This window comes from Paracoccus sp. S1E-3 (assembly GCF_013868135.1).
Classification (GTDB): domain Bacteria; phylum Pseudomonadota; class Alphaproteobacteria; order Rhodobacterales; family Rhodobacteraceae; genus Paracoccus.
Genome location: NZ_JACEMU010000006.1, coordinates 1 through 56,240, shown reverse-complemented (window position 1 = coordinate 56,240; position 56,240 = coordinate 1). Strand labels below are relative to the sequence as shown.

Here is a 56,240-nt window from a genome sequence, read left to right as displayed (position 1 = left end):
GCGGCCCTTGCGCCCTTCCGGCCGGTCATGCTGTCGACGGCGACCGATCTCGACGCGCTTCGCCCGCTCGATCCGGCGGATTATGTGGCGGAATGGAAATGGGACGGCATCCGTGTTCAGGCGGTCTCCGATCAGGGCCGGCGGCGGCTTTATTCGCGCACCGGCGAGGATATCGGCGCGGCCTTTCCCGACCTGCTCGACCGGCTGGATTTCGAAGGGGTGATCGACGGCGAATTGCTGGTCCGGCGCGGCGATGCGGTCGGCACCTTCGGCGAATTGCAGCAGCGGCTGAACCGCAAGACCGTGTCGAAAAAGCTGCTGGAGACCCATCCGGCGGGTCTGCGCGCCTATGACCTGCTGATCTGGCAGGGCGAGGATCTGCGGGCGCTGCCCTTTGCCGAACGCCGGGCGCGGCTGGAAGCCGCCATCGCCAGCCTTGGCGATCCGCAGATCGACACCTCGGCCCTGCTGGATTTCGGCGATTGGGACGGCCTCGCCGCCCTGCGCGCCGCGCCGCCAGATCCGGTGATCGAGGGGGTGATGATCAAGCGCCGCGACAGCCCCTATCTGGCGGGACGCATGAAAGGGCCGTGGTTCAAATGGAAGCGAGATCCCTTGGTGATCGACGCGGTGCTCCTATATGCCCAACGGGGCCACGGCAAACGCTCGGGCTATTATTCGGATTTCACCTTTGGTGTCTGGGACGGGAATGAGCTGGTGCCGGTCGGAAAAGCCTATTTCGGCTTCACGGATGAGGAATTGAGGGCGCTCGACCGTTTCGTGCGCGGCAATACGATCGAGCGTTTCGGCCCGGTCCGCGCCGTCAAACCCGTGAAGGTGGTCGAGGTCGCCTTCGAGGGGCTGAACCGGTCCGGCCGCCACAAATCCGGCGTCGCCATGCGCTTCCCGCGCATCAGCCGCATCCGCGACGACAAGCCCGCGGCCGAGGCCGACCGGATCGAGACCCTGCGCGCCCTGCTGCCCGCCGAGGCGCCATGACCCTGCCCACCAGGATCGCCGACTGGTTCACCCGTCAGGACTGGACCCCGCATCCGCATCAGCTCGATCTGTTCGAGGCGAAGGAGGACACGCTGCTGATCGCGCCGACCGGCGGCGGCAAGACGCTGGCCGGGTTCCTGCCGACGCTGGCCGATCTGATGGACGGCCCGCATGAGGGGATGCACACGCTTTACGTCTCGCCCCTGAAGGCGCTGACCAATGACATCGCGCGCAACCTGTCGCGCCCAGTGGCCGATCTGGGCCTGAACATCCGCATCGAGGACCGCACCGGCGACACCGCCGCCGCGCGCCGGGCGCGCCAGCGGGTGGACCCGCCGGAGATCCTGCTGACCACGCCGGAAAGTCTGGCGCTGATGCTGTCCTATCCCGAGGCGCCCAAGATCTTCGGCGGTCTGAAGCGGGTGGTCATCGACGAGATCCACGCCCTTGCCGAAGGCAAGCGGGGCGATCAATTGATGCTGGGGCTGGCCCGGCTGCGCAACCTTGCGCCGGATCTGCGGGTCTCGGCGCTGTCGGCCACGGTCGAGGACCCGGCGGCGCTTGCCGATTATATCGGGGGGGCGCGGATCGTGCTGGCCGATCCCGGCCCCGCGCCCGATATCGCCATGCTGGACACCACGCTGCCCGCGCCCTGGTCGGGGGGTGGCGCGCGCCATGCGGCGAAGGACGTGATGGAGGCGATCGAGGCCGCGCGGCTGACGCTGGTGTTCATCAATACCCGCGCGCAGGCCGAGCTGTTCTTTCAGGCGCTGTGGGCCGTCAATGATAACAACCTGCCCATCGGGCTGCATCACGGCAGCCTGTCGCGCGAGGTGCGCGGCCGGGTCGAGGCGGCGATGGCGGCGGGCCAGTTGCGCGCGGTGGTGGCGACCGGCAGCCTCGATCTCGGCATCGACTGGGGCGATGTCGATCTGGTCATTCAGGTCGGCGCGCCGAAGAACGTCAAGCGGCTGGTGCAGCGGATCGGGCGGGCGAACCACCGCTACAATGCGCCCTCGAAGGCGCGGATCGTGCCGGCGAACCGCTTCGAGGTGATCGAATGCGTGGCCGCGTTGCAGGCGGTCGCGGCGGGCGATCTGGATGGCGAGGGGCGCGGCCCGGTCGGCACCTGGGGCGGGCTTGATGTGCTGTGCCAGCAGATCCTGCTGACCGCCTGCGCCGGGCCCTTCGATGCCGAGGCGCTGTTTCGCGAATTCCGCAGTGCCGGGCCTTACGCGGCGCTGACGCGGGCGCAGTTCGACGATTGTCTGGATTTCGCGGCGACCGGCGGCTATGCGCTGCGCGCCTATGACCGCTGGCAGAGGCTGGTCGAACGCGGTGGCCTGTGGCAATTGCGCGACCCGCGCGCGGCGCGGATGATCCGCATGAATATCGGCACCATCACCGAGACCGAAACCTTGAAGGTCCGCCACCGCCATGGCGGCGCGCCTTTGGGCGAGGTCGAGGAAGGCTTCGCCGCCAGCCTCTCGCCCGGCGACACCTTCCTGATCGGCGGCAAGACCGTGCGTTATGACCGGCTGCGCGAGATGGTGGTCGAGGTGACGCCCCAGCCTTCGCGCAGCCCGAAGATCGCGGTGTTCAACGGCACCAAGCTGGTGACCTCGACCGAGCTTTCGGCGCGGGTTCTGGACCTGATCGGCGATCCGGCGAAATGGGACAGGCTGCCCGGCCCGACCCGCGACTGGCTGGACCTGCAGCGCGAGATTTCGGTGCTGCCGCAACCCGGCACGCTGACCTGCGAATCCTTCGAACGGGGCGGGCGCGCCTATTTCTGCGCCTATACCTTCGCGGGGCGCAACGCGAACCAGACGCTCGGCCTGATCCTGACCCGGCGGATGGAGGAGGCGGGACTTGGTCCCCTTGGCTTCGTCGCCACCGATTACGCGCTGCTGATCTGGTCGATGGACCCGATCGCCGATCCCGCGCCCTTCTTCACCCGCGAAAGCCTGCTGGACGGGCTGGAGGACTGGCTGGGCGGCAATGCGGTGATGAAGCGCAGCTTCCGCAATGTCGCGACCGTCGCCGGGCTGTTGCAGCGCAACCTGCCCGGACAGCGCAAATCGGGCAAGCAGGCGACGTTTTCCAGCGATATCATCTATGACACCCTGCGCCGCCACGATCCCGATCATCTGCTGCTGCGCCTGACCCGGACCGAGGCGATGCGGGGTCTGGTCGATTTCGGCCGGATCGAGGAAATGCTGGCCGCGCGCCCCCATATCGTCCATGCCCGGCCGCCGCATGTGACCCCGCTGGCCGCGCCCCTGATGCTGGAGGTCGGCAAGATCCCGATCAGCGGCCTGGGCGAGGATCGCCTGCTGGAAGAAGAAGCTGCCCGCATGATGGCCGAAGCAGGGCTTGCGGCGGCATGAATGGTTACGCCTTCAACTTCGCCGGGCAGCGCTTCGTCGCCCGGCCATCCGGCGCGCTGTATTGGCCGACCGAGGAGATGCTGATCCTGTCGGACCTGCACTTGGGCAAATCCGAACGCATGGCCCGGCGCGGCGGCGCGCTGCTGCCCCCTTTTGAAACCCGCGAGACGCTGGCCTGTCTGGCAGCCGAGCTGCACGCCTTGCGGCCGGCCCGGCTGGCCCTGCTGGGCGATATTTTCGACGATGACGCCGCGGGCATCGCGCTGCCGGTCGAGGAACGGGCGCTGTTCGCCAGCCTGATCGCGGCGCAGGAAACATTTCTGGTCTCGGGCAACCATGACCTGCTGACGGGGGCCGAGGCGCTGCATCGCGCCGGGCTCTGGCTGCGCCATATCGCGGCGGCCGGGCAGGGGCCGGATATCTCGGGGCATTACCACCCCAAGGCGCGTGTCGCCGGGCGCAGCCGAGCCGCCTTTCTGGTGGGGACCGATCACCTGATCCTGCCGGCTTTTGGCCATTACACCGGCGGGCTGCGCCATGACCACGCCGTGCTGCAAGGACTGGTCCCGACCGGGATTGCAATTCTGACCGGGCGGCGCGCGCTGGCGGTTCCGCTCTCGGTGGCGCGCTAAGCAGGTTTCAATGCTCGGTGGCGTCGGCGCGGCGGCTGGTGGCCGACGGGTCCGCATAATAGGCCACCAGCCGTTGCAGCAGGGCGAACAACCGGTCGCGGTCGCGCGTGTTGAGCGGCTGGAGCAGGAATTCCTGCCGCTCCTGCAGACGGTCGCGCATTTCCAGCCACAAGGCCTCGCCCTCCAGACTGAGGCTGAGCGCGTTGAAGCGGCGATCCGATTTGGGCTTGTCGCGAATGACCAGACCCTTGGCTTCCAACTCGCCAATCAGCTTGGTCACGGCGGATTTCTTCATCACCACGGTGCTGGCCAGGTCGTTCTGCGAGATCCCCGGATTCAGCCCGATCAGGCTGAGCAGCGACAGCGTGCCGCTGACCGTATCCCATTCGCGATGAAATTCCGCATTGGCCAGGCGCACATGGGCGAAAAGCACCCGCGCCATGAATGTAATATCCCCTGCCAGATAGCCGAGTTCGATCTTGCTGGCGGCAACAGGCTCGTAGTCGAAATCCTTCATCTGAATTGCTCTCTCCCTGACGCAGCCTGATTGCTTGCCGAATTGCCGTGCGGGCCGCCGAGGATCGCGACGTTAACTTCGGCCTCTCCTATAGACGAATGTTAATCGGCGCCCGTCAACAGCTTGACAGCACGGATGCGCGAATCGTGCATGTTCCCCTACGGCAATCAGCACGGATCGTGCGCCCGGTTGCACAAATGGGGCGGCGCTTCCGCGATGTTTCATGTCGGGAAAGTGTAATGGTGGAGCCAAGGGGGGTCGAACCCCTGACCTCTTGAATGCCATTCAAGCGCTCTACCAACTGAGCTATGGCCCCACCGGAGGTCTGACAGAGCGCGTTGCGCCGCTGCCGTGGGGGGTCGTATAGGGGGTGCCGCCGAGGGCTGCAAGCATAAAATGACGGTTTCTTGTCCGCGCCGCGAAAAAGAAAAAAGCGGGACCGGTTGGCCCCGCTTTCTGCTGTGTTTTCCTTGGCTTCAGTCTTAGCCGTCGCGTTTCAGCACTTTGTCCAGGCTGATCGGGCCGGGGCCGGAAAAGACGAAATACAGGAAGACGAAGCAATACAGAATCGCCGCGTCGCCGCCGTTCAGCGCGGGGAAGGCGTCGCGGGGCGCATGTGCCATCCAGTAGGCCGCCGCCATCAGGCCCGACAGCACGAAGGCCACCGGGCGGGTGAACAGCCCCACCACCAGCAGCGCGCCGCCAATCAGCTCCAGCATGCCCGCGATCCAGAGCTTGGACATCACGGCCGGAAAAGCCGCATCGCTGGCAGGGAAGCCGAGGATCTTCTGGGTGCCATGCGCCATGAAGATCAGGGCCGCGACAATGCGAAGTATGCTTAGCATTTGCGGGGCGTAGACAGAGAGAGATTTCATGTTTCAGTGCCTCTGGTAGTTGGTTGCCGTTATGGATGATCGCGGCCGAGGCCGCGATCAATCCCCTTGGAATGAACGCTGCCGAAGCTGCGATCAATCCTCGTCGTCGCCGGCGACGTCGGCGATTTCATCCAGCGATACGTCGCCGTCATCATCGTCGTCTTCCAGCAGATCATCATCCAGATCGCCGGTATCGTCGTCGTCGAGATCATCTTCTATCAGATCATCGTCCTGATCGTCATCCTTCATCGCGGTTTTTTCCGAAACCAACGAGCGGCCGCGACCCTGGGTCAGGCTTTCCACCGTAAATTCCGACCCGCAGGCGGGGCAGGTCATCGGATCTTTTTGCAGGTCGTAGAATCGGGTCCCGCAATGTGGGCAGAGGCGCTTCGTGCCCCATTCCTCTTTGGGCATGGTAATTTCCTTACGCAGCGGTTAGGTGAATCCCGGACGCCCTGCCACAAGCCCATGTGGCTGTAAAGGCCTATCCCGACAGCAATGCACGAACAATTTCAGATCGACAATATCCCCGTCAGGGTCCGGCGCAATGCGCGGGCCCGCCGGATGACACTGCGCGTGCCCCGCGCCGGGGGCGAGGTGGTGCTGACCCTGCCGCCGCGCGCGACGCTTCAGGCGGGCCGCGAATTCGCGGCATCGAAAGCGGAATGGCTGCGCCGCACGGTTTCGGCCATGCCGGGGCCGAAGCTGGTGGTCGAGGGGGCGCGCCTGCCCGTCGCCGGACAGGCGGTGCTGCTGCGCGCCATGCCGCTGCGCGCCGCCCGGCTGGAAGGCGACGTGCTCTATGTGCCCGCGCGTGGGGCGATGGGCGCCACGGTCCAGGCCTGGCTGAAGCACCGCGCCCATGTCGCCCTGCGCGAGGCGGTCGACCGCTTCGCCGCGCGGCTGGGGCGCCAGCCGCGCGCACTGGCGCTGCGCGACACCCGCTCGCGCTGGGGCAGCTGCACCCATGACGGGCGGCTGATGTTTTCCTGGCGTCTGGCCATGGCCCCGCCCGAGGTGCTGGATTATGTCGCCGCGCATGAGGTCGCGCATCTGGCCCATATGGACCATTCCACCCGGTTCTGGGCCGAGGTCGAGCGCCTGATGCCCGGCCATGCCCCGCATCGCGCCTGGCTGCGCGCCCATGGCGCCGATCTGCAAGCGTGGCGGTTCAGGCCGCCGGCGCGACCGGTCGAGGCTTGACGATCCCGGCGCCTGTGATCACAACCCACTGATGAGCATCAGCCGTCCCTCTGATCCCGCCGCGCATGAGCGGCTGTACCGCAACCTGCGCAGCCGCATTCTGGTGGGCGAACTGCCGCCGGGCCAGCCGTTGACGCTGCGCGGCATCGCTGCCGAATATAACGTCTCGATGACGCCCGCGCGCGAGGCGGTGCGCCGGCTGGCGGCGGAAGGAGCGCTGACGCTGTCGACCTCGGGGCGGGTGACAACGCCGGAGCTGTCGGTCGAACGGATCGAGGAACTGGCGGCGCTGCGGGCGCTGATCGAGCCGGAGCTGGCTTCGCGCGCGCTGCCGCGGGCGCATTTCGCGCTGATCGACCGGCTGAGCGCGATCAATGGCGGGATCGCCGATGCGGTGATGCGCCATGACGCGGTGGGCTATATCCGCAGCAATCTGGAGTTTCACCGCACCTTGTATCTGCGCGCCCAGGCTCCGGCGATGCTGGCGATTCTGGAAACGGTCTGGCTGCAGCTGGGCCCGACGATGCGGGCACTGTACGGGCGCGTGCAGCGCAACGAACCGCCCCGCCACCACCGGCTGATCCTGGCGGCGCTGAAAGCCGGGGACGAGCCGGGCCTGCGGCTGGCGGTGCGCGCCGATGTCACCCATGGCCTGCGCCATCTGGCGGCCGAGGCCACCCCCCGTTGACCTTCGGGGTCTGGCGGGGCTATCGCAGATTTGAACAAGCGGAAGATAAAGATGAACCTCTTTGCCGATATCCACGGCGTCACGCTGGACGCGCTGAACGCGATGGTCGCCGCGGGCGAACTGCCCGCCGGGCTGGACCTGAAAAATGTCACCGTCGAGCCGCCGCGCGATTCCGCCCATGGCGACATGGCGACCAATGCCGCCATGGTGCTGGCCAAGCCCGCCCAGATGAAACCGCGCGACATCGCCGAAAAACTGGCCGCGCGGCTGGCCCTTGATGCGCGCATCGCCTCGGCCGAGGTGGCGGGGCCGGGCTTCTTGAATCTGCGGCTGGATCCTTCGGTCTGGCAGGGCGTGGTGCGGGCGGCGCTGAACGCGCCCGAAGGCTATGGCCGGTCCGGGCTTGGGCAGGGGACGCGGGTGAATGTCGAATTCGTCTCGGCCAACCCGACCGGGCCGATGCATGTGGGCCATACGCGCGGCGCGGTTTTCGGCGATGCGCTGTCCAGCCTGCTGGCCTTTGCCGGCTATGACGTAACGCGCGAATATTACATCAACGACGGCGGCGCTCAGGTCGATGTGCTGGCGCGTTCGGCTTATGAACGTTACCGCGAGGCCAACGGGCTGGAGCCCGAGATCCGCGAGGGCCTGTATCCCGGCGACTACCTGATCCCCGTGGGCGAGGCGCTGAAGGCGAAATACGGCGACAGCCTGCTGGACAAGCCGGAGGAGGACTGGCTGGCCGAGGTGCGCGAATTCGCCACCGCCGCCATGCTGGAGATGATCCGCGAGGATCTGCGGCTGCTGAATGTCGAAATGGATGTCTATTCGTCTGAAAAGGCGCTCTATGGCTCGGGCCGGATCGAGGCGGCGATTGACCGGCTGCGGTCTGCTGGACTGATCTATGAAGGCACGCTGGAACCGCCGAAGGGCAAGCTGCCCGACGATTGGGAGGCGCGCGAACAGACGCTGTTCCGGTCCACCGCTTATGGCGACGATCAGGACCGCGCGGTGCAGAAATCGGACGGCTCCTGGACCTATTTCGCGCCCGACATCGCCTATCACTGGGACAAGATCGACCGTGGCTTCGATCAGTTGATCGATATTTTCGGCGCCGATCATGGCGGTTATGTCAAGCGGATGAACGCCGCCGTGGGCGCGCTGTCCAACGGTCGGGTGCCTTTGGATGTGAAGCTGATCCAGCTGGTGAAGCTGTACAAGAACGGCGAGCCCTTCAAGATGTCGAAGCGCGCCGGTACCTTCGTGACGCTGCGCGATGTGGTGGAACAGGCGGGCCGCGACGTGACCCGCTTCCACATGCTGACGCGGAAGAACGATGCGGCGCTGGATTTCGACTTCGACAAGGTGCTGGAGCAGTCCAAGGACAACCCGGTCTGGTATGTGCAATATGCCAGCGCGCGGGTGAATTCAGTCATGAATCGGGCGGCGGAGATGGGCGTCGACACCTCGGACGCCGCGCTGGCGCAGGCGGATCTGTCGCGCCTGACCCACCCGGCCGAGATCGATCTGATCCAGAAGCTGGCCGAATATCCCCGCCTGATCGAGGCGGCGGCAGTCGCGCACGAGCCGCATCGGGTCGCCTTCTACCTGTATGATCTGGCGGGCGCGCTGCATTCGCTGTGGAATCGCGGCAATGACGACCAGTCGCTGCGGTTCATTCAGGACGGTGATCTGGCTGTCACGGCAGCAAAAATCGCGCTGTTACGTGCCGTTGGCGTTGTCATTTCGTCCGGGCTTGCTATTCTTGGGGTGACTCCGGCCAAGGAAATGCGCTGACAAAAGGTGCCCTGGCCGGGATCGGGCAGTAATCAACAGCCGGTCACCCGGCAGGCAGGCATCTTATGGCAGTCACCGATTTCGGCGCGCGCCGATTCGCGGATTCCGAGCCCCGCAGGGCCCGGAACTATCCCTATCAGCACCACGCGCAGGACGAATACGAAGAAGAATACGGCTGGTATGACGATGGCCAAGCCGAGCTGATGGACCAACCCGAAAGCCTTGGCGCACGCTTCGGCCGGCTGACCCATTACCTGGGGGCGGTGATCTCGGTCTTGCTGCTGATCGGGCTGGTGGTCTGGGGCTACAAGCTGGTGGCCCGCGACGTCTCCGGCGTGCCGGTGATCCGGGCCACGATGGGCGAGGCGCGCACCGCGCCCGATGATCCGGGGGGCGAACTGGCCCAGAATGGCGGTCTGACCGTGAACGAAATCGCCGCCGGCGTCGCCATGCCGCCCAATGCCGAAATCGCCATCGCCCCGGCGCCGACCGGCCTGTCCGAAGATGATGTCGCCATGGGGCAGCTGGCCGATGCAGCCGCGCTCAGCGCTGCTGCTGACGCGGTGGTCCCGGCAGCGCCGCAGAACCCCGTGGTCGCCCTGACCGATGCCGAGGCCGCAGCCGGCATCGGCACCGAGGAGCCGGCCGACATGGCCGATCTGGGCATCGTGAGCGCCGAGGACCTGACCGCGACCACCGCCGAGGAGCCGCTGGCCGCGACCCCCGTGACCGCGCTCGCCGGCACCCGTCCGGCCCCGCGCCCGGCCCGCATCGCCGCCCGTGCCCCGGCCGTCGCAGCCGCCCCGGCCGAGCGCCCCGCCATCGAGGAGGCCGTCGCCGAGGCGGTCGCCGAAGAAGCGCCCGCACCCGCGCCGGCGCGGGTGGCTTCTGGCGCGCCCGTGGTGCAGCTGGGCGCCTTCGATTCGGATGCCATCGCAAACAAGGAATGGGGCCGCATCTCGGGTCGCTTCTCGTCGCTGTTCTCGGGCAAGTCGCAGCTGGTGCAGACGACCAAGAAGAACGGCCGCACTTTCTATCGCCTGCGCGTGGCGGGTTTCGAATCGCGTGACGATGCGCGCCGCTTCTGCGCCGCGCTGCTGGCCGAAGGCGCCGATTGCATCGCGACCCAGCAATGACGGCTGCAATCTTCGGTCTTCTGGGCCCGGAACTGACGAAGGCCGAGCGGGATTTCTTCCGCGCGGCCGACCCTTGGGGCTTCATCCTGTTTGCCCGCAACGTCGAAAGCCCCGAGCAGCTGCGCCGTCTGACCGGCGACCTGCGCGAGGCGGTCGGGCGCGACGCGATCATCACCATCGATCAGGAAGGCGGCCGGGTTCAGCGGATGCGCGCCCCCCATTGGGCCGAATGGCAACCGCCGCTGGAAGATGCCGAACGCGGGGCCGAGGCCATGCGCCTGCGTTATCGCCTGATCGGGCAGGAGCTGCGCGCCGTAGGCCTCGACAGCAATTGCGCGCCGACGCTGGATATTGCCTCGGACGCCACCCATCCCTTCCTGCAGAACCGCTGCCTTGGCCGCAATGTGGACGATATCGCCGCGCGCGGCCGCGCCGTGGCCGAGGGGCTGCTGGACGCCGGGGTGGTGCCGATCATGAAGCACATGCCCGGCCATGGCCGGGCCGTCACCGACAGCCACCACGAAACCCCGGTCGTGACAACCCCCCATGCAGAACTGTCGCAGACCGATTTCGCCGCCTTCCGGGCGCTGAACGACCTGCCCATGGGGATGAGCGCGCATATCCGTTTTGCCGATCTGGATCAGGCTCCGGCCACCGCCTCGGCCCGGATGATCGGGGTCATCCGCGATGAGATCGGCTTTGACGGGCTGCTGATGACCGACGATATTTCCATGAACGGCTTGCAGGGCAGCATCGGCGAACGCAGCGCGGCCTCGATCGCGGCGGGGATCGATCTGATCCTGCATTGCCACGGCCATATGTCCGAGATGGAGGAGGTCGTGGCCAATGCCGGCGCCATGACCGCCGATGCGCGCCGCCGCGCCGACCGCGCGCTTGGCTTTCGGCGCCCTCCGGACACGGTCCCGGCGGCCGAGTTGCTGGCACGCTATCGTGCGCTTGGCGGGCAGGTCGCGTGGGCGCAAGCTTGACTTGGGCGTCACAGGCGCGGATTCTCTGCGCCTGAAGCTTCACGAGGTCCGCTTGCCCGATAACGTCACCCCCCTGCGCCTCCGGCGCCCGGAACAGTTGCCGCTGGACATCGCCCGCACGGTCGATGCCCAATCCGTCGAACAGCGCCGCGCGGATGAGGCGCTGATCGTCGACGTCGACGGTTACGAGGGGCCGCTGGACCTGTTGCTGGCGCTGGCGCGGGTGCAGAAGGTCGACCTGATGCAGGTCTCGATCCTGCAACTGGCCGAGCAATATCTGGCCTTCGTGGAACAGGCGCGCGCGCTCAGGATCGAACTCGCCGCCGATTACCTGGTGATGGCGGCCTGGCTGGCCTTCCTGAAATCACGCCTGCTGCTGCCCCCCGACCCCGAGGAGGAAGGCCCCTCGGCCGAGGATCTGGCCGCCCATCTGGCCTTCCAGCTGGAACGGCTGAACGCGATGCGCGATGCTTCGGCGCGGCTGATGGGGCGTGACCGGCTGGGCCAGACGCGATTCGTGCGCGGCGCACCCGAACAGATCGCCCGCCGCCGCAACGTGACTTACGAGGTCGGGCTGATCGATCTGATGCGCGCCTATGCCCGGATCAAGACCCGCGACGAGTTTCGCCCCTATGCCTTCGACCGCAAGGATGTCTTCACCATGGAACAGGCGCTGGAACGGCTGCGCCATCTTATCGGTTTCGCGGGCGAGTGGACCTCGCTCTCGACCTTCCTGCCGGATGGCTGGGCGGGCGAGGCGCGCGGCCGATCCGCCACCGCCGCGACCTTTGCCGCCAGCCTGGAACTGGCTCGGCAGGGCCGATTGGAGATCCGTCAGGCCGATACCTTCGCCCCCATCACCCTGCGCCGCAAACCGGATACAGAATGAGCGACGATCTGGAATTCCCGCCCCCGCCCCTGGAGGAACAGGAGCGGATGGTCGAGGCGATGCTGTTCGCCTCGGCCCAGCCGGTCAGCCTGCGCGATCTGGCCGACCGCCTGCCGCAGGGGGCCGACCCGGCCGAGGCGGTCGCCCGCCTGCGCCGCCGCTATGAAGGCCGCGGGATCGAGCTGGCCCGTGTGGGTGAGGCCTTCGCCTTCCGCACCGCGCCCGACCTGTCCTTCCTGATGCAGACCGAAACGCTGGAAACACGCCGCCTGTCGCGCGCCGCCACCGAGACACTGGCCATCATCGCCTATCACCAGCCGGTGACGCGCGCCGAGATCGAGGAAATCCGCGGTGTCGCCACCTCGCGCGGGACGCTGGACCAGCTGATCGAGCTTTCCTGGGTACGCATCGGCCGACGGCGGATGACGCCCGGCCGGCCGGTGACCTTCGTGGTGACCGACACGTTTCTGGACCATTTCGGTCTGGAAACCGCCCGAGACCTGCCGGGACTGGCGGAATTGCGCGCGGCGGGGCTGCTGGACAGCCGGCCGCCGGGAGAATTGTCGGTGCCTATTGTCCGCGACGCCGATGATGACGATATTGCCGATGAAAGCCGTCCGGGCGATCTGTTCGGCGAGGAGGAAGACTGATGGCCGGCAACCAGTTCATCAACATCTTCGCGCGCGAAGTGGTGCGCAATGTCACCCGGCTGGCGATGGCCTTCGGGATCAAGAAGGGCATCGACATGCTGGCGACGCGCGGCAAGGACCCCGCGAAAATGACGGCTGAGGAACAGGCCGCCGCCGCCCGCACCCAGCGCAGCGCCCGCGAGGCGGTCAAGCGCGCCCGTCAGGCCGCCCGCATCACCCGGAAACTGCGCTGAACTGCTTGGCCAGCTTCAGCCCCTGTCCCTGATAGTTCGACGCGATGTCCTGCCCATAAAGCCGGTCGGGCCGCGCGCACATCCGTTCATAGACCAGACGGCCCACCACCTGCCCATGTTCCAGCGCGAAGGGGGCCTCGTGGCAGCGCACCTCCAGCACGCCGCGCGCGCCGCTGCCAACCGGGCCGATGCCGAATCCGGGATCGAAGAAGCCTGCGTAATGGACGCGGAACTCGCCCACCATGGCGAGGTAGGGCGCCATCTCGGCAGCGAAGTCGGGCGGGATCGCGACCGATTCGCGGCTGACCAGGATATAGAAAGCGCCCGGGTCCAGAATCAGCCGGCCATCCCGGCTGTGCAGCGTGTCCCAGAACTCGCGCGGGTCGTAAGCGCCGATGCGGTCGAGGTCGATCACCCCGCTATGCGGCTTGGCGCGATAGCCGACCAGATCGCCGCTCTCGGGGCGCAGATCGACGGAAAAGCCCAGCCCTTGGTCGATCAAGGCCGCCCCCCCCACCAGCGGCGTTTCGGCATGCAGCGCGCGCAGCGCCGCGTCGTCCAGCATTGCCTGACCCCGCCGCAGCCGCAGCTGGTTCAGCCGCATTCCCGGTCGCACCAGAACGGAAAAGCTGCGCGGGCAGATCTCGGCGTAAAGCGGGCCGTCATAGCCGTCGGGCAGGCGGTCGAACTCGGTCCCGTCATCGGTAATCAGGCGCGTCAGCAGGTCCAGCCGCCCGGTCGAGGATTTCGCATTGGCAACCGCCGTGATCCCGGCGGGCAAAGCCAGCCGTTCCATCAGCGGGACCAGATAGACGCAGCCCTTTTCCAGCACCGCGCCGGTGCTGAGGTCCATGCGGTGCATTTCGAAATCGGGCAGCCGATCCTCGATCCGGTGCCCCTTGCCGGGCAGGAAAGACGCCCGCAGCCGCCAGGCCTGGCTGCCAAGCCGCAGGTCCAGACTGGCCGGCTGAATCTGCGCATCCGTGATCGGCAAAGCGGCTGAAATCGCACCGGCATCGATCAGCTGGCGCAGCTCGCTGTCAGGAAGGACACCGCTCATTCAGACCCCCGGATACACGAACACCCACCCCGGATGGAGTGGGTGTTTCGGTTATGGTCGGGCCGGAGAGATTCGAACTCTCGGCCTTCCGCCCCCCAGACGGACGCGCTAACCAGGCTGCGCCACGGCCCGACGAGAGCCGTATAGGGCGAAGCGCAGGGGGGACACAAGGGCCTCGGCAAGAAAAATAACGCTCCGCGCCGGCTCAGGCGGAAATCGCCTGCCGGCCCGCGCGCAGACGGGCGAGCAGGGTTGCGGCCGCGGCGGTCGTGGCGTCGTCAGCGGGCAGATCGGGCAGGGCGTCGCGCAGGTTTTGCAGACGAATCAGCCAATTGGCCGTGGGCCGGGTCGGGCTGGCGGCAACCGGCCCCGAATGCTCCGATGATTCGAGATGAGCAAACAGCGGCAAGGTGCCGCGATCCGCCGCGGCCTTGCGGCGGCGCGCGGGGACCGGTTCTGGGTTGGCGCTTGCGGTTGCGGGTGTCGGCGCGGGCGTGGCCTCGGCCTTATCCTCCGCCGCTTCGTCGCCGAACGGCGCCGGCAGCCGCGCGGCCCCCCGCGCGCGCAGGTCTGCGCCACGATCCGCCGCCATCAGCTTCTTCGCGCCCCGGATGGACACGCCATCCTCGCGGAGCAGCTCGCACAGACCGGCTGCCAGTTTCACGTCCTCGGGGCGGTAGTAACGCCGGCCGTCGCGACGCTTGACCGGCGAGAACAGCGGGAATTGCGCTTCCCAATAGCGCAGCACATGCGGCGCGACCCCGACCAGTTGCGAAACCTCGCCGATGGAGCGGAATGCGTCGACGGCCTTCTTCATGTCAGGCTTTGTTGCCGGCCGCCACGCGGTCCTTCATCAGATGCGATGGCCGAAAGCTCAGCACGCGGCGGGGCGTGATCGGGACTTCCTCGCCGGTCTTGGGGTTGCGGCCGATCCGTTCATTCTTGTCGCGCACCGAGAAGGTGCCGAAAGATGAAATCTTGACCTGCTCGCCCCGAACCAGCGCGTCCGAGATATGGGTCAGAACGCTCTCGACAAGCTGGCCTGATTCGTGCCGGGACAGTCCGACTTCGCGGAAGACAGCCTCGGCCAGATCCATGCGCGTCAGGGTCGTTTCGCTCATCTGTTAACCTCGTGCGAATGGGAAAGAGGATGCGGTGTTCACTTTGCCGAGTCAACCGGTCAGCCGCCAAACCGTTCCCCGATATTCGGAAAAATCCTTGTTTTTCAGCACCCGTCAAAACCGATTGGTCCATTTTAGGCCGCGCGATGTGCCGTCCTCAGCCTGTGGTTGCGCCCAGCCGGCTGTCTCATTTCGTCGAGCGCGACGCGCGCCGGACGGGGGCTTTTCCCTTTGCGGGCAGGACGCAGGCGCGCTAGACGGCGCGGGCAGGAAAGGAAGTTCCATGACCAACCGCGCGCCCATGCCGCCCGAAATCGCCCGCCGCCGCACCTTCGCCATCATCAGCCACCCTGATGCCGGCAAGACGACCCTGACGGAAAAATTCCTGCTGTTCGGCGGGGCGATCCAGATGGCAGGCCAGGTGCGGGCCAAGGGCGAAGCGCGGCGAACCCGGTCCGACTTCATGAAGATGGAGCAGGACCGCGGAATTTCGGTCAGTGCTTCGGCAATGTCTTTTGACTACAAGGACTTCCGGTTCAATCTTGTCGATACGCCCGGCCATAGCGACTTTTCCGAGGACACCTATCGAACCCTGACGGCGGTGGATGCGGCGATCATGGTCATCGACGGCGCCAAGGGCGTCGAAAGCCAGACGCGCAAGCTGTTCGAGGTCTGCCGCCTGCGCGACCTGCCGATCCTGACCTTCTGTAACAAGATGGACCGGGAAAGTCGTGATACATTTGAAATCATTGATGAAATTCAAGAAAATCTGGCCATTGACGTGGCCCCGGCCAGCTGGCCCATCGGCGTCGGGCGCGATTTCATCGGCGCGTATGATCTGATCAACGACCGGTTGGAGATCATGGACCGCGCCGATCGCAACAAGGTCGCGGAAACGGTGAAGATCTCGGGCATCGACGACCCGAAACTTGCCGATCATATTCCCGCCGAGCTTCTGAACAAGTTGCGTGAAGAAATTGAAATGGCGCGAGAATTGCTGCCTACCTTTGACCGGAAGGCGTTTCTGGAAGGTCATATGACGCCGATCTGGTTCGGCAGCGCCATCAACAGCTTCGGCGTCCGCGAGTTGATGGACGGTATCGGCGATTATGGCCCCGAGCCGCAGCCGCAGAACGCCGCTGACCGCGAGATCGACCCGGAAGAACAGACGGTCACTGGCTTTGTCTTCAAGGTTCAGGCGAATATGGACCCCAAGCATCGCGACCGGGTGGCATTCGTGCGGCTGGCCTCGGGGCATTTCGAACGCGGCATGAAGCTGCTGCATGTGCGGTCGAAGAAGCCGATGGCGATCTCGAACCCGGTGCTGTTCCTCGCCGCCGACCGTGAGCTGGCCGAGGAAGCCTGGGCGGGCGACATCATCGGCATTCCGAACCACGGCCAGTTGCGCATCGGCGATGCGCTGACCGAGGGCGAGGCGCTGAAATTCACCGGTATCCCGTCCTTCGCGCCCGAGCTTCTGCAAACCGTGCGTGCCACCGACCCGATGAAGGCCAAGCATCTGGAAAAGGCGCTGATGCAATTCGCCGAGGAAGGCGCGGCGAAGGTCTTCAAGCCGGCCATCGGCTCGGGCTTCATCGTCGGCGTGGTCGGTGCCCTGCAATTCGAGGTGCTCGCCAGCCGGATCGAGCTGGAATACGGCATTCCGGTCCGCTTCGAGGGTTCGCAATTCACCAGCGCGCGCTGGATCTCGGGACCGAAGGACAAGGTCGAGGCCTTTGCCAACACCAACAAGCAGCATATGGCGACGGACCATGACGGCGATCTGGTCTATCTGACGCGCCTGCAATGGGACATCGACCGCGTGACCCGCGACCAGCCCGATCTGAAGCTGACCGCGACCAAGGAAATGATGGTCTGATCCCGGCGGCCAGCCGCGCAAGGTCGCGCCGGGGATTGCGTCAACGGAAGCCGGCTGTGGGTGAGCGGCTTGAATGCGGGCTGGCGCCGGTCCATTTATGATGGGAAGTCAGACCGGACGAGGGAGACGACATGCGCGTAGCAGCCTTGATGCTGGGGGTGATTGGCGGGTTGTTTGCCATGCTGATCGGGTTTTTCAGCTATGGTTACACCGAACTTGCCAGCCAGCACGCCGCCTTTGCCGAGACCTTCGGCGCGGTCGATCGCCCCGAACTGATCCGCACGGCCAGTTTTCTCGCGCCGCTTCTTGCGATTGCCGGGGGTGCGATGGCCCCGGCCCGCGCCTTGTGGGGTGGCATTCTGTTGCTGATTGCGGGCGGGTTGATCTATTACGCCTTCGGCTTCAGCGTTTTCACCATGTTTCCCATCGGCTTCTGCCTCACTGCTGGCCTGCTGGCCATCGCCGCCGGCCGCCCGGACGAGCCGAAAGCGCATTTCTGACGCCTAAAGCCGCTTTTCGAAGAACAGATCCGGGTAGGGATCGGGGCTGAAGCGTTCGATCTCGGCCCAGCCATGTCTGCGATAATACGCGCAGGCCTCGTGCTGCACGCTGTTGGTGTCCAGCCGCAACGCAAGGGGAAGGATCGCGCATGAAAAAAGGGGCCGTGCGGCCCCTTTTTTCTGTCATGGGCGGCGGGTCTCAGGCCAGCATCCCCATCGGGTTTTCCAGATGGTTGACGATCTTTTCCAGCAATTGCGCGCCGAGTGCGCCATCGATGACCCGGTGATCCACCGACAGCGTCATCGACATGACGTTGCGGATGACCACCTCGCCATTTTCGACGACGGGGGTCGGGATGCCCGCCCCCACCGCGAGGATCGCGCCATGGGGCGGGTTGATGACGGCGTCGAAATTCTCGATCCCGAACATGCCGAGATTCGAGATGGCGAAGCTGCCGCCCTGATATTCATGCGGGGCCAGCTTCTTGGTCTTGGCGCGGTTGGCCAGATCCTTCATCTCGGTCGAGAGCGTCGACAGCGTCTTCTGCTGGGCGTCGCGCAGGACCGGGGTGAACAGCCCGCCATCGATCGCCACGGCCACCGCCACATCCGAGGGCTTCAGCTTCAGGATCCGGTCGCCGGCCCAGACCGCGTTCGCGTCCGGCACGTCCTGCAAGGCAAGGGCGCAGGCCTTGATGATGAAGTCGTTGACCGACAGCTTCACCCCGCGATCCTCCAGCTGCTTGTTCAGCGTGGCCCGGAACTTCATCAGTTCGTCCAGCTTGGCCGAACGGCGCAGGTAGAAATGCGGGATGGTCGACTTGGCTTCGGACAGGCGCGCCGCGATGGTGCGGCGCATGCCGTCGAGCGCCACTTCCTCGGTCTCGCGGTCGGCATACATCTTGAGGATCACCTCGGCCGAGGGGCCGGCAGGCGCTGCGGCCTTGGCCGGCGCAGCCGCCGCCGGAGCGGCAGCCGCCGTCGCAGCGGGCGTCGCCGCAGCGCCGGGCTTGGCGCCGTCCACATCCGATTTCACGATGCGGCCATGCGGGCCGGAGCCTTTGACGGCGGCCAGATCCACGCCCTTTTCCGCCGCGATCCGCCGCGCGAGCGGCGAGGCGAAGATGCGACCGCCATCGGCGCTTTTGGCGGCGGCGGGGGCAGGCGCGGCAGCGGCCGCCGGGGCGGCGGGCGCCGCAGCAGCCGGCGCCGCGGCAGGGGCTGCGGCTTTGGGGGCGCTGCCGATATCGTCGGCGCTTTCGCCATCCTCCAGCAGCACCGCGATGGGGGTGTTCACCTTCACCCCCTGTTCGCCTTCCGCGATCAGGATCTTCCCGACCACGCCTTCATCAACGGCCTCGAATTCCATCGTGGCCTTGTCGGTCTCGATCTCGGCGATGATGTCGCCCGATTTGACGGTATCGCCTTCCTTCACCAGCCATTTGGCCAGCGTGCCTTCCTCCATGGTCGGAGAAAGCGCGGGCATCAGGATTTCCGTTGGCATGTCGCTTGCTCCTTACTTGTAGGTCACTTTTTTCACCGCCTCGACCACTTCGGCCGGGGTGATGAGCGCGTGCTTTTCAAGATTGGCTGCGTAAGGCATGGGCACGTCCTTGCCGGTGCAGTTGATGACCGGCGCGTCGAGGTAATCGAAGGCGTTTTCCATGATATAGGCCGAGAGGTGGTTGCCGATGGAGGCGACCGGGAAACCTTCCTCGACGGTGACGACGCGGTTGGTCTTCTTCACCGATTCCAGCACCGTGCCGTAATCCAGCGGGCGCAGGCTGCGCAGGTTGATCACCTCGGCGTCGATGCCTTCGGCGGCCAGCGTTTCGGCGGCTGCCAGCGCGTGACCCACGCTGATCCCGAAGCTGATCAGCGTCACATCCTTGCCGGGGCGTTCGATCTTGGCCTTGCCGAAGGGGATGGTGAAATCCTCGACCTCCGGCACTTCAAAGCTGCGGCCATACAGGATCTCGTTTTCCAGGAAGATCACCGGGTTCGGATCGCGGATCGCGGTCTTCATCAGGCCCTTTGCGTCAGCTGCCGAGTAGGGCATCACCACCTTCAGGCCGGGGATCTGCGCATACCAGGCGGCGTAGTCCTGACTGTGCTGGGCGCCGACGCGGGCGGCGGCGCCGTTCGGGCCGCGGAAGACCATCGGCGCGCCCATCTGGCCGCCCGACATGTACAGCGTCTTCGCGGCCGAGTTGATGATCTGGTCGATCGCCTGCATGGCGAAGTTGAAGGTCATGAATTCGACGATCGGACGCAGGCCGCCGAAAGCCGCGCCGACGCCGATGCCGGCAAAGCCGATCTCGGAAATCGGGGTATCGACCACGCGCCGCGGCCCGTATTTGTCCAGCAGGCCCTGGCTGATCTTGTAGGCGCCCTGATATTCGCCGACTTCTTCCCCCATCAGGAAGACGGTCTCGTCGCGGGCCATTTCCTCGTCCATGGCCTCGCGCAGGGCTTCGCGCACGGTCATGGTCTTCATCTTTGTGCCTTCGGGCCAGTCGGGACTGACATTGGCCGCCGGCGCTGGGGCCGGGGCGGCCTGCGCGGCGATGGTGGCGGGTGTGCTTTCGCTTTCGGTCGAGACCGGGGCAGAAGCCGCAGCGGGGGCGGGGGCGGCGATGTCATCGGCGCTTTCGCCTTCGTCGACCATCACCGCGATCGGGGTGTTGACCTTCACGCCCTGGGTGCCTTCCGCGATCAGGATCTTGCCGAGGATGCCTTCGTCCACGGCCTCGAATTCCATCGTCGCCTTGTCGGTTTCGATCTCGGCCAGGATGTCGCCGGCGCTGACCGTGTCGCCTTCCTTCTTCAGCCACTTGGCCAGTGTCCCTTCCTCCATCGTCGGGGACAGGGCGGGCATCAGGATTTCGGTTGCCATATCGTGTCCCTCCCTCAGGCGTTCTGGGTTGCCGGATCGTCGGCGTAGATGTCGGTCCAAAGCTCGTCCAGCGACGGCTCGGGGCTTTCTTTCGAGAATTCGGCGGCCTGGTTGACGATGTCCTTGATTTCCTTGTCGATCGCCTTCAGGTCGTCCTCGGTGGCATGCTTGCCCTGCAGCAGCAGTTCGCGCACGTTTTCGATGGCGTCGCGTTCGTCGCGCATCTTCTGCACCTCCTCGCGGGTGCGGTATTTCGCCGGGTCGGACATCGAATGGCCGCGATAGCGATAGGTCATCACCTCAAGGATATAGGGCCCCTTGCCGGCGCGGCAGTGGGCGACGGCCTTTTCGCCGGCGGCCTTGACCGCCAGAACGTCCATGCCGTCGACCTGTTCGCCCGCAATGCCGAATGCCTCGCCCCGGCCGAAGAAGCTGGTCGACTTGGTCGAGCGGCGGACCGACATGCCCATGGCGTATTGGTTGTTTTCAATGACGAAAATCACCGGGAGATCCCAAAGCTCGGCCATGTTGTAGGTTTCATAGACCTGCCCCTGGTTGGCGGCGCCGTCACCGAAATAGGTGAAGGTCACGCGGCCATTGCCCAGATATTTGTCGGCGAATGCCAGACCGGCGCCCAGCGGCACCTGCGCCGCCACGATGCCGTGGCCGCCGTAGAAATGCTTCTCCTTGGAGAACATGTGCATCGAGCCGCCCTTCCCCTTGGAATAGCCGCCCTCGCGCCCGGTCAGCTCGGCCATGACGCCGCCCGGATCCATGCCGCAGGCCAGCATATGGCCGTGGTCGCGGTAAGAGGTAATGCGCTTGTCGCCTTCCTCGGCCGCCGCTTCCAGGCCGACGACGACGGCTTCCTGCCCGATATACAGGTGGCAGAAGCCGCCGATCAGGCCCATGCCGTAAAGCTGGCCGGCCTTTTCCTCGAATCGGCGGATCAGCAGCATGTCGCGGTAGAATTTAAGCAGTTCGTCCTTCGAGACGTTCGGCGTGGCGCCTTTGTCTGCGGCGTCCTTGCTGGCAGCGGGTTTCCTGGCCATGCGGGCTCCTCCTGCGAAATAACGGGATAGTTCAGCGTTAAACTATCGTTAGCGCATCGGGAAACGGGCTGCAATCGGCGAAAATTACCTAACGGATGATGACCTCGTCGGGGCGCATCAGGCCCAGAACTTCGCGCGCGCGTTCGTCCAGAAGGTCGATATCCAGATAATCGTCCGAAAGCCGGTGGGTCAGGTTCTTCATCCGGTCGACCTCGGCCTGAAGGGCGGCGCGATCTGAACGCAACTGTTCGGTTTCGGCTTGCAGTTGAATCCGCCGCATCAGCCCGGACGGGCCCTGGACGGCGGCAAAGGCAAAATACAGGCTCGCCAATGCGGCCAGCAGAAAAATGACGATCGCCGAAAGCGACAGGCGCTGTGACATGGGCTGCCCCGGTTGCGGTCTTCTGAGGACCATTTGCGTCATATTTGCACGAATGCCGGCGCGGGGAAAGCGGCCCCGGCGGCAATTGCGGGGCACTCCATCGGCGGGAATTGGCCCAATTCGTCGCGGCGGCGCGCAGCACACGTCAAGATTGTTGCGATGCGGCCCCGGCTTTGCTTCCATATCGGGGCACGATGATGGGAGTGGGGACCCATGGACATCCATATTGCTGCCGCCGCGCTGATGCGGCCTGATGGGGCGACGCTGCTGGTGCGCAAGCGTGGAACCCATGCCTTCATGCAGCCCGGCGGCAAGATCGACGCCGGCGAGGCGCCGCTGGTGGCGCTGTATCGCGAGCTGGACGAGGAATTGGGCCTGCGTCCGGGCGGCGCCGCGGCGGTCTATATCGGCCGTTTCGAATCGGCCGCCGCGCATGAGGACGGCGCCCGCGTCATTGCCGAACTGTATCGGCTGGATATGGACGCCGAAATCAGCGCCCAGGCCGAAATCGAGGAAGCCCGCTGGATCCTGCCCGATGAACGCGACGGCTTCATCTTCGCGCCCCTGACCCGCGATCACGTGCTGCCGGCGATCTGGGGCGCCGAGGTGGTCGAGGCCTGACCGGCTGCGCTTGCATCTGAGATCTTCCGCCAGCCGGAAGCCACCGTTGCCCAAGTGCACGGCTCGGCAGATGTGACCCCTGCGACATGATGGCGCGACCGGGCGGTTTCAGCACCCCTTCGTATCAGAACCGGCCCCCCGGCGATCTGGGCCTGCGCCTGAACTGTCAGCGTGATGTCACCGGCGATTTTGCCGCTGAAGGGCGGGCTGCGTGGTGGTTGGTGGCCGCCGGACAGCTGAGGCTGACGTAACGTAAGTGTCACAAAATCATGCTTTAATTCTGCTGTCCTGATGGGTTCGGCGGAGGATGGCGCATCGCGATCTGAGGGCTTGATCCGTATCCCCGTCGAGACGAAAATGCCGCCATTGTATTTTATATGTTGGAGACACTGCCATGTCGACGAAGCGGCCCACCATTGCGGGCGACCACCTGTTTTCCCAAAGCGGAGAGTTCGACGGCCTGATTGGCGGCGATGTGACCGTCGCCAAGGGTGTCGAGCTGGTGCTGAAGGGACTCGTCAACGGCGATCTGCGTATCGAATCCGGTGCGGTGGTGCGGCTGGGCGCCATGGTTGGCGGACAGGTGTTCAACAACGGCGGCACGCTGCTGGCGGCCTAGGGGCTGCGGTCGCAGGTCATGTTCTGGAAACCCGGCGGGACATTTCCGGCGCCGAAATCAACTTCGCTCTGCCGCGGAGGAAAAATGTGGCTCAGCGGGCCGGGGACGATTGTTCTGGCCGACCAGAAAGCAGATCGGCCAGCACCAGCCCCATGACGCGGGCGCTGTCCAGCATGTCGGCGACGCCGATCCATTCATCGGGCTGATGGGCCATTTCCAGCACGCCGGGACCGTAAGCGATGCAGTTATGCAGCTTGCCGATGCGGTCGATATGCTTCTGATCATAGGTGCCGGGGCTGACCACGTAGCCCGCCTGAAGGCCCAGCACGCGCTCGATCGCGGCGGCGGTGGTGCGCACAATGGGCGCGTCGCGGTCGGTCATCGAGGGGATGACCTCGAACAGGTCGCGGATTTCATAGCGGAAGCTGGGACGGCGGCTGCGGACGCGCTCCATCAGCGCGGTGATTTCCTGTTTAACCTGCGACAGGTCTTCCTCGATCAGGAAGCGGCGGTCGATGGTGATCCGGCAGCGGTCGGCGACGCAGGGCGCGGGCAGGCCGGTGAATTCCGGTCCGAGATCGGGTTCGCCGCCATGGATCGAATTGATGTTCAGGGTCGAACTGCGCGCCCCGTCCGGGATCACCGGCATTTCCGTGCGTTTTCCAGCCAGCAGCGGCCAGAGCGTCGCCTCCATCTCCTCCAGCACGGCGCCCATGTGGCGGATGGCGCTGTCGCCCAGAAAGGGCATCGAGCCATGGGCGATGCGGCCATGGGTTTCGATCTCGGCCCACCAGACGCCGCGATGGCCGAGGCAGATGCGGTCCTTGTGCAGCGGTTCCGGGATGATGACGTGCTGGACATCGGCATAGACGCCCTGTTCGGCCAGAAAGGCGACGCCACCGTAACCGCCGGTTTCCTCATCCGCCGTGGCCGAGATCTCGACCCGGCCGGCATGGTCGGGGAAGGTGTCGACGAAGGCCTCGGCGGCGATGATGGATGCGGCGAGGCCGCCCTTCATGTCGCAGGCGCCGCGGCCATAGATGCGGTCTTCCTCGGCCACATACGCGGCCCCGAACGGATCGCGGGTCCAGCCATTACCGACCTCGACCACGTCATGATGGCTGTTGAAATGCACGCATTCGCCCGGTCGGCTGCCCTGCCTGCGCGCGATCAGGTTCCAGCGCGGATATTTCTGGCTGTCGCCGGGTGTGCCGGTGGCGCGGACCAGTTCGCAGGCGAAGCCCTTGGGCGCCAGCCGCGCCTCCAGATATTCGCAGATGTCGCGGTAATGCTGGCCTGGCGGGTTCAGCGTCGGGATACGGATCAGATCCTGGGTCAGGCGGATCAGATCGTCGCGGCGGGCAAGAATGGCGTCGGAAAGGATGTCCATGGCCGGCAGATTGGCGCGCGCCGGCGGCACTGTCCAGAAGGCGCGTTTTCAGGGAACGGGTCTTGTATGCCCGGCGTTTCAGCCTAAGGTCTTGGTGACTCAGGTTTCAGGGGGTAAGGATGGCATCGCTCGACCAGCAAATGACCGACACGCAGAAGCAGATCGTGCTGACGCAGCAGAAGATGGCCGAGGTGACCAGCCAGCTTGACCGCGCCACCGCCCGCGCCGGCGTGACCGAACCCGGCATCGACATCGCCAACGCGACGCTGGCCGATGTGAACGCCCATACCGAGGTGATGAATGCCAATATCGCCGAGCTTATCATGGGGCTTGACGATGTGACCGCCGGTTTCTCCAAGGATTTCGCCGAAATGCGGTCGAAGACCGGGTGGGAGAAATTCGTCGGCATCTTCGCCGGCGGCAAGTCCGAGGCGATGCGGCAGGAGCGTCTGCGCACCGCCTCGATCGACGACAAGCTGCAGGACCTGATCGCGAAATCCGATGTGATCACCCGGCTGTTGCAGGACCAGTTGAACCAGCTGAACGACCAGAAGGCCAAGGTCGAGGCCAACCTGACAGGGACGCTGGACGAGCGCGAGGCGACCGTGGACACGCTCGAATCGCTGCGCGAGCGGATCAAGGCCATGGACCCCAGACTGATCGAGCTGGAAAACAAGGTCGCCACCACCACCGACCCCTCGGACCGCACCCGGCTGGAGACCGAGCTGGCCAATGCCAACAAGGAGCATAACGCGCTGGTGCAGGACGAGCAGGTTGCGCTCGCGAAGTCGCAGACGCTGGAACGCTATATCGAGGCCGGCAAGACCTGGGTCGACAGCCTGCAGAACCAGGCGGCGACGCAGATGGTGCTGATCAACAAGCTGCAGACAGATACCAAGCAGCGGGTGGTTCTGTATGACGCGCTGACCAAGTCGCTGAAGACCGCCCAGCAGCAGGACGTGGCCCACCGCATCAACGAGATCGGCGTGAAAACCGATCAGGAGGCGCAGGCCCAGATGGCCGCCATCGGCACCGCCACCAACGACCGCATGGCCGACATGCTGGAGGCCCATGGCGATCACATGGTCTTCGCCCGCAAGGTGCTGGAAGAAAAAGCCAAGGCGGATGAGCGCTTTGCGCGCCGCTTCTCGGAAATCGTCGAAAAGCACGACAAGAACCTTTACGGGGGCTGAGGCCTCTGTGGCGCGCGTCCGTTCCCCCACCCTGTGGCGCGATTTCGTGTCGCCCCCCTGGCTGGCCGCCTTGCTGATGGTCAGCCTGCTGGTCATGGGGGCGTGCGCGGGACTGCCCTGGCTGATTAAGCTGGGCACTGTCGCGTTGTTTCTTCTGGTGCTGCGCAGGCTGATTTTCTTCGGCCCGTTCACGCCATTTTCCCAAGGCTGGCTGTTCTGGCTGTTCGGCCCTGCGGTTGATGGCGTGCCGGTCCGGTTCACCGGAGTGCCACGCGGGCCAGATCTTCGAGACTGTCTTCGTCGCCCATGAGGGGCAGGGAAAGGTTTTGGTACCATGGCTGAAACGGGCACGCTGGACGCCGATCACAGGCAGCTTGACGACGACCTGATCGCCCGGCGCTATTTCGAAAAGCTGCGGCTGATCTATGCGACGCTGCCCTCGGTGCTGGCGGAAACCGTGCGCGACCGCATCTTCACCCAGATCGAGACCGAGGTGATCCAGTCCTATCTGCACGCGATGCTGGAATCGGTTCAGGCGCTGTCGATGAAATATCTCGTCTCGGGCCGGGTCGAGGGGCCTTTGCGCCGTTTCCTGACCATCGACATTCACGAATCGGGCTATCCGGTCTGGTCCGAGATCGCGCAGATGGCAGCGGATGCGGCGCAGGCCTCGGCGGAACTTGCGCGGACGCCGGATGCAGATCAGATCAAGGACGACATGATCCGCCAGATCGTGGGCGACCTGACCATCCCGACGCGGCTGCAATATGCGCTGTCGCAGCGGTTCTATTACGAATCGCTGGCCAGGGGCGGGATGTTCTGGCCGCAGATGCATCCGCAGGGCTATTGGCTGTCCGATGCCGGAAACCGGCGGCGCTGGTTGATCCACTGGGCCGTCTATGACAGCCAGCTGAATGTGCCCGTGCTGTATCTGATGGACTGCGACGACAGCGGCCGCCGCCCCCTGGTCGAGGACAGCAGACGCTGGCCCGAGGTCCGCGCGCATCTGCTGGCGCAGTCGGTCACCTCGCTGCAGCTGCTGACCATTGCGCAGGGGTTCGACCGCGATTTCAGCAATCTTCACCCGCATCGGCTGCGGCGCATCTTGCTGGGGCCGATCTATTCGCAGCAATTCACCACCCAGGAAGGCCCGATCCGCGAGGTATTGGAAAACGCCCGCGCTCCCTCGGGCGAGGATTGGGCGATGGCACTGACCATCGAGGATCTGCAGGCCGAGCGGGCGATCATGGAATCCTCGGGCTTCTTCGGCGTGACCGAGCGTCAGATTTTCAGGCTGGACCCGCTGGATCAGGGCGGCGCGGGGCAGGGGGCGACGGCGGTGGAACGCGCGCTGATCCTGCCCGCGCGCCCCTATCAGGCGCTGGCGGAACTGGATCCGCCGGGTTTTCGGAGCATGCGGAAATATGTGCCGCTGCCGGGCGGCGGCGCGCGGGGCTATCGCTGAATGGCGGGGGACCCGCAGATCCTGTGGCGCAGGCTGGACCTGCCTGGCCATGACGCCTGCCGGATCCGGCAGGCGGGGGATGTGCCGGGATTGGACGGCGTGGCTGTCTGGCGCGACCCGGCCGGGCCTGCGCATCTGACTTATCTGGTCGCCTGCAATCCCGATTGGGTCACCCGCTCCGTCCGGGTGCAGGGCACGGTCGGCCCGTGCGAGCTGAACCTGTCGATCCACCGGCAGGACAGCGGCGAATGGCGGCTGAATGGCGAAAGCCTGCCGGATTTCAACGGGCTGCAGGATATCGATCTGGGCTTTACGCCCGCCACCAACACGCTGCCGATCCGGCGGCTGCGTGCCGCGCATCAGGACCGGGCCGAGATCGCCGCCGTCTGGCTCGACCCGGCGGATTGGACGTTGAAAGCCCTGCCGCAGACCTATCAGCGCGGGGATGCCGGGTGGCGCTATACCTCGCCCGGATTCGCCACCGAATTGACCGTCGATGCCGATGGCTTTGTCACCGATTACCCGGCTTTGTGGACCAAAGAGGATTGAATGGACGTTCGCACCGAAATGGAACTGCCCGAGGCCGAGATCCGCAGCCATTATCCGCAGGCGCTGTCGGCGCTGACGGGCTTTGACCATGCGCCCCGGCTGGCGAAGGCGGCACCCCCGGCCAGCCTGCCCGAACGCTCGCCCGGCATTCCGCGCACGACCCGCTTCCGCTCCACGACGCCGGGACTGGCCGGGCGCGCGGTGGCCACGCAGCGCCCCGAAGGCATTCAGCTGATCGACCGGATCGAGGGGGTGGGGGGCGACGATCTGGCCTCGCCCGCCGCGGCCACCGTCTCGCGCGCGCTGCGCCGGGCCCTGGCGATCTCGCTTGCGGTGGTCGATGAGGTGGCGGCGCGATCTGGCGCGGCGGAGCTGAAACGCGCCAATCTGGAAGGCCGCCTGCCGCCCGAAAAGCGCGGCGAGTTTGCCGAACTGCTGGCGGTGGAGTCGCTGGCCGCGCTGTCGGTTTTCGCCAATGCGACCAGCTTTCTTCTGGCCGAACATGCTGGCCCCGAAACCGTCGAGGGCATCACCACCGACGAGATCCTGACCGACAACCCGACCGCCGCCCTGCAGGGTGCCCTGTGGGAGATGGACCAGAACCTCGCCCGCCACGCGCAGGACGACAAGGCCCTGATCGCCACCGTGCTGGCCTATGCCGAGGGGCTGGCGGCCGCCGTTCAGGCCCGCGCCGAAACCGCGCCGCGCACCGGCGCCTTCACCGGCGCCAGCTGGCGCGTGGCGGCGGATGATTTCCCGATCTCGGGTTTCGCGCCCGCCACCAAGGCGCGCGGCAAGCCGGTGCAACTGGCCTTCAAGAAGCCCGAGGAGGTCGTCGGCAACGCCATCGCCAAACACCAGATGATGCGCCTGTCGCGGATGCTGGTCGCATATGATTTCGACCGCCGGATGAACCCTTTCGTCGAACTGGGGGGCTTCACCTATACCTTCCTCGGCGATGGCAAGCCCGGCACCGGCAAGACGACACTCATCCAGATGATGGCCGGGCTGATCAACGATTACTGCACGGTGGGCGGCTATCCCTTCCGCTATGCCAACCTGTCGATCGACAATGTCGACAGCTATCAGGGCAAGTCGGGGCAGAATGCGCGTGCTTTCATCAACTCGGTGATCGACCCCGGCGTGATCGGCTTCGGCACCATTGACGATATCGACCAGATCGCCGGCAAGCGCGGCGACAAGCAGTCCTCCAGCGGCCAGCAGGAAATCACCGCCGTGCTGATGGAGGCTTTTGCCGGGGCCTCGACCATCGTGCGCGGCAATGCGACCTTCGGGATGTTTTCCAACTATGCCGAATCCATCGACGACGCGCTGCGACAGCGCGCGGGGGGCCGTTTCCTCATCGACGGGCCGAAAACGCAGGCCGATTACATCGACATCCTCGCCCTGCTGCTGGGCAAGCGCCACGAGATCCCCGTGGGCGACCATGAATTGATGAAGGCGCAAGCCATCAAGACCGCCGTCGCCGACAGTCTGGAGGCCCATAACCGCCCGCAGGAGGCGGGTCTCGCGCAGGTCTGGGACGAGGTCGTGAGCCGCCTCGGCCCGCTGGAGTCGCTGGCAGATTTCGGCGCCTATCTGCACGCGATCAGCCTGGCTGACGAACGCTTCACCGGCCGCGCGATCAAGAACATCACTGACGCCATCAAGGCCCGCGCGATGGATTTCGACATGCCCGATGAATGGTTCGAGACGCCCGAGCCGTTCCTGCATCAACCCTACGAGAAGAAGCTGGAAATGATCTCGGCGCTTCGCAAACCCATCACCACCGAGATGCTGGCCCAGGAAATCAACCGCTATGCCGATAGCGAGTGGCGCTATGCGGATTCGAGCGACGAAACCGCGATTGAGGACGCCGTGCGCGGCATGGAACGCATGGCCGAGGCTCGCCGCCGCTTCGAGGGCAATGGGTGAGGCCCGGCCGCATCAACACCCTGCCGATCTGGGTTGGTGCTGCGCTGACGGCGACGGTGCTGGGCTGCGTCATCTGGGCAGGGCTGTCGCCGATCTGCGATGCCGCGGGCGCCTGCGCGCCGCGCTGGAAGCTGCTGGCCAATGCCCCCGCGAACGAGTTGGGCGATACGCTGTCCGGTGTGGGCAGCGTGCTGGCCTTCATCTGGGTGATCGTGACCGTCTGGATGCAGTCGATCCAGCTGCAATTGCAGCGCCGCGACATGCACGCGCAGCAGGCCGAAACCCGCCGCATGACCGAGGCCACGGTCGTTCAGGCCCGCATCTATCAGCAGGAACAGGACGAACGCGCCGAGGATCGCGCCGGCAAGGAACTGGAGGCCCTGGTCGACCGGCTCCTGACCTCGGCGGAATTCATGCAGTCCTGGGATGGCAGCGGCCCGCTTTTTGCCGAGCAACTGAAGATCAAGGATGAGGCGCGCCGTTTCGATGCGGTGCTGGACAGGATGATCCTCGAAGGGCGCGCGGTGTTGTCGCGGGTCGCGGGCGGCGAGGCGTTGCTGCGGCTGACCCCCGATGATGCGCGTCAAGTGGCGCTGTATCTGGACGAAATCGACGCGATCCAGCCCCGGCTCAGCCGCGCTGACCGAATCTGGCTGACGAAGTTTGAACTGGCGCAGGCGACGAAGGTGCTGGATGATCTTCTGGCGCAACCTGCACTTTGGACTGACGCGACAGAGGGACCATGAAACGCCTGATCGAAAAAGGCCTGATGTTCGGCAACATGATCCGGGTCGACAGCCCGGCATGGGTGGCGCGCTATAACCGGGCGCTGAAGTTGGTCACCGGACGCGAGACTGCGTTGACGGAATTCCATATCGACCTCGCCGGCTTCTCGCCCGAGATCGGGGACGAATTGGGCGATCTGGACTATCTCAACCCCGAAGGCGCGCATCGCCAGTTCATCCTGCTGACCACCGAACAGAAGACCGCGCCCCTGCTGAACGCGGATCTCTCGGTCCTGCGCGAGTTGCTGAAGCAGTTCATCCACGACAATGAAAGCCAGCTGTTCAGCCTGACCGCCCGCGATGCCGTGGTGGGCGAGATGGACGACATGGTCTGGCAGGTGAAGACGCCGGCCGATCTGCTGCAGATCAACCGCATCCGCATCAGCGCCGACACCACCGGCAATCATGTCGCGAGCGCCGACAAGCTGACGGCGCTCATCCAGCGTTTCCGAACCGAGCCGGGGGCCTGGTATGATGACGTGCTGATCGCGCGGATGATCGAGCAGGCCAAGGAAACCGGCGATGTGATCCGCAACCCGGTCCATCTGGATGTGGGCGAATATGACGTGCCGGATTTCTGGACTTCGCTGTTCGGCGGCGTCTATGTGTTCCGCAGCCCGCGCGAGAAGGCGATGATCTTCACCGATGCATCGATTTTCACCGATCCGAAATACGACCTCCATCTGCCTGATGTGAAGGTGATGGCCCTGCAGGACAGCAATGCGGTCGCGATGTGGCTGGCGCGCAATGCCCTGGCCGAGCCGATCATCACCGCCAAGGGTGCCGACGGGGCGGCGATCCTGCGCCAGAAGATCGACTTCATTCTGGTGGATGCGGCGACGAAGCTGGGCATTGATACCGGCGACGGCACGCGCTCGGCGCTCAGGCGGGCGGCGGCGCGGATGGGGGCGGGGCTCCCGCCCGAGATCCGCGGCCTGTCGGCGCTGTTGCGCTATGCCGAGGAAGGCGGCGCATGGCCGGTCATCGACAGCGCCGATCCGGCCTATTTCTATGCCATTCGCGCCAGCGCGGGGCCGGCGCGCGACCTGGTCAACCAGCTGCTGACGGAACTCGCGCCGCATGATGTGCGCGCCCTGTTCATCATGCACAAGCCATTGTTCTACAAGCGTTACCAGGCCTGGGACGAGGCGAAGAAGGAATATGTCGCCAACCAGCTGGCGCGCGAATACCAGATCGACAAGCAAGGCACGCGCGAGGCGCTGTTCGGCCCCGAACCGGGCATGGAGGAACCGTCCCCGTCGGCCGCGTCCGCCGCCGGTCCATGGGGGCCCGTTCGCGCGGCCTCGGGGGCCAAGCTGACCGAGGCCGTCACCGGCTGGCGCTCGGGCGCGGGCGGGTTGCGCGACCGCGCCGACCCGGTGGTGCCGTCAAAGCCCGCCCTGCGCGGCCCATGGGGGAAATGACGCATGGCCATCATCCGGCTGGCACTGATCCTGTTCGTGATCGAGGCGATCTTCTATGCCCTGCTCACCGTCTATCTGCGCTCGACCAAGACCGAAGCGCTGGAGGAGGAGTGGGACCGCCGCCATCCCGAACGCGCCGGCGACAGCGAGGAACGAAGGGCCTTCGTGCGGCGTTCGATGGTCGGGTTTCAAAAAACGCTGAAGGCCCGGCTGGTCGCACTGGTCTTTGTCATTCCCACGATCGTCATTGCGGTGATCGCCTGGGTCGTGAACGTTCAATAAGGGGGCATCGCCCATGATGCATTATGTCAAGGTCACTCTGGGCGTCCTGCTGGGCGTCACGGTATTTCTGTTTCTGGATTACGCGCTGCCCAGCAAGAACACGGTGCGCATCACCAACACCTATAACCGGCTGACGGATATCGGCGCCAACGCGATCTTCTATGCCTCGAACGATACCGGTACGGTCGAAAACGCCGCCGGTCAGCGCGACATCCGCTTCATCGAAACGGTGCGGCCGAACGGCAAGGTCTTCGTCTATCGCAACGAGGATACCGGCTGGATCTGGCCGCCCTATTTCAAGTATGACAGCTCGAACCTGCAGGCCGAGGCGACGAATTACCGCTCCGACGCGAACAACCCGCAATGGGTCAGCGTCACCGCCTATGGCTGGCGGATTCCGTTCCTGTCGGTCTATCCGAACGCGATTTCGATGAAGCCGGTCGCGAGTTCGCAGGAATCGCCGCTGAACTGGCCCGCCATGCTGATCCTTGCGGTTCTGGGCGCCTTTCTCGCGCTTATCTGGCGGATGTGGAACCAGTTCCGCGAACGCACTATTGATCCGACCGCGCGGAAAGTCTCGGACGCGGTGGACCGCGCCGATGCCCGCGCCGACGCCGCCATGGACCGCGTCTCGCAGGAGTTCACCGAGGCACGCCAGGGTTTCACCGGCTGGTTGGACACGTGGAAGGGCAAGCCCCGCGATCCGAAGCGATAGGCGCAGCGCCCCACCTGCTGGAATGGGTGGCGCTCGACCCCGCCCATGCAGGCCACCCGGCGGCGCGCTGCCTGCACCGGCAGGACCCGCCGATCTACGCCTTCGCCAGCACCGTCGTAACCGTGCAGGAACTGGTGCGTGCAGGCGCCGGAATCTGGGTGAGGCCCTGCCTGATCGGCGATCTCGATCCGCGCTGGCACCTGCGAGCGAGATCATTGAGGAACTGACCGAGACGCAATACCTCGTCATGCATGCCGATGACCGCCAGCTGCCGCATATCCGCATGCTGAGCGACCGGCTGGCCGCGGTCCATACCGAGAATGCCGGGTTGCTGGCCGTTGCACGGCCCCTGCGTCAGTCGCGTCGCGCAACCCTTGCCGCACGGATGTGAGGCAGATACCTTACCGGCCTGAACTGACGCGAGAACATCATGTCTGCAATGACGCCCAACCCCGGCACGGATCTGACGCCCGAATGGTTCGACCAGATCCGCATCAACACGCCTGCGGTCGAACGCCGGGCCGCCAGCTTGCCCGCGCGGCGCAGCCTGAAGAAGGAATGGCAGGCGGCCTGGATCCTGAACGCGATCCGCTGCATCGACCTGACCACGCTGGCGGGCGACGATACCGAAGACCGGGTGGCGCGGCTCTGCGCCAAGGCGATGCAACCCATCGCGCCCGATCAGCTGGCCGCGATGGGGGTGGAGCGGCCGACCACCGGGGCGGTCTGCGTCTATCCGACCATGGTGGAGGCGGCAAAACGCGCGCTCGGCAATTCCGGGATTCCGGTGGCCAGCGTCGCCACCGGCTTTCCCGCCGGGCTGATGCCCTTGGATCTGCGCCTGGCCGAGATCCGCTATGCGCTCGATCAGGGCGCGGACGAGATCGATATCGTGATTACCCGCGCCCATGTGCTGCAGGGCAACTGGACGGCGCTTTATGACGAGATGCGGGCCATGCGCGAGGCCTGCGGGCCGGCGAAGATGAAGGCCATTCTGGCCACCGGCGATCTGAAATCGCTGGAAAATGTGGCCAAGGCCAGCCATGTCGCCATGCAGGCGGGGTCGGATTTCATCAAGACCTCGACCGGCAAGGAGGGTGTGAACGCGACGCTGCCGGTGTCGCTGGTGATGGTGCGCGCGATCCGCGATTATCAGGATCAGACCGGCCATAAGGTCGGGTTCAAGCCAGCGGGCGGCCTCAAGACCTCGAAAGACGCGATTGCCTGGCAGGTGCTGATGAAGGAGGAACTCGGCGATGACTGGACCCGGCCCGACCTGTTCCGCATCGGCGCAAGCTCGCTTCTGGGCGATCTGGAGCGCCAGATCAGCCATTTCGTGACCGGCCGTTATGCCGCGTCCCACCGCCTGACCATGGCCTGAGGGAAAACATGCCGACTGTGAGCGAGATCATGCAAACGATGGAATACGGCCCCTCGGTAGAGGACAGCGGCGCCGTGCGCGACTGGCTGAAGGCGCATCCGAGCTTTGGCCATTTCATCAACGGCGCCTTCACCCCGCCGGGCCGGACCTTCCCTTCGGTGAACCCGGCCACGGGCGAGGATCTCGCCCGGATTACCCAGGGCACCGCCGAAGATGTCGAGGCCGCCGTCAAGGCTGCCCGCAAGGCGCAGCCGAAATGGGCAGCGCTTCCGGGGCACGCGCGGGCGAAGTTCCTCTATGCCATCGCCCGCACCATCCAGAAGCGCGAACGCTTCCTGTCGGTGCTGGAAAGCATGGATAACGGCAAGCCGATCCGCGAAAGCCGCGATGCGGACATCCCGCTGGTGGTGCGCCATTTCTACCACCACGCCGGCTGGGCCGAGATGCTGGCCGATGAGTTTCCCGGCCATTCGGCCATCGGGGTGGCGGGCCAGATCATCCCGTGGAACTTCCCGCTGCTGATGCTGGCCTGGAAGATCGCGCCCGCGCTGGCGGCGGGCAATACGGTGGTGCTAAAACCGGCCGAATATACCTCGCTGACCGCGCTTGCCTTCGCCGAGATCTGTCAGGAAGTCGGGCTGCCCAAGGGCGTCGTCAATATCGTCACCGGCGACGGCGAGACGGGGGCGGCCATCGTGGCCTCGGATGTGGACAAGATCGCCTTCACCGGCTCGACCGAGGTTGGACGGGCCATCCGCGCCGCCACCGCCGGGACGGGCAAGCGGCTGACGCTGGAGCTGGGCGGCAAATCCCCCTTCATCGTGATGGAGGATGCCGATCTGGATGCCGCCGTCGAGGGCGTGGTGGATTCGATTTGGTTCAATCAGGGGCAGGTCTGCTGCGCCGGCTCGCGCCTTCTGGTGGCGGAATCGGTCGCCCCGCGTTTCGAGGCGCTGTTGCAGCGCCGTCTGGCGATGCTGCGGGTGGGGGCGCCCCTGGACAAGTCCACCGATGTCGGGGCCATCGTCCATCCGGTCCAGAAGCAGCGCATTCTGGACATCACCGCGAAAGCCGTGGCCGCCGGCGCCGATCTGATCGGCGGCGCACCCGCCGAGGCCTGCTTCATCGCGCCCGGCTATCTGCGTCAGGTCTCGCCCGCCAACCCGGCATGGAGCGAGGAGATCTTCGGCCCCATCGCCACCCTGACCACCTTCCGCACCGCGGATGAGGCGATCAGCCTGGCCAATAACTCGTCATACGGGCTGGCGGCGCTGATCTGGTCGGAAAGCGCCACCGTCGCGACCGATCTGGCTGCCTCGGTCAAGTCGGGCGTGGTCTGGATCAACGGCGCGAACATGTTCGACGCCGCCGCCCCTTTCGGCGGCATGCGCGAATCCGGCTATGGCCGCGAGGGTGGGCGCGTGGGGATGCTGGACTATCTCACCGGTCCCAAGGTCAGGCCGGCCTCGGAAAAGCCTGCCGGCCCGCTGACGGCGGCGCTGGATGGCGCGGCCTCGGGCGCGGAGATCGACCGGACCGGGAAGCTGTATATCGGCGGCGCGCAGAAGCGCCCCGATGGCGGGGCCAGCTATCGCGCGGCCTCGGGCGATCTGGTGCCCTTCGGCAACCGCAAGGATATCCGCAACGCGGTCGAGGCGGCGAAGAAAGCTGGCAAATGGGCCGCGATGGGCGGCCACGGGCGCGCTCAGGTGCTGTATTTCATCGCCGAAAACCTGTCGCTGCGCCGCGATGAACTGGCGAAGAAACACGGCGGCAAGGCCGTCGATGCGGCGATCCAGCGGCTGTTCTACTATGCGGCATGGGCCGACAAGTTCGATGGGCTGAATGTGCAGACGAAGCCCGGCTATCTGGTCAACGTGATCCCGGAGGCCTTCGGAACGGTCGGCATCGTCTGCCCCAACGACGCGCCCTTGCTGGGCTTCATCAGCCTTGTCGCCCCGGCGATTGCCATGGGCAACAGCGTGGTGGTGATCCCGGCCCAGGACGACCCGGTCGCGGCCTTCGATCTGGCGCAGGTCTTCGACACCTCGGACCTGCCCGGCGGCGTGGTCAATATCGTGTCCGGCCCCAAGGACGAACTGGCGGCGGTGCTGGCCGCGCATGAGGATGTGGCGGCGCTGTGGTATTGCGGGATCGATGGAGCAGCGGCGGTCGAGAAGGCCTCGACCGGGAACCTCAAGCCGGTCTGGTCCTTCGCCAACCGCGACTGGACCGGGGCCGCAGGGCAGGGGCGTGCTTTCCTCGATCATGCGGTTCAGTGGAAGACCGTCTGGCTGCCCTATGGGGCGCTGCCCGCGGGCACCGGCAGCATCGTTTACTGAGCCACGGCGGGGTAGACCCCGCCTTTTTCACGCTGGGGCCGCCTGTGGCGGGATGATCCTGCCCGCCGCGTCGACCTCGTCGGTGATGACGGTGAAATTCACCAGCTGGTGCTGGCCGAAGCTGGAAATCAGCGCCACATCGCCCGCGTCACGGCCATAGCCCACCGCGATGCGGCCGATCCGGGGCATGTTGTTGCGGGGGTCGAAATTCCACCACCGCCCCGACAGATAAACCTGAACCGAGGCGGCAAAATCCATCGGATCGGGCGGGGGCCGGATGCCGATATCGCCCAGATAGGCGTTGACGTAACGCGCGGGAATATTCAGTGACCTGCACATTCCGATCGCCAGATGGGCAAAGTCGCGGCAGACGCCCTTGCCCTGTTCCAGAGCGTCGAAGGCCGTCCGACTGGCATCGGCATCCTGGTAATTGAAGGTGATATGGTCATGCACCCAGTCCATGATGGTCTGGACGCGCCCCCAACCGGCAGGCTCCTGTCCGAACAGGTCCCAGGCCGCCGCGCTGACCCGGTCCGTATCGACATAGCGCGAGGCCATGAGGAAGGTCAGCACGTCATCCGGCAACGCCTCGATCGGCATTTCCTGTGCGTCGGGCAAGGCGGGTTCGGCCAGGCCGCTATCGGCGATGACGGCCGTCTGGGTCATGCGGAACCGCCCCGCCGGGGCGGTCAACCGGCGGCAGGCATTACCGTAGCCATCCAGATAGGTCGCGAAGGGAATGGCGGGATCGGTGCTGAAGGCCTCGATCCCGCGCAGGTCGATCTGTCGTTCGGGCCGCGCCGACATCTGCAGGATCAGCGGCAGCGGCCCATCGGATTCTATGGTGATGTCGTATCCGTATCGGATCAGCATCAGGCGATGGTCAGATCGAGGGTGATTTCGGCCTTCATCAGTTTCGACACCGGGCAGCCGGCCTCGGCGTCGCGGGCGGCCTGCTCAATCGCGGTGCGGTCACCATTGCCGGCGATGCGCACGGTCAGCGCGGCCTTGGTGATGGAAAAGCCCCCCGACGGGTCCTTGTCCAGGCTGACTGCCGAGGTGGTTTCGATCGTCACATCGGTGATCCCGGCCTGCGCCAGGCCGCCCGACAGCGCCATCGAGTAGCAGGCCGCATGGGCCGCGCCGATGAGTTCCTCGGGATTGGTGCCGGGCTTGTCCTCGAAGCGGGTGGCGAAGCCGTAAGGCTCGTTCGACAGCACGCCCGACTGGGTTGAGACCTCGCCCTTGCCCTCGCGGATATTGCCTTGCCATTTGGCGGAACCGGTCTTGGTAATCATTTCGTCCTCCTGTATCTGCAATCTAACGCGGCCGGGGGCCGCGGGTTCACCGATTTGCTGAAAGATAGGTGCGGCGCGGATGGTTTTGCCCGTTTACGAGCTTGCGGCCATCGGTGCCGCCATATGCTGGGCGATGACAGGCCTCATGGTGGCCCCGCCGTTGCAGCGGCTGGGCACATTCGCCTTCAACTGCTACCGGCAGGTTTTCACCGCGCTGGTGCTGGTGCTGATCGTCTGCCTGGGCGGGTTGTGGGATGACATCACCCCGGCGCAGGTCTGGCCGCTGGTGCTGTCCGGCATCATCGGGATATTCGTGGGCGACACCCTGCTGTTTGCCACCGTGAGCCGGCTGGGGCCGCGCCGGGGCGGGGCGCTGTTTGCGTTGAATGCGCCCATGGCGGCGATCCTCGGCTGGGCGCTGCTGGGCGAAAGCCTCAGCGCGCAGGCATGGCTTGGGGTGTTCTTATGTGCGGCGGGCGTCGGCCTCGCGGTGCTGGGGCGCCCCGGCCAGAGCGGCACCCACAGTTTCGAGGCGGTGCGCGGCTCGGTCGCGCTGGCGATCCTGCTGGGACTGATCGCGGCGCTGGCGCAGGCGGCGGGGTCGCTGATCGCCCGGCCGGTGATGGAACAGGGCGTCGATCCCTTCGCCGCCAGCCTGATCCGGGTCAGCACGGCGGCGATCTGCCTGTCGGCACTGGTCGCGCTGCCGATCCAGAAGGTAAAACCGCAGGGCAAGCTGGATCTGCGCCTGTTCGCCTTGCTGGCCGGGTCGGGCATCCTTGCCATGGCCATCGGCATGTCGCTGCTGCTGTTCGCGCTGCAGGGCGGCAAGGTCGGGATCGTGTCGACGCTGTCGGCGCTGTCGCCGGTCTTCATCCTGCCCGGCCTGTGGATCGTGACCGGGACCCGGCCCAGCGCCACCAGCTGGCTGGGGGCGGCGGTCGCGGTTGCGGGCATGGCGCTGATCTTCCTGCGCTGAGCCACTCACGCCGATGACACGGGGTTATGAGCGTCCGTCCGGCGAACCCCGGAAGGCGGTCCGGCGTTGGCTTGAGGAAAGCCCGGCAAATGCAGCGAAAGGATATGCCATGAACCGCGCCCGATTGACCTCGATCATGCTGGCGGCGACCCTGGCGGTCCCGGCAGCCATGGCCCAGACCGCAAGCGATGCCCCCTCGACGCCCCCCGCGCCGCCGATGCAGATGCAGGCTGCGCCTGAAGGCGCCACCGCCTCGACCGTCGCCTATGTCGAAGCGATGAATGCCATGCATCGCGACATGGCGATTCCCTATTCGGGTGATGCCGATATCGACTTCATGCGTGCCATGATCCCGCACCATCAGGGCGCGGTGGCCATGGCACGCATCGCGCTCGAACAGGGCGATGATCCCGAAGTCAGGCAGTTGGCCGAGCAGGTGATCGCCGCGCAGGAGGCCGAGATCGCCTTCATGCAGGCCTGGCTGGAGAAGAACGATCCGTCCTACAAACCGCCCCCGCGCGAGGGCGTCGACGCGCCCGAAGGTGCCGCCGCGGGCGAGGCCGCCCCGAAGGCCGCGAATTAGGCCCTGGCCCGCGCCGGGGGGTCAGCCCTTGGCGCAGAGCCGTTCCCATTCCGCCATCGCATAGCGGTCGGTCATGCCGGCGACGTAATCCAGCACGATCCGGGCGCGCTCGGTCTCGGTCGCGGCGAAGGCCTCGGGGCGCCAGTGCTCGGGCAGCATTTCCGGGTTCGACATGAACAGCGGGAACAGGTCGTTCAGCATTCCGGTGACCAGTTGGCGTTCGTCCACGACCGAGGGCGCGCGATACATGCGCGTGAACAGGAAGGACTTGATCGCCTTCAGGTTCTGATACAGCGGCTTGGAAAAGCGGATGATCGGGCCGTCCATGTGGCGGATCTCGTCCACCGATTTCGGCTGCAGCGCGGCCAGCCGGTTCTGCGCCACGGCGATCACGTCCTCGACCATGACGCCGAAGACACGGCGCAGCGCCTCGTGACGGCGGCGGTCGAGATCGAGGCCGGGGTGCTTGTCATCGACCTCGGCGAAGGCGGGGCCGACGACCGGCAGCTCGGCCAGATCGGCCTCGGTGAACAGCCCGGCGCGAAGGCCGTCATGCAGGTCGTGGTGGTTATAGGCGATATCGTCAGCGACCGCCGCGACCTGCGCCTCCGCGCTGGCATTGGTCTGCAGCTCCAGATCCCACTGGGCATTGACCTCGGCAAGCGCATAGGGATAAGGCGCGCTGACCGGACCGTTATGCTTGGCGATGCCCTCCAGCGCCTCCCAGGTCAGGTTCAGTCCGTCGAAGCCGGCATAATGACGCTCCAGCCGGGTGACGATGCGCAGGGCCTGCGCATTATGGTCGAAACCACCATAAGGGGCCATCAGCAATGCCAGCGCGTCCTCGCCCGTATGACCGAAGGGCGGATGGCCGAGGTCGTGGGCCAGGGCGACGGTTTCGGCCAGATCGGTGTTCAGGCCCAGCGTGCCCGCGATGGTGCGCGCGACCTGCGCCACCTCGATCGTGTGGGTCAGTCGGGTGCGGAAATAATCCCCGCGATAGGCGTCGCCTTCCTGTTCGACGAAGACCTGGGTCTTGTGCTTCAGCCTGCGGAAGGCCGAGGAATGGATGATCCGGTCGCGGTCGCGCTGCCAGGGGCTGCGAAAGCTCGACAGGCTTTCGGGGTGCAGCCTTCCGCGGCTGTCCTGGGGGTGGCTGGCATAGGGCGCGGTCATGCGGGTTCCTTGCAGGGTGTCGGGCGCGACCCTATATTCGCAGCAGGACAAGCGAAACGGGAACGCCCCATGAACCTCCCCCCCAATGTGACCGAGCGCGCCTTTGCGCGGCTGGCCGAAATCAATGACGGCGCGGACATCCCGCAGGCGCTGCGGGTGGCGGTCGAAGGTGGCGGCTGTTCGGGTTTTCAATATGAAATCCGCATGGATGCCCCGGCCGAGGATGACCTCATCCTTGAAGGTCACGGCCAGAAGGTGCTTGTCGATCCCATCTCGCTGCCGTTTCTGGCCGGCGCCACCATCGACTTCGCCGATGAACTGATCGGTGCGCGCTTCACCATCGACAATCCCAATGCGGCCTCGTCCTGCGGCTGCGGAACCTCCTTCTCGATCTAGTCGCAGATCACCGAGCGCAGGCGCAATTCGCGGTCCGGGTAGCTGAGCGGCGGTTGATGGATCGGCGCAGGGGGCGGGTCGGTATAACTCGGGCGCTTCGGCGGATGCAGCGGCTGCGGCTCGCGCGGCTGACCGCCGACCGGGTCTTCGGCGTCGAAAAGATCGGCCTGCCAGCTGGGCAGCTGGCAGATGGTCTGCGGGGCGACGGTGATGGCGCCGTCTTCAAGCGTCAGGACATGGCCGTTCAGCCGCGATTTTCCGGCGCTGAAATTCAGGGGCGCGGTGAGGGCGGCCCAGGTGGTTTCGGGGCCGAACAGGGTGTCCTCATCCTGCCAGTCCGTGCCTGAGGCGATGCGGATGGTCCAGTCGCCCGGCGGCACCAGCAGCCGAAAGAATTCGCCGCCGCGAATGAAGCCGGCGATTTCAGGCGCGTCCTTTCCCGTGGGGGTCAGGACGATGAGGTGATCGCGACCGGCCGGGCTGCGCACCTGCAGGGGCAGGGTGGCAGGCAGGCCGCTGCGGTTCCAGATCAGCCCCGCGCGGGGCCGGTCCTGCGCTTGCGCCATGAAGGGCAGCGCCAGACAGAGCAGCATGAGGATGACGCGGCGCATGGGCGGCCCCTTTCGCGGGCAGTCTAGCCTGCCCTCCCGACCCTGTCGCCGCAAGATCGCGTCATCTGCGATGACAGCAGGCCTCCCCGGCCGCTCTCCCACTCGGATCGTCCGGCTGAATCTGTAAATCCGCCAGCCTGTCGCCGTCGATATCACCCGCACCGCAGGCGGTCTGATCGATGCGGCTGCCGCGTCGGGCATGTCATTGCCGGTCCCGGTATGGCGACCATCCAGTTTCTGGCGGTGCCTGCCGTCTTGCCCGGAAATGCCGGGTGCGATCTGGCGCGACGCATGGGCCTGCTTTTATCACATCGGCAATAACATGTCGTATATATTGTAAAAATCTTCCCATTCCCGGTGCCCGCCGCGTGCGTCATCTGCCGGGCCAGCGGCCCCCGCGGCTTGCCAAGCGTGCCGGGCCGCCGCATGATGCAGCCATGAAAATCGCAAGCTTCAACATCAACGGCGTCAAGGCCCGGATCGAGGCGCTGACCGCTTGGCTGCAGTCCGCCCAGCCCGATCTGGTGGCGCTGCAGGAAATCAAGACCGTGGACGAGGGCTTCCCCGTCCAGATGATCGAGGATCTGGGCTATAATGTCGTGGTGCACGGCCAGAAGGGGTTCAACGGCGTGGCCCTGCTGTCGAAGCTGCCGCTCGAGGATGTGACGCGCGGCCTGCCGGGCGATCTCGAGGATGAACAGGCCCGCTATATCGAGGCGACGGTGGTGGGCGCGCGCGCCGTGCGCATCGCCGGGCTGTATCTGCCCAATGGCAACCCGGCGCCGGGACCGAAATACGCCTATAAGCTGGCCTGGATGGAACGCCTGCGGGCCCGTGCGGCGGAACTGCTCGCCTCGGAAATGCCGGTGGTGATGCTGGGCGACTACAACATCATCCCCGAGCCGCGCGATGCCGCCAATCCCGGCCAGTGGCTGGACGATGCGCTGTTCCTGCCCGACAGCCGCGCCGCCTTTCGCCGCATCGCAGCACAGGGCTGGACCGACGCCCTGCGCGATTCGGACCCGTTCGGGCCGCGCGGCCCCTTCACCTTCTGGGACTATCAGGCCGGGGCCTGGCAGCGCGATAACGGCATCCGCATCGACCACCTTCTCCTGTCGCCACAGGCTGCTGATCTTGTTCGCGAAACCGGTGTGGACCGCGACGCTCGCGCGGGCGAGAAGCCCTCTGACCACGTGCCGGTCTGGGTGGATCTCGCTGCCTAGAAAACAGGCAGCTAACCGGACCGACTGTCATCGCGCGTTTACAACCGTCCGGCGATCAGTATTGTCCTTCGCAGTTGCAGAAACTCGGGGGAGCGCCATGCGCGAGATTCGCAAGATCCTGATCGCCAACCGTGGCGAGATCGCCATCCGCGTCATGCGGGCCGCCAACGAGCTGGGCAAGAAAACCGTCGCCGTCTATGCCGAGGAAGACAAGCTGGGCCTGCACCGCTTCAAGGCGGATGAGGCTTACCGGATCGGCGAGGGGCTGGGCCCGGTGGCGGCCTATCTCTCCATCCCGGAAATCATCCGCGTCGCCAAGGAATCCGGCGCCGATGCGATCCATCCGGGCTATGGGCTGCTGTCGGAAAACCCCGAACTGGTCGATGCCTGCGAACGCGAGGGGATCATCTTCATCGGCCCGAAGGCCGACACCATGCGCGCGCTCGGCGACAAGGCCAGTGCGCGCCGGGTCGCGATCGAGGCGGGCGTCCCGGTCATCCCCGCGACCGAAGTGCTGGGCGATGATTTCGACGCCATCAAGGCCGAAGCCGCCGAGATCGGCTATCCGCTGATGCTGAAGGCCAGCTGGGGCGGCGGCGGGCGCGGGATGCGCCCGATCAACGGCCCCGACGAACTGGCCGAAAAGGTCCGCGAGGGCCGGCGCGAGGCCGAAGCCGCCTTCGGCAATGGCGAGGGCTATCTGGAAAAGATGATTCTGCGCGCCCGCCATGTCGAGGTGCAATTGCTGGGCGACCTCCACGGCGGTCTCTATCACCTGTTCGAGCGCGACTGCACCGTGCAGCGCCGCAACCAGAAGGTCGTCGAACGCGCGCCCGCGCCCTATCTGACCGACGAACAGCGCGCCGAGGTCTGCGAACTGGCGCTGAAGATCGGCCGCGCGGTGGGATATCAGAACGCCGGCACCGTCGAATTCCTGATGGATATGGACAGCGGCAGGTTCTATTTCATCGAAGTGAACCCCCGCATTCAGGTGGAACATACCGTCACCGAGGAAGTGACTGGCATCGACATCGTGCAGGCCCAGATCCGCATCGCCGAGGGCGAGACCCTTGCCGTGGCGACCGGCACCCCCGATCAGGAACATGTCACCCTGTCGGGCCACGCCGTGCAATGCCGGGTGACGACCGAAGATCCGCAGAACAATTTCATTCCCGATTACGGCCGCATCACCGCCTATCGCAGCGCGACCGGCATGGGGATCCGTCTGGATGGGGGCACCGCCTATGCGGGCGGGGTGATCACGCGGTATTACGACTCGTTGCTGGTGAAGGTCACCGCCTGGGCGCAGACGCCCGAACAGGCGATCCGCCGGATGGACCGGGCGCTGCGCGAATTCCGGGTGCGCGGCGTCAGCACGAACATCGACTTCGTCATCAACCTGCTGAAACACCCGACCTTTCTCGACAATACCTATACGACCAAGTTCATCGACACCACGCCCGAGCTGTTCGAGTTCCGGGCGCGTCAGGACCGGGCGACGAAGATTCTGACCTATCTGGCCGATATTTCCGTCAATGGGCATCCCGAAACCGCCGGCCGCGCCGCCCCGCCGGCCGAGGCGCATCCGCCGGTCGCGCCGAAACCGCATGTCACCCCGCCGCCCGCCGGCACCAAGCAATTGCTGGACGAAAAGGGCGCGCAGGCCGTGGCCGACTGGGTGGCGGCCCAAAGCCGCCTGCTGGTCACCGATACCGCCATGCGTGACGGTCACCAGTCGCTGCTGGCGACACGGATGCGGTCCATCGACATGATCCGGGTCGCGCCTGCCTATGCCGCCAACCTGCCGCAGCTGTTCAGCGTCGAATGCTGGGGGGGCGCCACCTTCGATGTGGCCTATCGCTTCCTGCAGGAATGCCCGTGGCAGCGGCTGCGCGACATCCGCGCGGCGATGCCGAACCTGCTGACGCAGATGCTGCTCAGGGCCTCGAACGGGGTGGGTTACACCAACTATCCCGACAATGTGGTGCAGGCCTTCGTGAAGCAGGCGGCGGAAACCGGCATCGACGTGTTCCGCGTCTTCGACAGCCTGAACTGGGTCGAGAACATGCGCGTCGCCATGGATGCGGTGATCGACAGCGGCAAGATCTGCGAGGCCGCGATCTGCTATACCGGCGACATTCTTGACCCCGACCGCGCGAAATATGACCTGCAATATTATGTTTCCATGGGCAAAGAGCTTCGGGATGCGGGCGCGCATATCCTCGGGCTGAAGGATATGGCAGGGCTTCTGAAGCCCGCCGCCGCCAGCGTGCTGATCAAGGCGCTGAAGGACGAGGTCGGCCTGCCGATCCATTTTCACACGCATGATACCTCGGGCATGGGGGGGGCGACCTATATCGCCGCCGCGGCCGCAGGGGTCGATATCGTCGATGGGGCCATGGACGCGCTGTCGGGCAATACCTCGCAGCCGACGCTCGGCTCCATCGTCGAGGCGATGGCCCGGACCGACCGCGACACCGGCCTCGACATCAGCGCGATCCGCGAGATTTCCAACTATTGGGAACGCGTGCGCGAGGATTACGCCGCCTTCGAATCCGGGCTTCAGGCCCCCGCATCCGAGGTCTATCTGCACGAGATGCCCGGCGGCCAGTTCACCAACCTCAAGGCGCAGGCGCGGTCGCTGGGGCTGGAGGACCGCTGGCATGAAGTGGCGCAGGCCTATGCCGATGCCAACCAGATGTTCGGCGATATTGTCAAGGTGACGCCCTCGTCCAAGGTCGTGGGCGACATGGCGCTGATGATGGTCAGCCAGGGTCTGACCCGTGCGCAGGTCGAGGATCCCGCCGTCGAGGTGGCTTTCCCCGACAGCGTGGTCGACATGATGCGTGGCAATCTGGGGCAGCCGCCGGGCGGGTGGCCCGAGGCCCTGCAGAAGAAGGTCCTGAAGGGCGAGGCGCCGATGCGGACCCGGCCCGGTGCCTCGATGGCGCCGGTCGATCTGGAAGCCACCCGCGCCGATCTGTCCAGCCAACTGGATGGCAAGACGATCGATAACGAGGATCTGAACGGCTATCTGATGTATCCGAAGGTGTTTCTGGATTACATGGGACGCCACCAGATTTACGGGCCGGTGCGGACGCTGCCGACGCGCAGCTTCTTCTATGGCATGCAGCCCGGCGATCAGATCAGTGTCGAGATCGACCCCGGCAAGACGCTGGAAATCCGCCTGCAAGCGCTGAGCGAGACCGACGAGAAGGGCGAGGTGAAGGCCTTCTTCGAGTTGAACGGCCAGCCCCGCAATATCCGTGTCCCGAACCGCGCGGGCGGCGCCCAGGCGACTGCGCGGCCCAAGGCCGATCCGGCCGATACCACCCATATCGGCGCGCCGATGCCAGGCGTGGTGGCCACGGTCGCGGCCAGGACCGGGCAGAAGGTCAATCCCGGCGATCTGCTGCTGACCATCGAGGCGATGAAGATGGAAACTGCCATCCATGCCGATCGCGACGGGATCGTGAAGGCGGTCCATGTCAGCCCCGGCCAGCAGATCGACGCCAAGGATCTGCTGATCGAGCTGGAATAGGAGGCGGGAGGGGCGCTGCCCCTCTTGGCCTGCGGCCAATTCACCCCGGGATATATGGCCAGAATGAAAAAAGGCGTCGCGCTCGCGGCGCCTTTTGGTTTTGCGAGGGCGGTTACTCGGCTTCGTTGGCCGGCTTGGCGTTCAGCAACCCGTAATTCTGCGCGCCGATCTCGCCATGGAGGCGGAGCTGGATTTCGAGAAAGTCGATATGGCCTTCCTCATCCGCGATCAGATCCTCGAACAGGTCCTTGCTGACATAATCACCCACCTTCTCGCAATGATCGCGCGCCTCGATATAGAGAGTGCGGGCGTCATGCTCGCCGGCGAGGTCGGCTTCCAGCGTTTCCTTGATGTTCTGGCCGATCCGCAGCGGATCCAGCTTTTGCAGGTTCGGATGGCCTTCAAGGAAAATGATGCGCTGAATCAGCCGGTCGGCGTGGTGCATTTCCTCGATCGATTCGGCGCGGGACTTGTCGGCGATCCGGCCGTAACCCCAGTCTTCCTGCAGGCGGTAATGCAGCCAGTACTGGCTGACCGCCGTCAGTTCCGAACGCAGTGCTGCGTTGAGATATTCGATGACTTTTGCATCGCCCTTCATTCGTCTTCCTTTCCTGTCACCCTTACGCCTTGTTGCGCAGACCGGTCAGAATCGGCGGCAATTGCTGGGGGTCGCTGACCGCGAAGCCATCGGCGGCCCGCATCTCAGAGACGAACAGCTTCATGCAGCCGCCACAATCGGCGCGCTTGCCGAGCGCGTGATACACCTTGCCCGGCGTGACAATGGTATCAGGGTCCGAGGCGCGCATCCAGCGGACCGCGGCACGAATGTCGCGATCAGAGATCTGGTTGCAGTGGCAGATGATCATGGCTGCGTCCTCGGGGAAACGGAGAGTCTTTTTCTCGGATATGCCCGTTCCATCAAATATGGGGATGACAGTCAAACTATTTTTGTCGGATTTCGCCCGCTCGCGGGGTTTTGACTGATACCTTGGGCGCGATCATGCGCAGGCGCGCGCGCCGGGTGGTGCCGGCGGCGTCGGTGACTGACAGTTCCGACATGCCGGGCGCGCCGGGCAGTTGCGCTACCGGGTCGCGGATGGAAATGGCGGCAGGCGCGCCGTTCAACAACCACGTATAGGGCGGCACGCCGCCGCGCAGGCGCACCGGGATGGTGGCGCCGGCCAGTTCCAGTTCCGCGCCATCGGGGGGAAAGACGATGACCAGCGGGTCCGCCGGGGGGGTGACGGGTGCGCCGGGACGCGCGGGGGCCGGGCTGGTGCTGCCTTTGGGCAAGAAGCGGCGCAGCGGCGGCGGCAGTTGAGGATTGGCGGCGATGATGGTTTCGGGCGGCGGCGGCGGCAGGGGGCGCGCGCGGGGACCGAGCGTGTCGAACAGGTCGAACAGCAGCGGCGCGGCCAACTGGCCGCCGAAGGCGCCGGGAACCGGCGTGCCGTCAGGGCGCCCCAGCCAGACGCCCGCGACAAAGCGCCCGTCGAAGCCCACCGACAGCGCGTCGCGATGGCCGTAGCTGGTGCCGGTCTTATAGGCGATGCGGCCGGGGCTGCGGCCCTCGGGCGCGGGGATCTGTGACAGGATATCGGCGATCTGCCAGGCGGCGGCGGCGCTGATCAGGCGTGCCGGTTCCGGGGCGGTTCCTTGCAGCGGCGTCTCGCGCAGCGGTACCGCCACGCCGCCCTGCGCCAGCGCCCCATAGCCGGCCACGAGGTCATGCAGCGACACCCCCGCCCCCCCGAGCACCACGGCAAGGCCCGGCGCCGCGCCATTGGTTTCGACCCGCATGCCCGCCCGGCGAAGGGCCGCCATGATGTGGGCGGGACCAAGCGCCTCGGCCACCCGGACAACGGGGACGTTCAGCGACTGGCGCAGCGCCTCGCGGATGGTGACGGTGCCGCGGAAGCGGCGGTCGAAATTCTCCGGCTGCCAGCGGCCGAAGACGGCGGGGCGGTCCTCGATCAGGGTTTCGGGATGGATCAGCCCATCATCGAAGCCCAAGGCGTAGACGAAGGGCTTCAACGTCGATCCGGGCGAGCGCAGCGCGCGGGTCATGTCGATGAAACCGGCGCGAGGGGTGTTGCCGAAATCGGCCGTGCCGACCTCGGCCAGGATTTCGCCGGTGGCATGGTCGGCGAGGATGGCTGCGGCGGAGATGCGTTCGGACTGGCCGGCAGTGGCGCGGGCGACGAGGGCCTCGGCGGCGCGTTGCAGCCGCGGGTCGATGGTGGTTTCGATCCGGGCGGCGCCGGGATGGGCCTGACGCAGCCGTTCGGCCAGCAGCGCGGCGTGGGCGGGAAAGGCGCGGCGCGCCTGTGGCAGCGGCGTGGCGCGGGCCAGATCGGCGGCCTGGGCATCGAGAATCCCCGCCGCCCGGGCCCGGTCGATGACACGGTCGCGGGCGATCCGGGCAGCCTCGCGCCGGGCCGGGATGTCGGGGCGGCGGCTTTCGGGCGCCTGCGGCAGGGCGACCAGCAGCGCCGATTCGGCAGGCGTCAGCCGGGTGGGTTCCTTGCCGAACCACATCAGGGATGCGGCGCGCACCCCTTCGGTATTGCCGCCATAAGGCGCGAGGCGCAGATACAGCGCCATGATCCCGGTCTTGCCGATGCGCCGTTCCAGCGCCAGCGCCAGCCGGGCCTGGCGCAGCTTGGCGCGCCAGTCGGCGGTGGGGCCGCGTTCCAGCAGCCGTGCCGTCTGCATCGACAGGGTCGAGGCGCCCGACACGATCCGTCCGTGACGCAGCCCCTGGGCCGCGGCGCGGATCACCGCGCGGGCATCGACCCCGGCATGTTCGGCAAAGCGGCGATCCTCCCACGCGACCAGCATCTGCAGGAAGCGTGGGTCTATCCCGTCTGCCGGCGGGGCCAGCCGCCACAGCCCGTCGCCGACCTGAAAGGCGCGCAGCAGGCTGCCGTCGCGGGCCAGCACCTCGGTCCCGGTGGGCACGGCCAGGGGCGGCAGGGGCGTGGCGTCCAGCCAGCGCCCGAAGGCATCGCGGCCCGCATCCGACGCGCCCGCCACCAGCCCCAGCGCGAGTGCCCCCGCGATGAGCCGCCGGCCGCTGCGTCGGGCCGGGTTGCGGTCACGGCGCGACGACGGTCGCACCGCTATCGGTCCAGCCCCGGCGCTCGGGGCGGTAGAAATCGGCTACGGTGGCCGCCGGGTGGTGGAAGCTGCCCGGCGTTACCGCCCGCAGCCGGTAGGCCAGCTGCAGCGTGCCCGCCCCGCCGAATTCGACCGAGGCGGCGAAACGGTCGCTGCGGAACTCGGTCATTTCGGTCTGGGTGTCGCCCTGCAGCCAGTCGAGGCCCGACAGCTCGCCCGCCGCGATCAGGTTGGGGTTGTCGATCTCGAACCCGGCGGGCAGCGGATCGGTGATGATGAGCCGGCCGTCCTGACCTTCGTTGAAGGCGGTAATCTCCAGCACCGCGACCATGCGCTGCCCCTGAGCGACCAGCGTGGGATCGACCGGCTGGCCTTCCGGGGTGAAATAGCGCCGGGTGATCTGGAAGGCGGTGCCGCCCGCCGCCACCAGCCCGGTCGGGATGGCGGTGACCGACAGCGTCACGTCGACCGGCGCGCTGCCCGCATTGCCCAGCGGCTGGGCGAGGGGCGCGGCCGCATCGCCCAGATCGGCGACCGGGCCGGGCAGCGGCGCGCCGCCCAGCGTCACCCCCTGCGCCGGGTCCTGGCCCGAGATCAGCGCCTGCCCGGCCATGACGGTCCACAGGGCTTCCTGCGTCGACAGGCCGTAACCGTCGCGACTGGCGATGTCGCGCGCGATCCCTGCGGCGAGCGCGCCCCGGTCGATACGCTGCGAACCAGCCTCGGTCGCCAGCGCCAGCACGGCGGCGCGATCGCGCAGGGCGGTGCCGAAATCGCGACGCAGGCCCTGCGGGTCGGTCTGGGCCGCTATCAGCGTGGCGGCGCGACCGAACATGCGGTCGGCACGGGGCTGGTCGCCCAGGAAGGCAAGCGCCGCCCCCAGTTGCGCCGCCGCCATCGGCGTGGCGAAACTTTCAGCACCCATATCGGCGTAATAGCGCAGATCGCTGACCACCGCCGCCCGTTCCCGCGCCAGCACATAGGCCGAATAGGCCATGGCCGCAGCCTCGTCCGCCGAAGCATATTGCGGATCGGACGCGGCGTTGAGGTAGTTCTGCAGACTGGTCAGCGCGCGGCGGAAATTCGCATCCGGCACCGCATGGCCCGCCTGCCGGGCCCGCGACAGGAAGTCGGTGACATAGGCGTTCAACCACGGCTCGGCGTTATAGGCGCTCCACAATCCGAAGCCGCCCTCGGGGGTCTGGCGGGTCAGGATCTGGGTGATGGCGCCGGCGATGTCGCGCGGCGGATCGCCGGGCAAGGGCGGCGCGCCCTCGGGCATCAGACCCGCCGCGTAAAGCAACGGCATCGCGGCCGAGGTGGTCTGTTCGGTGCAGCCATATTCGAAATCGCGCAAGAGCGTCAGCGCGGCCGGGATGTCCAGCAGCGCATAGACCCCCGCCGACAGGGTCCGCCGGCCCGATCCGGGCACGAATGTGCCCAAGGACGCGATATCGGGCGTGACCGAGGCGCCGGGTTCCAGCGTCATCCGCAGCGCGCGGGTGACCGGCTGGTCCAGCCGCAGCACCGGGATCTGCAGGTCCTTGGTGACGGTGCGGCCATCGGGCAGGGTGGCCGCGACCCGCAGACCCGCCGCACCCTCGGTCTGGGGCGCAGTCAGCCGCAGCGTCAGCGGCTTGCGCTCGCCCGTCGCCAACGGCACGGAGGCCGGCAATTCGGCGGTGGCCAGCGTGACCGCGCCGCCTTCCGGCGCGACGCTGAGGCCCACATTGCCTTCCGGTCCCGAGACATGGGTCAGCACGATTTCCGCCTGTGCCTGATCGCCCGGCGCGAGAAAGGCGGGCGCGGTGACGGTCATCACGACCGGGTCGCGCACCAGCATTGTCAGATCGGCCTGACCCACGCCGGTCTTCGACCAGACAAGCGTGATCAGCCGCACCTCGCCGTTGAAATCGGGCAGCGGCACCGCGACAGTTGCGGTGCCATCCGGCCCCAGCGTCACCGGACCCGAGAACCAGGCCATCAGTTTCTCGGTCGGCGGCGGCGCTGTGGTGCCCGGCCCTGAAGCATCGCCCCCCGACCGGATCGCCCCGTCCGCAGCCCCCGAGGCGAGGATCAGTCGCCCGTAAAGATCGCGCAGGCCGACGCCCAGCCGACGCTGGCCGAAATAATGGTCGCTGGCCGAGGGCGGCTGATAGCCGGTCAGGTTCAGGATGCCCTGATCGACCGCCCAAATGGTGGCGTGAACGGTCTCGCCCGCGGCTGCGCCCTCGACCCGCAGGGTGACCTGGGCGTCCTGGCGGGGATCGGTCTCGGCCGGAGCCTCGAGCGAGGCCTTCAGCAGTTTCGCCCCGGGATCGACGGATGCGGGGGCAAGCCCCATGCCGCGCACCGGGGCGTGGCCGGCATCCTCGGCCACCGGACGGATGGCGCTGACGGCGACATAGACGCCCGCGCCCCAGTCATCGGTGACCGGCAATTGCACGCTATTGGTGCCGGCAGTGGTGGCCACGGTTTCCAGCGCGATCAACCGGTTCGACATGACCGAGACGAGGGCCGCGCCCGCGGCCGGGGCCTCGAAGGTGACGGTGGCGGTCTCGCCGGGGCGATAGGCGGGCTTGTCCAGCGTGACGCGCAGCCGGTCAGGGGTGTCCTGCGCGGTCGAGACCGCACCCCAGCCGGCGTCGAACAGGACCGAGCTTTCAGAGCCGTCGGCGCCTTTCAACACCAGCTCGAACTGGCCCCAGGTGACGGGAACCGACAGCGGTGTGGGTTGGCCGGCGGCGAGCGTGATGCTGCCCGAACCCGCGCTGCTGCGGGTGGTCACCGGCTCCCACTGCCAGTCGCCGTCGATGGCATACCACTGATAATCGGTGTCGATCTTGTTCAGTTCCCAGGTGAAGCTGCCCGCCTGCGGGCTGAGGTCGGCGCCGAGCGCCACGACCGAGAATGCCGCCTCGCTGTTCTCGGCCACGGTGCCGCTGTCAAAGCCGGGCTTGATCCCGAGCGCCAGTTTCGCCGGCAGGATCAGCGCGCTGTCGCGGCGTTCGACCGGGCGGCCCGCGCCTTCCAGCACGTCCAGCCGCAATTCCGCATTCCACGGGCGGGTGGCACTCGCCAGCGCCGCCGGCAGTTCCACGCGGGCGGTGAAATTGCCCTGCGCATCGGTGCGTCCGGCCAGCATCTCGGCGCTTTGGGATTCCGTCTCGTCGTGGCGGCCGAACTGATAGCCCTCCCAGCCCGGCAGCGTCCGCGCCGGCGACAGGATCATCTGCCCCTCGACCGGCAGATCGGCGGCGGGGGCGCCGAACAGCCAGCGCGCGGCGATGTCGGTGGTCAGCACGCCCGAGGGCGGCCGCGGCGCATCGCCCAGTTCCAGCGCGAAGTCGATGCGCTCGGGCAGGAAATCCTCGACCAGCATCCGGGCCGAGGCAAGCGCGGGGCCATCCTCCTCGACACGCAGGTCGATGCGCCAGGCCCCGCGCGGCGCGGTTGCGGGGATCGGAAAGTCCAGCACATAGCCGCCGTCACCCGCGGGGGCGGGCATCAGCTTGGCGAATTCCGCGCCATCAGGGCGGATGATGCGGGCCTGCATCGGCAGCCCGTCAATGGCCCCGGCCAGCCCGTCGCGGGCGAGGATGGTGGCGTGCGCCACCTCGCCCGCCCGATAGGCGCCGCGATCCAGCGCCAGGAAGACATCGACCGGCGGCGCGGGCGGGTTGCCCTCGACCCCGCGATCCGAAAGGTCGAATTCCGGGTCCAGCAGCGACAGGAAGCTGAGGTCGGCAATCGCCTCGCCCTCCATCCGCGTGGCGGTCACCAGCGCCGGGGCGGCGGCGTCGCGGCCGCGCGTCAGCCCGGCATCGAAGCGTGCGATGCCCTGATCGTCGGTCACCGCCGTGCCCAGAACCGCGTTCCCGCGCGAGATCAGCGCCACCTCGACCCCCGGACGGGCGCCCGCATCTGACAGGCCGCGCACGGCGACGGTCAGCCCGTCGGTGCCCGAAAAGCTGGACAGCCCCAGATCGGACACCATGAACCATTGCGTCGCCGCCGGGCTGGCATCGGGATCGGCATTCGGAACCGCGGCGCTGAGCGCGTATACCCCCGGCAGCAGTGGCCCCGCCTGATCGCGCAGGTCCAGCCGCGTTGCGACTTCGGCATTCACCGGATGCGCGCCGCCGCCCGCCGGCGGGGCGATGGTGGCCAAACCGGTCCAGACCGCCTCGCCCAACTGGCTGGTGAAGCTGCCCGCGCGCCACCCGTCCAGCGGCATCCCGAACATGTCGTCGCGCAGCGCGCTGACCAAGTTGCGGTCCGACATGCGGTAAAGGGTCAGCGCCACCTCGGGTGTGTTGATCGTGGACATGGTCAGGCCGAGATCACCCGAGGCCGGCAGCACATAGGCGCGGCCGGGGAAGCGCACGGTCGGGCTGCGGTCGGGGATATAGGCGGTTGTCGTCACGTCGCGGCGCAGTTTTTCGCCCGTGCCCGAGGGCAGGCCCGCGCGCATGGTCACGGTGATGTCCTGCCCGCGCGGCATGCCGGTGACGCACAGATCCGAGCCGCGCGGCTCGATCCCCAGCGCCGGATCGGGCAGACCCACATAGGGGCGCAGGTCGACATTGCGCGCTACGTTATCCGAGAAAAGGATGCAGAGCCGCGGTTCCGGCCCGTCGCCGGCAACCGTGTGATCGGTGACGCGAAAGCCATAACGCCCTTCGAATTCGTCGAGGATCGCGGCGATGGCCGGGGCGTCTTCGGGGCCGGTGCGCAGCGCCCGCAGACCGTCGCGGCCGCGGTCGAGCGCCTCGGCCGCGCGCGCCCAAAGCGCAAGATTGCCGGCCCCGTCGCCCGGATCGCGCAGCCAGGCATTGGCGGCGGCATCCAGCGCCGCCTGCCTGAGCGCGCCCGAATCCTCGGCATTCTCGGCGGTGGCGGTCATCAGCGCCGACAGCAAAGCCCAGTCCGAGGCGAGATCGGTCAGCGCCGTCACCGCGCCCTGCGCGCGCAGCGCGCCGCGCGGATCGCTGCCGCGCCAGGCATCGACCGAGGCGCGCAGATCCTCGACCGGCATGCCGTAGCCGGGATAGGTCTGCCCCAGTTCCACCGCCTGGGACAGCGCGCGGTTGCGGTCGGATTCCGTCAACCAGTCCGCTGCAGCCTCGGCCCGGTCGCGGGCACGGGCGGCGGTGATCGGATCGGTGCGGATTACCTCGCCCGACAGCGCGCCGCCGAAGGGGATCGGCTCGCCCGGATCGGCCTTCGGAAAACAGGCGCGGCTGGCGGCATTATAGGTCAGCGCCGTGCAGGCGTCATTCGACAGGCAGGCCTGAACACAGGCGGCCTGGTTGATGTTGAAGACCGGACCCAGATCGCCGCCGGGCAGGTCGAACCCGTCCTGCAGGGGCAGCCGCGCGGACGGCGTCACGCTTTGCGCCCCCGCCACACCTGCCAGCCCCATCAACACCAGACCGAACGCCGCCGAGACCGCCTTGCGCATCACTACCCCCGTTAACAGACCGGGCCACCCTGCCAGAGCCGGGGGCGCAGGGCAACGGAGATCATCGGCTTGACCCCGGCCGCCCACTGGCCAAAAAATGGGCCAAACCAAAGGAGAATCCAGATGAGAACCCGCGCCGCAGTCGCCCTGGAGCCCGGCAAGCCGCTGACCGTCATGGAGGTGAACCTCGAGGGCCCGAAGAAGGGCGAGGTTCTGGTCGAGATCAAGGCGACGGGCATCTGCCACACCGATGAATTCACCCTGTCCGGCGCCGATCCCGAGGGCATCTTCCCCTCGATCCTCGGGCATGAGGGCGCGGGCGTGGTGCTGGAGGTGGGCGAGGGCGTCACCTCGCTGAAGCCGGGCGATCACGTGATCCCGCTTTATACGCCCGAATGCCGGCAATGCCCGTCCTGCCTGTCGCGCAAGACCAACCTGTGCACGGCGATCCGGTCGACCCAGGGCCAGGGGCTGATGCCCGACGGCACGACGCGGTTCTCGATGCTGGATGGCACGCCGATCTATCACTACATGGGCTGCTCGACCTTCGCCAACCACACGGTGATGCCGGAAATCGCGCTGGCCAAGGTGCGCGACGACGCGCCTTTCGACAAGATCTTCTATATCGGCTGCGGCGTCACCACCGGCATTGGGGCGGTCATCAACACCGCCAAGGTCGAGATCGGCGCCAAGGCGGTGGTCTTCGGTCTGGGCGGCATCGGGCTGAACGTCATTCAAGGGCTGAAGATGGCCGGGGCCGACATGATCATCGGCGTGGACCTGAACAACGACAAGAAGGAATGGGGCGAGCGTTTCGGCATGACCCATTTCATCAATCCCAAGGAAATCGAGGGCTCGGTCGTGCAGGCGATCGTCGATCTGACCAAGACGCCCTTCGACCAGATCGGTGGCGCGGATTACAGCTTCGACTGCACCGGCAACGTGAAGGTGATGCGCGACGCGCTGGAATGCACCCATCGCGGCTGGGGGGTCTCGGTGGTGATCGGTGTGGCGCCGGCGGGGGCCGAGATCAGCACCCGGCCGTTCCAGCTGGTCACCGGCCGGGTGTGGAAAGGCACCGCCTTCGGCGGCGCGCGCGGCCGCACCGATGTGCCGACGCTGGTCGACTGGTATATGGACCACAAGATCGAGATCGACCCGATGATCACCCACACGCTGAAGCTGGAAGACATCAACAAGGGCTTCGACCTGATGCATTCGGGCGAATCCATCCGCTCGGTGGTGGTGTATTGATGGCGG

General features: G+C 66.4%; 54 protein-coding genes and 2 tRNA genes (1 of these 56 running past the window's edge). 34 read left to right on the top strand and 22 right to left on the bottom strand.

What is annotated here, in order from left to right; translation table 11 throughout:
- The 3 genes in view from H1S04_RS10740 to pdeM are tightly spaced (each overlapping or abutting the next) and all read left to right on the top strand, a layout consistent with a single transcriptional unit that may run on beyond the window.
- On the top strand, window positions 1-999 hold the 3' portion of the coding sequence (locus H1S04_RS10740; protein ID WP_181745587.1) for a cisplatin damage response ATP-dependent DNA ligase. It extends 582 nt beyond the left edge of the window; the window shows 999 of its 1,581 coding nt (coding positions 583-1,581); its start codon lies beyond the left edge, outside the window; its stop codon occupies window positions 997-999.
- The gene (locus H1S04_RS10735; protein WP_181745586.1) at window positions 996-3,389 is read left to right on the top strand and encodes a ligase-associated DNA damage response DEXH box helicase; all 2,394 of its coding nucleotides are present in this window, start codon (window positions 996-998) and stop codon (window positions 3,387-3,389) included. The genes H1S04_RS10740 and H1S04_RS10735 overlap by 4 nt, the downstream gene beginning before the upstream one ends.
- A complete protein-coding gene (gene pdeM / locus H1S04_RS10730) occupies window positions 3,386-4,021 on the top strand; it encodes a ligase-associated DNA damage response endonuclease PdeM (protein ID WP_181745585.1) in 636 nt (211 codons plus the stop codon). Before H1S04_RS10735 ends, pdeM begins: the two co-directional genes overlap by 4 nt.
- Window positions 4,022-4,028: 7 nt before the next feature.
- On the opposite strand, the gene H1S04_RS10725 is transcribed toward pdeM, so the two are convergent.
- The 4 genes from H1S04_RS10725 to H1S04_RS10710 form a co-directional block, all read right to left on the bottom strand.
- A complete protein-coding gene (locus H1S04_RS10725) occupies window positions 4,029-4,538 on the bottom strand; it encodes a MarR family winged helix-turn-helix transcriptional regulator (RefSeq protein ID WP_181745584.1) in 510 nt (169 codons plus the stop codon).
- 240 nt (window positions 4,539-4,778) lie between these two features.
- Window positions 4,779-4,854: transfer RNA gene (locus tag H1S04_RS10720), tRNA-Ala, on the bottom strand.
- 166 nt (window positions 4,855-5,020) lie between these two features.
- Window positions 5,021-5,383, bottom strand: a complete 363-nt coding sequence (locus H1S04_RS10715) for a DoxX family protein (protein ID WP_366521929.1) — start codon at window positions 5,381-5,383, stop codon at window positions 5,021-5,023.
- Window positions 5,384-5,506: 123 nt separating this feature from the next.
- Window positions 5,507-5,827, bottom strand: a complete 321-nt coding sequence (locus H1S04_RS10710; protein ID WP_181745582.1) for an FYDLN acid domain-containing protein — start codon at window positions 5,825-5,827, stop codon at window positions 5,507-5,509.
- Window positions 5,828-5,911: 84 nt separating this feature from the next.
- Between H1S04_RS10710 and H1S04_RS10705 the strand changes: the two genes are divergently transcribed.
- The 8 genes from H1S04_RS10705 to H1S04_RS10670 all read left to right on the top strand — a co-directional run bounded on the left by H1S04_RS10705 (window position 5,912) and on the right by H1S04_RS10670 (window position 12,998).
- Window positions 5,912-6,616 carry a M48 family metallopeptidase gene (locus H1S04_RS10705; protein WP_181745581.1) on the top strand — a complete coding sequence of 235 codons (705 nt, stop codon included), beginning with the start codon at window positions 5,912-5,914 and terminating at the stop codon, window positions 6,614-6,616.
- A 31-nt stretch (window positions 6,617-6,647) separates the two neighbouring features.
- Window positions 6,648-7,304, top strand: a complete 657-nt coding sequence (locus tag H1S04_RS10700; protein WP_181745580.1) for a GntR family transcriptional regulator — start codon at window positions 6,648-6,650, stop codon at window positions 7,302-7,304.
- A 51-nt stretch (window positions 7,305-7,355) separates the two neighbouring features.
- The gene (argS, locus tag H1S04_RS10695; RefSeq protein WP_181745579.1) at window positions 7,356-9,101 is read left to right on the top strand and encodes an arginine--tRNA ligase; all 1,746 of its coding nucleotides are present in this window, start codon (window positions 7,356-7,358) and stop codon (window positions 9,099-9,101) included.
- Between the two features lie 65 nt (window positions 9,102-9,166).
- Window positions 9,167-10,237, top strand: coding sequence for an SPOR domain-containing protein (locus tag H1S04_RS10690; RefSeq protein ID WP_181745578.1), 1,071 nt, complete (start codon window positions 9,167-9,169; stop codon window positions 10,235-10,237).
- On the top strand, window positions 10,234-11,226 hold the full coding sequence (locus tag H1S04_RS10685; protein ID WP_181745577.1) for a glycoside hydrolase family 3 protein: 993 nt from the start codon (window positions 10,234-10,236) through the stop codon (window positions 11,224-11,226). Before H1S04_RS10690 ends, H1S04_RS10685 begins: the two co-directional genes overlap by 4 nt.
- Window positions 11,227-11,323: 97 nt before the next feature.
- On the top strand, window positions 11,324-12,115 hold the full coding sequence (locus H1S04_RS10680) for a ScpA family protein (protein WP_370470509.1): 792 nt from the start codon (window positions 11,324-11,326) through the stop codon (window positions 12,113-12,115).
- On the top strand, window positions 12,112-12,765 hold the full coding sequence (gene scpB, locus H1S04_RS10675; protein WP_181745576.1) for an SMC-Scp complex subunit ScpB: 654 nt from the start codon (window positions 12,112-12,114) through the stop codon (window positions 12,763-12,765). Before H1S04_RS10680 ends, scpB begins: the two co-directional genes overlap by 4 nt.
- A complete protein-coding gene (locus H1S04_RS10670) occupies window positions 12,765-12,998 on the top strand; it encodes a hypothetical protein (RefSeq protein ID WP_181745575.1) in 234 nt (77 codons plus the stop codon). The genes scpB and H1S04_RS10670 overlap by 1 nt, the downstream gene beginning before the upstream one ends.
- Here the strand turns inward: H1S04_RS10670 and H1S04_RS10665 are convergent.
- The 4 genes from H1S04_RS10665 to ihfA all read right to left on the bottom strand — a co-directional run bounded on the left by H1S04_RS10665 (window position 12,979) and on the right by ihfA (window position 15,179).
- Window positions 12,979-14,058, bottom strand: coding sequence for a 2'-deoxycytidine 5'-triphosphate deaminase (locus H1S04_RS10665; protein ID WP_181745574.1), 1,080 nt, complete (start codon window positions 14,056-14,058; stop codon window positions 12,979-12,981). The two genes, H1S04_RS10670 and H1S04_RS10665, sit on opposite strands and share 20 nt — an antisense overlap.
- Window positions 14,059-14,112: 54 nt before the next feature.
- A tRNA-Pro gene (locus tag H1S04_RS10660) sits at window positions 14,113-14,190 on the bottom strand.
- A 73-nt stretch (window positions 14,191-14,263) separates the two neighbouring features.
- Window positions 14,264-14,875, bottom strand: a complete 612-nt coding sequence (locus H1S04_RS10655; protein ID WP_181745573.1) for a MerR family transcriptional regulator — start codon at window positions 14,873-14,875, stop codon at window positions 14,264-14,266.
- A 1-nt stretch (window position 14,876) separates the two neighbouring features.
- Complete coding sequence (gene ihfA, locus H1S04_RS10650) at window positions 14,877-15,179, bottom strand: integration host factor subunit alpha (protein WP_181745572.1); 303 nt, start codon at window positions 15,177-15,179, stop codon at window positions 14,877-14,879.
- 283 nt (window positions 15,180-15,462) lie between these two features.
- Between ihfA and H1S04_RS10645 the strand changes: the two genes are divergently transcribed.
- Together H1S04_RS10645 and H1S04_RS10640 are read left to right on the top strand one after the other, a co-directional pair.
- Window positions 15,463-17,058 (top strand): peptide chain release factor 3, encoded by a 1,596-nt coding sequence (locus H1S04_RS10645; RefSeq protein WP_181745571.1) that lies wholly within the window; start codon window positions 15,463-15,465, stop codon window positions 17,056-17,058.
- Window positions 17,059-17,189: 131 nt separating this feature from the next.
- A complete protein-coding gene (locus tag H1S04_RS10640) occupies window positions 17,190-17,558 on the top strand; it encodes a hypothetical protein (RefSeq protein ID WP_181745570.1) in 369 nt (122 codons plus the stop codon).
- A 3-nt stretch (window positions 17,559-17,561) separates the two neighbouring features.
- Here the strand turns inward: H1S04_RS10640 and H1S04_RS18675 are convergent, their stop codons facing one another.
- The 5 genes from H1S04_RS18675 to H1S04_RS10615 form a co-directional block, all read right to left on the bottom strand.
- Complete coding sequence (locus H1S04_RS18675; RefSeq protein WP_255435576.1) at window positions 17,562-17,687, bottom strand: hypothetical protein; 126 nt, start codon at window positions 17,685-17,687, stop codon at window positions 17,562-17,564.
- A 70-nt stretch (window positions 17,688-17,757) separates the two neighbouring features.
- On the bottom strand, window positions 17,758-19,062 hold the full coding sequence (locus tag H1S04_RS10630) for a pyruvate dehydrogenase complex dihydrolipoamide acetyltransferase (protein WP_181745569.1): 1,305 nt from the start codon (window positions 19,060-19,062) through the stop codon (window positions 17,758-17,760).
- Between the two features lie 12 nt (window positions 19,063-19,074).
- A complete protein-coding gene (locus tag H1S04_RS10625; protein ID WP_181745568.1) occupies window positions 19,075-20,454 on the bottom strand; it encodes a pyruvate dehydrogenase complex E1 component subunit beta in 1,380 nt (459 codons plus the stop codon).
- 14 nt (window positions 20,455-20,468) lie between these two features.
- Window positions 20,469-21,506 (bottom strand): pyruvate dehydrogenase (acetyl-transferring) E1 component subunit alpha, encoded by a 1,038-nt coding sequence (pdhA, locus tag H1S04_RS10620; protein ID WP_181745567.1) that lies wholly within the window; start codon window positions 21,504-21,506, stop codon window positions 20,469-20,471.
- Window positions 21,507-21,594: 88 nt separating this feature from the next.
- Complete coding sequence (locus tag H1S04_RS10615; RefSeq protein WP_181745566.1) at window positions 21,595-21,888, bottom strand: septum formation initiator family protein; 294 nt, start codon at window positions 21,886-21,888, stop codon at window positions 21,595-21,597.
- Between the two features lie 213 nt (window positions 21,889-22,101).
- Between H1S04_RS10615 and H1S04_RS10610 the strand changes: the two genes are divergently transcribed.
- Window positions 22,102-22,509, top strand: coding sequence for an NUDIX domain-containing protein (locus H1S04_RS10610; RefSeq protein ID WP_181745565.1), 408 nt, complete (start codon window positions 22,102-22,104; stop codon window positions 22,507-22,509).
- A gap of 394 nt (window positions 22,510-22,903) precedes the next feature.
- Window positions 22,904-23,128, top strand: a complete 225-nt coding sequence (locus H1S04_RS10605) for a hypothetical protein (RefSeq protein ID WP_220185197.1) — start codon at window positions 22,904-22,906, stop codon at window positions 23,126-23,128.
- Between the two features lie 91 nt (window positions 23,129-23,219).
- Here the strand turns inward: H1S04_RS10605 and H1S04_RS10600 are convergent, their stop codons facing one another.
- Entirely contained in the window at window positions 23,220-24,518 is a 1,299-nt protein-coding gene (locus tag H1S04_RS10600) for an acetylornithine deacetylase/succinyl-diaminopimelate desuccinylase family protein (protein ID WP_181745564.1), read from the bottom strand.
- A gap of 119 nt (window positions 24,519-24,637) precedes the next feature.
- Between H1S04_RS10600 and H1S04_RS10595 the strand changes: the two genes are divergently transcribed.
- From H1S04_RS10595 to H1S04_RS10535, 13 genes are read left to right on the top strand one after another with little or no spacing between them, the layout of a single operon-like run.
- Window positions 24,638-25,711 (top strand): hypothetical protein, encoded by a 1,074-nt coding sequence (locus H1S04_RS10595; RefSeq protein WP_181745563.1) that lies wholly within the window; start codon window positions 24,638-24,640, stop codon window positions 25,709-25,711.
- Between the two features lie 7 nt (window positions 25,712-25,718).
- A complete protein-coding gene (locus H1S04_RS10590; protein ID WP_181745562.1) occupies window positions 25,719-26,021 on the top strand; it encodes a hypothetical protein in 303 nt (100 codons plus the stop codon).
- A 24-nt stretch (window positions 26,022-26,045) separates the two neighbouring features.
- Entirely contained in the window at window positions 26,046-27,176 is a 1,131-nt protein-coding gene (locus tag H1S04_RS10585; RefSeq protein ID WP_181745561.1) for a hypothetical protein, read from the top strand.
- Window positions 27,177-27,725, top strand: a complete 549-nt coding sequence (locus tag H1S04_RS10580; protein WP_181745560.1) for a putative glycolipid-binding domain-containing protein — start codon at window positions 27,177-27,179, stop codon at window positions 27,723-27,725.
- Window positions 27,726-29,660 carry an ATP-binding protein gene (locus H1S04_RS10575; protein ID WP_181745559.1) on the top strand — a complete coding sequence of 645 codons (1,935 nt, stop codon included), beginning with the start codon at window positions 27,726-27,728 and terminating at the stop codon, window positions 29,658-29,660.
- Window positions 29,657-30,406 (top strand): hypothetical protein, encoded by a 750-nt coding sequence (locus H1S04_RS10570; protein ID WP_181745558.1) that lies wholly within the window; start codon window positions 29,657-29,659, stop codon window positions 30,404-30,406. The genes H1S04_RS10575 and H1S04_RS10570 overlap by 4 nt, the downstream gene beginning before the upstream one ends.
- Complete coding sequence (locus tag H1S04_RS10565) at window positions 30,403-31,869, top strand: DUF6638 family protein (RefSeq protein WP_181745557.1); 1,467 nt, start codon at window positions 30,403-30,405, stop codon at window positions 31,867-31,869. Before H1S04_RS10570 ends, H1S04_RS10565 begins: the two co-directional genes overlap by 4 nt.
- 3 nt (window positions 31,870-31,872) lie before the next feature.
- Window positions 31,873-32,151, top strand: coding sequence for a hypothetical protein (locus tag H1S04_RS10560; protein WP_181745556.1), 279 nt, complete (start codon window positions 31,873-31,875; stop codon window positions 32,149-32,151).
- 13 nt (window positions 32,152-32,164) lie between these two features.
- A complete protein-coding gene (locus H1S04_RS10555) occupies window positions 32,165-32,866 on the top strand; it encodes a DUF1523 family protein (protein ID WP_255435575.1) in 702 nt (233 codons plus the stop codon).
- Complete coding sequence (locus H1S04_RS10550) at window positions 32,833-33,093, top strand: hypothetical protein (protein ID WP_181745555.1); 261 nt, start codon at window positions 32,833-32,835, stop codon at window positions 33,091-33,093. Before H1S04_RS10555 ends, H1S04_RS10550 begins: the two co-directional genes overlap by 34 nt.
- 20 nt (window positions 33,094-33,113) lie before the next feature.
- The gene (locus H1S04_RS10545; protein ID WP_181745554.1) at window positions 33,114-33,257 is read left to right on the top strand and encodes a hypothetical protein; all 144 of its coding nucleotides are present in this window, start codon (window positions 33,114-33,116) and stop codon (window positions 33,255-33,257) included.
- 48 nt (window positions 33,258-33,305) lie between these two features.
- Entirely contained in the window at window positions 33,306-34,247 is a 942-nt protein-coding gene (deoC, locus tag H1S04_RS10540; RefSeq protein ID WP_255435574.1) for a deoxyribose-phosphate aldolase, read from the top strand.
- Between the two features lie 8 nt (window positions 34,248-34,255).
- Window positions 34,256-36,589: an aldehyde dehydrogenase family protein gene (locus H1S04_RS10535; RefSeq protein WP_181745552.1), complete on the top strand. Its 2,334-nt coding sequence runs from the start codon at window positions 34,256-34,258 to the stop codon at window positions 36,587-36,589.
- A gap of 27 nt (window positions 36,590-36,616) precedes the next feature.
- On the opposite strand, the gene H1S04_RS10530 is transcribed toward H1S04_RS10535, so the two are convergent.
- Both H1S04_RS10530 and H1S04_RS10525 read right to left on the bottom strand, forming a co-directional pair.
- Window positions 36,617-37,462: a transglutaminase family protein gene (locus H1S04_RS10530; protein ID WP_181745551.1), complete on the bottom strand. Its 846-nt coding sequence runs from the start codon at window positions 37,460-37,462 to the stop codon at window positions 36,617-36,619.
- Window positions 37,462-37,887: an OsmC family protein gene (locus tag H1S04_RS10525; RefSeq protein ID WP_181745550.1), complete on the bottom strand. Its 426-nt coding sequence runs from the start codon at window positions 37,885-37,887 to the stop codon at window positions 37,462-37,464. Before H1S04_RS10525 ends, H1S04_RS10530 begins: the two co-directional genes overlap by 1 nt.
- A 79-nt stretch (window positions 37,888-37,966) precedes the next feature.
- Between H1S04_RS10525 and H1S04_RS10520 the strand changes: the two genes are divergently transcribed.
- Both H1S04_RS10520 and H1S04_RS10515 read left to right on the top strand, forming a co-directional pair.
- The gene (locus H1S04_RS10520) at window positions 37,967-38,866 is read left to right on the top strand and encodes a DMT family transporter (RefSeq protein ID WP_255435573.1); all 900 of its coding nucleotides are present in this window, start codon (window positions 37,967-37,969) and stop codon (window positions 38,864-38,866) included.
- Between the two features lie 109 nt (window positions 38,867-38,975).
- The gene (locus tag H1S04_RS10515) at window positions 38,976-39,449 is read left to right on the top strand and encodes a DUF305 domain-containing protein (RefSeq protein ID WP_181745549.1); all 474 of its coding nucleotides are present in this window, start codon (window positions 38,976-38,978) and stop codon (window positions 39,447-39,449) included.
- Between the two features lie 21 nt (window positions 39,450-39,470).
- On the opposite strand, the gene H1S04_RS10510 is transcribed toward H1S04_RS10515, so the two are convergent.
- Window positions 39,471-40,625, bottom strand: coding sequence for a deoxyguanosinetriphosphate triphosphohydrolase (locus H1S04_RS10510; RefSeq protein WP_181745548.1), 1,155 nt, complete (start codon window positions 40,623-40,625; stop codon window positions 39,471-39,473).
- A gap of 69 nt (window positions 40,626-40,694) precedes the next feature.
- Here H1S04_RS10510 and H1S04_RS10505 point away from each other — a divergent pair, with 69 nt between their 5' ends.
- Entirely contained in the window at window positions 40,695-41,021 is a 327-nt protein-coding gene (locus tag H1S04_RS10505; protein WP_181745547.1) for an iron-sulfur cluster assembly accessory protein, read from the top strand.
- On the opposite strand, the gene H1S04_RS10500 is transcribed toward H1S04_RS10505, so the two are convergent.
- Window positions 41,018-41,632, bottom strand: coding sequence for a hypothetical protein (locus tag H1S04_RS10500; RefSeq protein WP_181745546.1), 615 nt, complete (start codon window positions 41,630-41,632; stop codon window positions 41,018-41,020). The two genes, H1S04_RS10505 and H1S04_RS10500, sit on opposite strands and share 4 nt — an antisense overlap.
- 437 nt (window positions 41,633-42,069) lie before the next feature.
- Between H1S04_RS10500 and xth the strand changes: the two genes are divergently transcribed.
- On the top strand, window positions 42,070-42,855 hold the full coding sequence (xth, locus tag H1S04_RS10495; RefSeq protein ID WP_181745545.1) for an exodeoxyribonuclease III: 786 nt from the start codon (window positions 42,070-42,072) through the stop codon (window positions 42,853-42,855).
- 97 nt (window positions 42,856-42,952) lie between these two features.
- Complete coding sequence (gene pyc, locus H1S04_RS10490) at window positions 42,953-46,396, top strand: pyruvate carboxylase (RefSeq protein WP_181745544.1); 3,444 nt, start codon at window positions 42,953-42,955, stop codon at window positions 46,394-46,396.
- A 112-nt stretch (window positions 46,397-46,508) separates the two neighbouring features.
- On the opposite strand, the gene bfr is transcribed toward pyc, so the two are convergent.
- The 4 genes from bfr to H1S04_RS10470 form a co-directional block, all read right to left on the bottom strand.
- Window positions 46,509-46,994 (bottom strand): bacterioferritin, encoded by a 486-nt coding sequence (bfr, locus tag H1S04_RS10485; RefSeq protein ID WP_181745543.1) that lies wholly within the window; start codon window positions 46,992-46,994, stop codon window positions 46,509-46,511.
- Window positions 46,995-47,016: 22 nt separating this feature from the next.
- The gene (locus H1S04_RS10480; protein WP_181745542.1) at window positions 47,017-47,262 is read right to left on the bottom strand and encodes a bacterioferritin-associated ferredoxin; all 246 of its coding nucleotides are present in this window, start codon (window positions 47,260-47,262) and stop codon (window positions 47,017-47,019) included.
- 76 nt (window positions 47,263-47,338) lie between these two features.
- Window positions 47,339-49,516 (bottom strand): penicillin-binding protein 1C, encoded by a 2,178-nt coding sequence (gene pbpC / locus H1S04_RS10475; protein WP_298948230.1) that lies wholly within the window; start codon window positions 49,514-49,516, stop codon window positions 47,339-47,341.
- A complete protein-coding gene (locus tag H1S04_RS10470; RefSeq protein WP_181745541.1) occupies window positions 49,494-54,980 on the bottom strand; it encodes an alpha-2-macroglobulin family protein in 5,487 nt (1,828 codons plus the stop codon). The genes pbpC and H1S04_RS10470 overlap by 23 nt, the downstream gene beginning before the upstream one ends.
- A 123-nt stretch (window positions 54,981-55,103) precedes the next feature.
- Between H1S04_RS10470 and H1S04_RS10465 the strand changes: the two genes are divergently transcribed.
- Window positions 55,104-56,234: an S-(hydroxymethyl)glutathione dehydrogenase/class III alcohol dehydrogenase gene (locus H1S04_RS10465; RefSeq protein WP_181745478.1), complete on the top strand. Its 1,131-nt coding sequence runs from the start codon at window positions 55,104-55,106 to the stop codon at window positions 56,232-56,234.
- The last annotated feature ends 6 nt before the right edge of the window (window positions 56,235-56,240 follow it).

Coding starts and splice junctions, on each gene's coding strand:
- H1S04_RS10735 (WP_181745586.1), top strand. CDS start 996: ATGACCCTGCCCACCAGGATCGCCGACTGGTTCACCCGTCAGGACTGG.
- pdeM (WP_181745585.1), top strand. CDS start 3,386: ATGAATGGTTACGCCTTCAACTTCGCCGGGCAGCGCTTCGTCGCCCGG.
- H1S04_RS10725 (WP_181745584.1), bottom strand. CDS start 4,538: ATGAAGGATTTCGACTACGAGCCTGTTGCCGCCAGCAAGATCGAACTC.
- H1S04_RS10715 (WP_366521929.1), bottom strand. CDS start 5,383: ATGCTAAGCATACTTCGCATTGTCGCGGCCCTGATCTTCATGGCGCAT.
- H1S04_RS10710 (WP_181745582.1), bottom strand. CDS start 5,827: ATGCCCAAAGAGGAATGGGGCACGAAGCGCCTCTGCCCACATTGCGGG.
- H1S04_RS10705 (WP_181745581.1), top strand. CDS start 5,912: ATGCACGAACAATTTCAGATCGACAATATCCCCGTCAGGGTCCGGCGC.
- H1S04_RS10700 (WP_181745580.1), top strand. CDS start 6,648: ATGAGCATCAGCCGTCCCTCTGATCCCGCCGCGCATGAGCGGCTGTAC.
- argS (WP_181745579.1), top strand. CDS start 7,356: ATGAACCTCTTTGCCGATATCCACGGCGTCACGCTGGACGCGCTGAAC.
- H1S04_RS10690 (WP_181745578.1), top strand. CDS start 9,167: ATGGCAGTCACCGATTTCGGCGCGCGCCGATTCGCGGATTCCGAGCCC.
- H1S04_RS10685 (WP_181745577.1), top strand. CDS start 10,234: ATGACGGCTGCAATCTTCGGTCTTCTGGGCCCGGAACTGACGAAGGCC.
- scpB (WP_181745576.1), top strand. CDS start 12,112: ATGAGCGACGATCTGGAATTCCCGCCCCCGCCCCTGGAGGAACAGGAG.
- H1S04_RS10670 (WP_181745575.1), top strand. CDS start 12,765: ATGGCCGGCAACCAGTTCATCAACATCTTCGCGCGCGAAGTGGTGCGC.
- H1S04_RS10665 (WP_181745574.1), bottom strand. CDS start 14,058: ATGAGCGGTGTCCTTCCTGACAGCGAGCTGCGCCAGCTGATCGATGCC.
- H1S04_RS10655 (WP_181745573.1), bottom strand. CDS start 14,875: ATGAAGAAGGCCGTCGACGCATTCCGCTCCATCGGCGAGGTTTCGCAA.
- ihfA (WP_181745572.1), bottom strand. CDS start 15,179: ATGAGCGAAACGACCCTGACGCGCATGGATCTGGCCGAGGCTGTCTTC.
- H1S04_RS10645 (WP_181745571.1), top strand. CDS start 15,463: ATGACCAACCGCGCGCCCATGCCGCCCGAAATCGCCCGCCGCCGCACC.
- H1S04_RS10640 (WP_181745570.1), top strand. CDS start 17,190: ATGCGCGTAGCAGCCTTGATGCTGGGGGTGATTGGCGGGTTGTTTGCC.
- H1S04_RS10630 (WP_181745569.1), bottom strand. CDS start 19,062: ATGCCAACGGAAATCCTGATGCCCGCGCTTTCTCCGACCATGGAGGAA.
- H1S04_RS10625 (WP_181745568.1), bottom strand. CDS start 20,454: ATGGCAACCGAAATCCTGATGCCCGCCCTGTCCCCGACGATGGAGGAA.
- pdhA (WP_181745567.1), bottom strand. CDS start 21,506: ATGGCCAGGAAACCCGCTGCCAGCAAGGACGCCGCAGACAAAGGCGCC.
- H1S04_RS10615 (WP_181745566.1), bottom strand. CDS start 21,888: ATGTCACAGCGCCTGTCGCTTTCGGCGATCGTCATTTTTCTGCTGGCC.
- H1S04_RS10610 (WP_181745565.1), top strand. CDS start 22,102: ATGGACATCCATATTGCTGCCGCCGCGCTGATGCGGCCTGATGGGGCG.
- H1S04_RS10605 (WP_220185197.1), top strand. CDS start 22,904: ATGTCGACGAAGCGGCCCACCATTGCGGGCGACCACCTGTTTTCCCAA.
- H1S04_RS10600 (WP_181745564.1), bottom strand. CDS start 24,518: ATGGACATCCTTTCCGACGCCATTCTTGCCCGCCGCGACGATCTGATC.
- H1S04_RS10595 (WP_181745563.1), top strand. CDS start 24,638: ATGGCATCGCTCGACCAGCAAATGACCGACACGCAGAAGCAGATCGTG.
- H1S04_RS10585 (WP_181745561.1), top strand. CDS start 26,046: ATGGCTGAAACGGGCACGCTGGACGCCGATCACAGGCAGCTTGACGAC.
- H1S04_RS10580 (WP_181745560.1), top strand. CDS start 27,177: ATGGCGGGGGACCCGCAGATCCTGTGGCGCAGGCTGGACCTGCCTGGC.
- H1S04_RS10575 (WP_181745559.1), top strand. CDS start 27,726: ATGGACGTTCGCACCGAAATGGAACTGCCCGAGGCCGAGATCCGCAGC.
- H1S04_RS10565 (WP_181745557.1), top strand. CDS start 30,403: ATGAAACGCCTGATCGAAAAAGGCCTGATGTTCGGCAACATGATCCGG.
- H1S04_RS10560 (WP_181745556.1), top strand. CDS start 31,873: ATGGCCATCATCCGGCTGGCACTGATCCTGTTCGTGATCGAGGCGATC.
- H1S04_RS10555 (WP_255435575.1), top strand. CDS start 32,165: ATGATGCATTATGTCAAGGTCACTCTGGGCGTCCTGCTGGGCGTCACG.
- H1S04_RS10545 (WP_181745554.1), top strand. CDS start 33,114: ATGCATGCCGATGACCGCCAGCTGCCGCATATCCGCATGCTGAGCGAC.
- deoC (WP_255435574.1), top strand. CDS start 33,306: ATGACGCCCAACCCCGGCACGGATCTGACGCCCGAATGGTTCGACCAG.
- H1S04_RS10535 (WP_181745552.1), top strand. CDS start 34,256: ATGCCGACTGTGAGCGAGATCATGCAAACGATGGAATACGGCCCCTCG.
- H1S04_RS10530 (WP_181745551.1), bottom strand. CDS start 37,462: ATGCTGATCCGATACGGATACGACATCACCATAGAATCCGATGGGCCG.
- H1S04_RS10525 (WP_181745550.1), bottom strand. CDS start 37,887: ATGATTACCAAGACCGGTTCCGCCAAATGGCAAGGCAATATCCGCGAG.
- H1S04_RS10520 (WP_255435573.1), top strand. CDS start 37,967: ATGGTTTTGCCCGTTTACGAGCTTGCGGCCATCGGTGCCGCCATATGC.
- H1S04_RS10515 (WP_181745549.1), top strand. CDS start 38,976: ATGAACCGCGCCCGATTGACCTCGATCATGCTGGCGGCGACCCTGGCG.
- H1S04_RS10510 (WP_181745548.1), bottom strand. CDS start 40,625: ATGACCGCGCCCTATGCCAGCCACCCCCAGGACAGCCGCGGAAGGCTG.
- H1S04_RS10505 (WP_181745547.1), top strand. CDS start 40,695: ATGAACCTCCCCCCCAATGTGACCGAGCGCGCCTTTGCGCGGCTGGCC.
- H1S04_RS10500 (WP_181745546.1), bottom strand. CDS start 41,632: ATGCGCCGCGTCATCCTCATGCTGCTCTGTCTGGCGCTGCCCTTCATG.
- xth (WP_181745545.1), top strand. CDS start 42,070: ATGAAAATCGCAAGCTTCAACATCAACGGCGTCAAGGCCCGGATCGAG.
- pyc (WP_181745544.1), top strand. CDS start 42,953: ATGCGCGAGATTCGCAAGATCCTGATCGCCAACCGTGGCGAGATCGCC.
- bfr (WP_181745543.1), bottom strand. CDS start 46,994: ATGAAGGGCGATGCAAAAGTCATCGAATATCTCAACGCAGCACTGCGT.
- H1S04_RS10480 (WP_181745542.1), bottom strand. CDS start 47,262: ATGATCATCTGCCACTGCAACCAGATCTCTGATCGCGACATTCGTGCC.
- H1S04_RS10470 (WP_181745541.1), bottom strand. CDS start 54,980: ATGCGCAAGGCGGTCTCGGCGGCGTTCGGTCTGGTGTTGATGGGGCTG.
- H1S04_RS10465 (WP_181745478.1), top strand. CDS start 55,104: ATGAGAACCCGCGCCGCAGTCGCCCTGGAGCCCGGCAAGCCGCTGACC.